General features: G+C 68.4%; 45 protein-coding genes. 18 read left to right on the forward strand and 27 right to left on the reverse strand.

Features of this window, described 5'->3' with window-relative positions:
* The coding region (locus RSA25_RS08110) for an acetyl-CoA hydrolase/transferase C-terminal domain-containing protein (protein WP_332808383.1) at positions 1-1,026 on the forward strand (1,026 nt) is incomplete at its 5' end.
* A gap of 928 nt (positions 1,027-1,954) precedes the next feature.
* On the opposite strand, the gene RSA25_RS08115 is transcribed toward RSA25_RS08110, so the two are convergent.
* The 10 genes from RSA25_RS08115 to RSA25_RS08160 form a co-directional block, all read right to left on the reverse strand.
* Positions 1,955-3,316, reverse strand: a complete 1,362-nt coding sequence (locus tag RSA25_RS08115; protein ID WP_332808384.1) for a VOC family protein — start codon at positions 3,314-3,316, stop codon at positions 1,955-1,957.
* 421 nt (positions 3,317-3,737) lie between these two features.
* Positions 3,738-4,301 (reverse strand): hypothetical protein, encoded by a 564-nt coding sequence (locus RSA25_RS08120; protein ID WP_332808385.1) that lies wholly within the window; start codon positions 4,299-4,301, stop codon positions 3,738-3,740.
* Between the two features lie 5 nt (positions 4,302-4,306).
* Positions 4,307-5,056 carry an HAD family hydrolase gene (locus RSA25_RS08125; protein WP_332808386.1) on the reverse strand — a complete coding sequence of 250 codons (750 nt, stop codon included), beginning with the start codon at positions 5,054-5,056 and terminating at the stop codon, positions 4,307-4,309.
* A gap of 48 nt (positions 5,057-5,104) precedes the next feature.
* Positions 5,105-5,518 (reverse strand): hypothetical protein, encoded by a 414-nt coding sequence (locus tag RSA25_RS08130; RefSeq protein WP_332808387.1) that lies wholly within the window; start codon positions 5,516-5,518, stop codon positions 5,105-5,107.
* 131 nt (positions 5,519-5,649) lie between these two features.
* Positions 5,650-6,072: an EF-hand domain-containing protein gene (locus RSA25_RS08135; RefSeq protein WP_332808388.1), complete on the reverse strand. Its 423-nt coding sequence runs from the start codon at positions 6,070-6,072 to the stop codon at positions 5,650-5,652.
* Positions 6,073-6,292: 220 nt separating this feature from the next.
* Positions 6,293-6,670, reverse strand: coding sequence for a hypothetical protein (locus RSA25_RS08140; protein ID WP_332808389.1), 378 nt, complete (start codon positions 6,668-6,670; stop codon positions 6,293-6,295).
* 58 nt (positions 6,671-6,728) lie between these two features.
* Entirely contained in the window at positions 6,729-7,466 is a 738-nt protein-coding gene (locus RSA25_RS08145; protein WP_332808390.1) for a M15 family metallopeptidase, read from the reverse strand.
* The gene (locus tag RSA25_RS08150; RefSeq protein ID WP_332808391.1) at positions 7,420-9,012 is read right to left on the reverse strand and encodes a serine hydrolase domain-containing protein; all 1,593 of its coding nucleotides are present in this window, start codon (positions 9,010-9,012) and stop codon (positions 7,420-7,422) included. The genes RSA25_RS08145 and RSA25_RS08150 overlap by 47 nt, the downstream gene beginning before the upstream one ends.
* A 98-nt stretch (positions 9,013-9,110) precedes the next feature.
* Complete coding sequence (locus RSA25_RS08155) at positions 9,111-12,137, reverse strand: TonB-dependent receptor (RefSeq protein WP_332808392.1); 3,027 nt, start codon at positions 12,135-12,137, stop codon at positions 9,111-9,113.
* 43 nt (positions 12,138-12,180) lie between these two features.
* A complete protein-coding gene (locus RSA25_RS08160; protein WP_332808393.1) occupies positions 12,181-13,671 on the reverse strand; it encodes a transglutaminase domain-containing protein in 1,491 nt (496 codons plus the stop codon).
* Between the two features lie 135 nt (positions 13,672-13,806).
* On the opposite strand from RSA25_RS08160, the gene RSA25_RS08165 reads away from it, so the two are divergent.
* The 7 genes from RSA25_RS08165 to RSA25_RS08195 all read left to right on the forward strand — a co-directional run bounded on the left by RSA25_RS08165 (position 13,807) and on the right by RSA25_RS08195 (position 20,189).
* A complete protein-coding gene (locus tag RSA25_RS08165; protein ID WP_332808394.1) occupies positions 13,807-14,145 on the forward strand; it encodes a hypothetical protein in 339 nt (112 codons plus the stop codon).
* A 44-nt stretch (positions 14,146-14,189) separates the two neighbouring features.
* Positions 14,190-15,641 (forward strand): SH3 domain-containing protein, encoded by a 1,452-nt coding sequence (locus RSA25_RS08170; RefSeq protein ID WP_332808395.1) that lies wholly within the window; start codon positions 14,190-14,192, stop codon positions 15,639-15,641.
* On the forward strand, positions 15,638-16,744 hold the full coding sequence (locus RSA25_RS08175; protein WP_332808396.1) for a dipeptide epimerase: 1,107 nt from the start codon (positions 15,638-15,640) through the stop codon (positions 16,742-16,744). Before RSA25_RS08170 ends, RSA25_RS08175 begins: the two co-directional genes overlap by 4 nt.
* 57 nt (positions 16,745-16,801) lie before the next feature.
* On the forward strand, positions 16,802-17,650 hold the full coding sequence (locus RSA25_RS08180) for a MurR/RpiR family transcriptional regulator (protein WP_332808397.1): 849 nt from the start codon (positions 16,802-16,804) through the stop codon (positions 17,648-17,650).
* 15 nt (positions 17,651-17,665) lie between these two features.
* Complete coding sequence (locus RSA25_RS08185; protein WP_332808398.1) at positions 17,666-18,439, forward strand: L,D-transpeptidase family protein; 774 nt, start codon at positions 17,666-17,668, stop codon at positions 18,437-18,439.
* Positions 18,436-19,734 carry an amino acid permease gene (locus tag RSA25_RS08190; protein ID WP_332808399.1) on the forward strand — a complete coding sequence of 433 codons (1,299 nt, stop codon included), beginning with the start codon at positions 18,436-18,438 and terminating at the stop codon, positions 19,732-19,734. The genes RSA25_RS08185 and RSA25_RS08190 overlap by 4 nt, the downstream gene beginning before the upstream one ends.
* Positions 19,735-19,841: 107 nt before the next feature.
* Positions 19,842-20,189 (forward strand): hypothetical protein, encoded by a 348-nt coding sequence (locus tag RSA25_RS08195; protein ID WP_332808400.1) that lies wholly within the window; start codon positions 19,842-19,844, stop codon positions 20,187-20,189.
* Positions 20,190-20,216: 27 nt separating this feature from the next.
* On the opposite strand, the gene yiaA is transcribed toward RSA25_RS08195, so the two are convergent.
* On the reverse strand, positions 20,217-20,654 hold the full coding sequence (gene yiaA / locus RSA25_RS08200) for an inner membrane protein YiaA (RefSeq protein WP_332808401.1): 438 nt from the start codon (positions 20,652-20,654) through the stop codon (positions 20,217-20,219).
* Positions 20,655-20,830: 176 nt separating this feature from the next.
* Here yiaA and RSA25_RS08205 point away from each other — a divergent pair, with 176 nt between their 5' ends.
* Positions 20,831-21,979 carry a PQQ-dependent sugar dehydrogenase gene (locus RSA25_RS08205; protein ID WP_332808402.1) on the forward strand — a complete coding sequence of 383 codons (1,149 nt, stop codon included), beginning with the start codon at positions 20,831-20,833 and terminating at the stop codon, positions 21,977-21,979.
* A 46-nt stretch (positions 21,980-22,025) separates the two neighbouring features.
* Here the strand turns inward: RSA25_RS08205 and RSA25_RS08210 are convergent, their stop codons facing one another.
* The 4 genes from RSA25_RS08210 to folB all read right to left on the reverse strand — a co-directional run bounded on the left by RSA25_RS08210 (position 22,026) and on the right by folB (position 26,921).
* Positions 22,026-22,676 carry a hypothetical protein gene (locus tag RSA25_RS08210; protein ID WP_332808403.1) on the reverse strand — a complete coding sequence of 217 codons (651 nt, stop codon included), beginning with the start codon at positions 22,674-22,676 and terminating at the stop codon, positions 22,026-22,028.
* Between the two features lie 259 nt (positions 22,677-22,935).
* Positions 22,936-25,110: a glycoside hydrolase family 3 N-terminal domain-containing protein gene (locus RSA25_RS08215; RefSeq protein WP_332808404.1), complete on the reverse strand. Its 2,175-nt coding sequence runs from the start codon at positions 25,108-25,110 to the stop codon at positions 22,936-22,938.
* 137 nt (positions 25,111-25,247) lie between these two features.
* Complete coding sequence (locus tag RSA25_RS08220) at positions 25,248-26,525, reverse strand: mechanosensitive ion channel domain-containing protein (RefSeq protein ID WP_332808405.1); 1,278 nt, start codon at positions 26,523-26,525, stop codon at positions 25,248-25,250.
* Between the two features lie 27 nt (positions 26,526-26,552).
* Entirely contained in the window at positions 26,553-26,921 is a 369-nt protein-coding gene (folB, locus tag RSA25_RS08225; protein ID WP_332808406.1) for a dihydroneopterin aldolase, read from the reverse strand.
* A gap of 393 nt (positions 26,922-27,314) precedes the next feature.
* On the opposite strand from folB, the gene RSA25_RS08230 reads away from it, so the two are divergent.
* Complete coding sequence (locus tag RSA25_RS08230; RefSeq protein ID WP_332808407.1) at positions 27,315-27,971, forward strand: hypothetical protein; 657 nt, start codon at positions 27,315-27,317, stop codon at positions 27,969-27,971.
* A gap of 13 nt (positions 27,972-27,984) precedes the next feature.
* Here the strand turns inward: RSA25_RS08230 and tsaD are convergent, their stop codons facing one another.
* Positions 27,985-29,010: a tRNA (adenosine(37)-N6)-threonylcarbamoyltransferase complex transferase subunit TsaD gene (gene tsaD / locus RSA25_RS08235; RefSeq protein WP_332808408.1), complete on the reverse strand. Its 1,026-nt coding sequence runs from the start codon at positions 29,008-29,010 to the stop codon at positions 27,985-27,987.
* Between the two features lie 166 nt (positions 29,011-29,176).
* Between tsaD and rpsU the strand changes: the two genes are divergently transcribed.
* The 6 genes from rpsU (at position 29,177) to RSA25_RS08265 (ending at position 34,455) form a co-directional block, all read left to right on the forward strand.
* Positions 29,177-29,392, forward strand: a complete 216-nt coding sequence (rpsU, locus tag RSA25_RS08240; protein WP_002808376.1) for a 30S ribosomal protein S21 — start codon at positions 29,177-29,179, stop codon at positions 29,390-29,392.
* A 136-nt stretch (positions 29,393-29,528) separates the two neighbouring features.
* Positions 29,529-29,975 carry a GatB/YqeY domain-containing protein gene (locus RSA25_RS08245; RefSeq protein ID WP_332808409.1) on the forward strand — a complete coding sequence of 149 codons (447 nt, stop codon included), beginning with the start codon at positions 29,529-29,531 and terminating at the stop codon, positions 29,973-29,975.
* 235 nt (positions 29,976-30,210) lie between these two features.
* The gene (locus RSA25_RS08250; protein ID WP_332808424.1) at positions 30,211-31,059 is read left to right on the forward strand and encodes a YihY/virulence factor BrkB family protein; all 849 of its coding nucleotides are present in this window, start codon (positions 30,211-30,213) and stop codon (positions 31,057-31,059) included.
* Positions 31,060-31,119: 60 nt separating this feature from the next.
* Positions 31,120-32,865: a DNA primase gene (dnaG, locus tag RSA25_RS08255; protein WP_332808410.1), complete on the forward strand. Its 1,746-nt coding sequence runs from the start codon at positions 31,120-31,122 to the stop codon at positions 32,863-32,865.
* 83 nt (positions 32,866-32,948) lie between these two features.
* Positions 32,949-33,404, forward strand: a complete 456-nt coding sequence (locus tag RSA25_RS08260) for a sulfur transferase domain-containing protein (protein WP_332808425.1) — start codon at positions 32,949-32,951, stop codon at positions 33,402-33,404.
* A 52-nt stretch (positions 33,405-33,456) separates the two neighbouring features.
* A complete protein-coding gene (locus RSA25_RS08265; RefSeq protein WP_332808411.1) occupies positions 33,457-34,455 on the forward strand; it encodes a bile acid:sodium symporter family protein in 999 nt (332 codons plus the stop codon).
* A 40-nt stretch (positions 34,456-34,495) separates the two neighbouring features.
* Here the strand turns inward: RSA25_RS08265 and RSA25_RS08270 are convergent, their stop codons facing one another.
* The 5 genes from RSA25_RS08270 to RSA25_RS08290 all read right to left on the reverse strand — a co-directional run bounded on the left by RSA25_RS08270 (position 34,496) and on the right by RSA25_RS08290 (position 38,858).
* On the reverse strand, positions 34,496-35,311 hold the full coding sequence (locus tag RSA25_RS08270; protein WP_332808412.1) for a calcium-binding protein: 816 nt from the start codon (positions 35,309-35,311) through the stop codon (positions 34,496-34,498).
* Between the two features lie 97 nt (positions 35,312-35,408).
* Positions 35,409-36,293, reverse strand: coding sequence for a heme o synthase (gene cyoE, locus RSA25_RS08275; RefSeq protein ID WP_332808413.1), 885 nt, complete (start codon positions 36,291-36,293; stop codon positions 35,409-35,411).
* A 4-nt stretch (positions 36,294-36,297) separates the two neighbouring features.
* On the reverse strand, positions 36,298-37,509 hold the full coding sequence (locus RSA25_RS08280; protein WP_332808414.1) for a COX15/CtaA family protein: 1,212 nt from the start codon (positions 37,507-37,509) through the stop codon (positions 36,298-36,300).
* Positions 37,510-37,520: 11 nt separating this feature from the next.
* Positions 37,521-38,096 carry a hypothetical protein gene (locus RSA25_RS08285; RefSeq protein WP_332808415.1) on the reverse strand — a complete coding sequence of 192 codons (576 nt, stop codon included), beginning with the start codon at positions 38,094-38,096 and terminating at the stop codon, positions 37,521-37,523.
* Positions 38,097-38,123: 27 nt separating this feature from the next.
* Positions 38,124-38,858 carry an SURF1 family protein gene (locus RSA25_RS08290; protein WP_332808416.1) on the reverse strand — a complete coding sequence of 245 codons (735 nt, stop codon included), beginning with the start codon at positions 38,856-38,858 and terminating at the stop codon, positions 38,124-38,126.
* A gap of 57 nt (positions 38,859-38,915) precedes the next feature.
* Here RSA25_RS08290 and RSA25_RS08295 point away from each other — a divergent pair, with 57 nt between their 5' ends.
* Positions 38,916-39,134 (forward strand): twin transmembrane helix small protein, encoded by a 219-nt coding sequence (locus tag RSA25_RS08295; protein WP_070208839.1) that lies wholly within the window; start codon positions 38,916-38,918, stop codon positions 39,132-39,134.
* Between the two features lie 45 nt (positions 39,135-39,179).
* Here the strand turns inward: RSA25_RS08295 and RSA25_RS08300 are convergent, their stop codons facing one another.
* The 6 genes from RSA25_RS08300 to RSA25_RS08325 form a co-directional block, all read right to left on the reverse strand.
* Positions 39,180-40,055, reverse strand: coding sequence for a cytochrome c oxidase subunit 3 (locus tag RSA25_RS08300; protein ID WP_332808417.1), 876 nt, complete (start codon positions 40,053-40,055; stop codon positions 39,180-39,182).
* Positions 40,056-40,077: 22 nt separating this feature from the next.
* Entirely contained in the window at positions 40,078-40,674 is a 597-nt protein-coding gene (locus RSA25_RS08305) for a cytochrome c oxidase assembly protein (RefSeq protein ID WP_332808418.1), read from the reverse strand.
* Complete coding sequence (locus RSA25_RS08310) at positions 40,671-40,874, reverse strand: hypothetical protein (RefSeq protein WP_332808419.1); 204 nt, start codon at positions 40,872-40,874, stop codon at positions 40,671-40,673. Before RSA25_RS08310 ends, RSA25_RS08305 begins: the two co-directional genes overlap by 4 nt.
* Positions 40,875-40,882: 8 nt before the next feature.
* A complete protein-coding gene (ctaD, locus tag RSA25_RS08315; RefSeq protein WP_332808420.1) occupies positions 40,883-42,493 on the reverse strand; it encodes a cytochrome c oxidase subunit I in 1,611 nt (536 codons plus the stop codon).
* Between the two features lie 64 nt (positions 42,494-42,557).
* Complete coding sequence (gene coxB / locus RSA25_RS08320; RefSeq protein ID WP_332808421.1) at positions 42,558-43,475, reverse strand: cytochrome c oxidase subunit II; 918 nt, start codon at positions 43,473-43,475, stop codon at positions 42,558-42,560.
* Between the two features lie 353 nt (positions 43,476-43,828).
* Positions 43,829-44,008 (reverse strand): hypothetical protein, encoded by a 180-nt coding sequence (locus RSA25_RS08325; RefSeq protein ID WP_332808422.1) that lies wholly within the window; start codon positions 44,006-44,008, stop codon positions 43,829-43,831.
* Between the two features lie 12 nt (positions 44,009-44,020).
* Between RSA25_RS08325 and RSA25_RS08330 the strand changes: the two genes are divergently transcribed.
* The coding region (locus tag RSA25_RS08330) for a hypothetical protein (RefSeq protein ID WP_332808423.1) at positions 44,021-44,308 on the forward strand (288 nt) is incomplete at its 3' end.

A 44,308-nucleotide genomic window follows, 5' to 3' on the forward strand; every position in this document is an offset into this window, starting at 1 on the left:
AAGGTGATCATCGAGGTCAACGAGTGGCAGCCGGCCGGCGTGGATGGCATGCACGACATCTACTACGGCACCGCGCTGCCGCCGCACCGCCAGCCGATTCCGCTGGTGCACGGCGATGACCGCATCGGCGAGACCTCGCTGCGCTGCGACCCGGACAAGATCGTGGCCGTGGTGCGCACCAACGGCCCGGACCGCAACAGCCCGTTCAGCCCGATCGATGCCACCAGCGAGCAGATCGCCAACCACCTGATCGAGTTCCTCAAGCACGAAGTGGTGCGCGGCCGCCTGCCGGCCAACCTGCTGCCGCTGCAGAGTGGCGTGGGCAACATCCCCAATGCGGTGCTGGCCGGGCTGGCGCGCAGTGGCTTCCGCGACCTGGCCGCCTTCACCGAGGTGATCCAGGACGGCATGCTGGACCTGCTGCGCGACGGGGTGCTGCGCTATGCCTCGTGCACCGGCTTCGCACTGAGCCCGCAGGCCAACGAGACGTTCAAGCAGAACATCGATTTCTACCGCGAGCGCATCATCATGCGCACCCAGGAAATCTCCAACCACCCCGAGCTGGTGCGTCGCCTGGGCTGCATCGGCATGAACGGGATGATCGAGGTGGACCTGTACGGCAACGTCAACTCCACCCACGTGATGGGCACGCGGATCATGAACGGCATCGGCGGCTCGGGCGACTTTGCGCGCAACGGGTTCCTGTCGGCGTTCCTGAGCCCGTCCACGGCCAAGAACGGCAGCATTTCGGCGATCGTGCCGATGGTGAGCCACGTGGACCACACCGAGCACGATGTGTCGGTGATCGTGACCGAGCAGGGCCTGGCCGACCTGCGCGGGCTGCCCCCGCGCAAGCGCGCGCGCGTGGTGATCGACAACTGCGCACACCCGGATTTCCGCGATGCGCTCAACGATTATTTCGAGCGTGCCAGCCGCGAGAGCTACGGCAAGCACACCCCGCACCTGCTGCCCGAAGCGCTGTCGTGGCACCAGCGGTGGTTGGACACGGGCACGATGAAGGCGTGATGCAGAAAGGCCGGGCAACGGCCCGGCCTTGTTGTATGTCATGCCATCACGTAGCAAACGCCCGCCCCGGCCAAGGTCATGCCATCACCGGACGCGGTTGATGCCACGGCGGTCGATCGGGATGCGACCCTACCTCGGCGTGGCGCATACCGCGCGGGTTGCCCTCCCGCAGACGACGCAGGTAACAGCGCATACCGCGCGTACTGCCCCTCCCGCAAACGGCACAGGTGACGGCGGTAGGGTCGGTTCCCAAACGACTGCCGTGGACCGATCAACATCCGGTTACGCATGACCCCGGAGCGCAGCAAACGCCCGCCCCGATCAAGGTCATGCCATCACCGGACGCGGCAGATGCCACGGCGGTCGATCGGGATGCGACCCTACCTCGGCGTGGCGCATACCGCGCGGGTTGCCCTCCCGCAGACGACGCAGGTAACAGCGCATACCGCGCGTACTGCCCCTCCCGCAAACGGCACAGGTGACGGCGGTAGGGTCGGTTCCCAAACGACTGCCGTGGACCGATCAACATCCGGTTACGCATGACCCCGGAGCGCAGCAAACGCCCTCCCCGACCAAGGTCATGCCATCACCGGACGCGGTTGCTGCCACGGCGGTCGATCGGGATGCGACCCTACCTCAGCGTCGTGCATACCGCGCGTATTGCCTCTCCCGCAGACGGCGTGGATAACGACGCATACCGCGCGTATTGCCCTCCCGCAGATGGAGCGAGTAACAGCGCATACCGCGCGTATTGCCTCTCCCGCGGACGGCACAGGTGACGGCGGTAGGGTCGGTTCCCAAACGACTGCCGTGGACCGATCAACATCCGGTTACGCATGACCCCGGAGCGCAGCAAACGCCCGCCCCGATCAAGGTCATGCCATCACCGGACGCGGCAGATGCCACGGCGGTCGATCGGGATGCGACCCTACCTCAGCGTGGCCAGCGATTCGGCCTGCAGGCGGTCGTAGATCGCAAATTCGTCTTCGACCTGCATGTTCAGCGCCTGCTCGAAGGCCTCGCGGTTGGCGTGCGCGGCGTAGGCGCGTTGCTCTTCGCCGCCCAGGTTGGACTGGAAGATGCCGGCGGCGCTGACGGGGAGGAAGTCCTCGTAGACGATCGGGTCGGCGCTGGCCAGGCCGGCGGCGATGAGGGCTTCGGCCGGCAGGTCGCCGATGGCGGCCGGCGTGGCGCGGCCGGCGTCGGTAAGCGCGTAACGGTAGTAGCCGAGGCCTTCGCGGCGCAGGGTGGCGTGGTCGTCCGGGAAGGCCTGGAACGCGGCGGCCAGGCGGGTGGGATAGTCCTGGCCGGTGCTGCCGGCGCCGTCGTTGTCGCGCGCCTGCGCCAACAGCTGGTCATACAGCGCGCGGCCCTTCGGCGTGAGGGCCAGGCCACGCTGTTCGATCTCGCCGAAGCGCGCGGTGTGGGTGCCGGCATCGCCCGCATCGCCGGACGGGAAGTGCACGGTTTCCTGCAGCGCCTTGAAGCTGGTCTGGCGCAGCAGGATCGGGCAACGGCGCGGCGGCGGGCCTTCGACCACGGCCTTGGCGTCGATGCCACGGGTGAGCATGGCGGCCTGGGCCGCGTCGATGTCCAGCGTGCGCGGGGTGAGGTGGTTGATGTGCGGGCCGCGGAAGCTGACCACGTCGGCGATCAGGCGGTGGGCATCGTGCAGGGCATGGTAGGTGGCCAGCGAGACGGTGGCATCGCCGTGCCAGCGGAAGGTCTCCAGCGCCTGGATGACGAAGCGGCGGGCGTCGTCCTCGCTGAGGCCGCCATCGCGCTCGGCCTGGTCGATGAGGGCCAGGGCGTCGTCGGTGAAGATGCGGCGCTGGGCCAGGATGCGCGCCGATTCTTCGCGCAGGGCGGCGTCTTCGATGAGTTCCAGGCGCAGCAGCGAGGTGAACACGCGAAAGGGGTTGTGCGCCAGCGCCTTGGCCGTGCGCGGGCGGAAGGCGGTGGAATGCACCGGCACGCCGGCCACGGACAGGTCGTAGTAGCCCACCGGGTGCATGCCCATCACCGCGAACAGGCGGCCGAGGGTGGCCAGTTCGTCCGCGGTGCCGACGCGGATGGCGCCGTGGCGCTCCTGGTCCAGGCGGGTGCGCTCATCGGTGCGATCCAACTGCTCGGCCAGCGCCGGGTTGGCAGTGAGCACGGCATCGTTGATCTCGGCCACCAGGTCCACCAGCGTGCCGTAAAGCGGCACTTCGGTGCGGTACATGGTGGACATGGCCTGGGCGAACAGGCTGCGGATATCGTCGGGTGAAACGAAACGGTCGGCGCTCATTACGTACTCGGCAACGGATCACGGGGGAAGGTGCAGCAATCGCACATTGTCGCCGAGCGCGCGGGGTATCGCGATCTGCACAGCAGCAAACGCGATGATGGGGGGGGGTAGAGCCACCCCATGGGTGGCTGCACGGGATGTGGGCGCCGAGAGCAGCCACCCATGGGGTGGCTCTACCGGTGGAGGCGGTCCGTGGTTGACGGGGGCGCGCAAAGGGCGGCACGGCAAACGCGATGACGGGCCGGTCCGTGGTGGGTGGGTGCGCGCAAAGGGCGGCACAGCCGAAAACGCGATGCCGGGGGGTAGAGCCACCCCATGGGTGGCTGCGCGGGATGTGTGTGCGCCGAGAGCAGCCACCCATGGGGTGGCTCTACCGGTGGAGGTGGTCCGTGGCAAACGCGATGCCGCGATGGACCGCAACCTACCGCGCGGTCGGGGTGGCCGTGCGCTGGCGCTGGGCGCGGTCGCCCAGCTGGCGCTGCAGGGTGGCGTCGAGCTTGATCGGGCGGTCCCAGTGGTCGTGGCTGGCCACGATGGCGTGGCGCAGCGCGCGCCAATGCAGGTTGGTGGGCTTGACCGGGAGCTCGGCGACCACCGCTTGCCAGCGCCGCGGCTCGCCCGGGGCCGGCACGTTGCGGCTCCAGGCCTGCACGCTGTCGCGGCAGCCGCGCTCGATGACGTGGCCCCAGAAACAGGCGAAGTAGATGTCGCCGGCCTGCCAGCCGTGGGTGTACATGAGCGCGGCGATGTAGCCGCGCGGGACGCCGGCATAGCGCGCCACCTCGTCCAGGAAACTATCGGGGTAACGCTCGGCGTAGTGGTTGATGTCCTGCAGCTGGCCATCCACCCAGGCATCGCCGGTATCCACCACGTAAGCCTCGGACTTTTCGGCGGTCTGCTGCGCGGCCGCCGCCCACGGCAGCACCAGCCACGCCAGCAGCAACAGCGCGCGCAGGCAGGGGACGACGTGGCCGCTGCGCTGCATGCCGCTCAGGCCTGCGCCGCCTTGGCTTCGATCGCGGCCAGCGCCTGCGGCCAGTCGAAGGCGGTGGGCGCATCGACCATGCGCGGCTCGTCGTCGGCCACGCCATGCTGGGTTTCATGCGCCCAGGTCACCGCGTAGGGGGTATGGATGCCCCAGCCGCCGAGGGTGATCACCGGTTCGATGTCCGAGCGCAGCGAGTTGCCCACCATGCAGAAACGCTGGATCGGCAGGTCGAATTCTTCGAGCACCCGCGCGTAGGTTTCCGGATCCTTCTCCGAGACGATCTCGATGCGCGGGAACAGGTCGCGCAGGTTGGCCAGCTTGATCTTGGCTTCCTGGTGGAACAGGTCGCCCTTGGTGATCAGCACCACCGGATACGCCTGGGCGATCGCGGTGACCGACTCGCGCACGCCGTCGATCAGCTCCACCGGGTGGCGCAGGGTGTCATGGCCGATATCCAGGATCTGCTGCAGGTCGCGGGCCGTGATCATCTGCGCGCTGATCTCGATGGCCGCCTCGAGCATGGACAGGGTCATGCCCTTCACCCCATAGCCGAACACGCCGAGGTTGCGCTGCTGCACTTCCAGCAGGTGGCGCGCGGTCTCGGTGTCGTGCACGTCGATGTAGCGCGACAGGATGTCGAGATAGTCCTGCTCGGCCTTGCGGTAATAGTCCTCGCTCTTCCACAGCGTGTCGTCACCGTCAAAACCGACCAGGCCGATGGCGCCGGTGGGCGCGGGCAGGGAGGTCATCATCGGGCAAGGATAGCAACAGCCGCCGGGCAGCCCAATGACCTGATCGGCTCACTGGCCAAACGGCCGTGGCCCGGCCCAGCCGAGCACGCCACGCTGTGGCAGGTCGATGCGCGTGAGCCCCCAGGTGCCGGCGCCGCGCCAGCTGAATTGGTGGAAGCTGGCGTCCAGCTGCCCGCTTTCCTGCCACCACGCCATCAGGGCGGCGGGCGCCTCGGGATCGTGCGGCTGGAACTGGAAGGGCAGGCCTTGGGCATTGAGCGCGGACAGCACGGCGCGCAAGCCGGGATTGGCCCAGCGCGGGCCGTGGTCATCGAAGGCCACCTCCCTCGAGGTGCCGGCGTCCACCGCCCCCGATACCACCACCACCTGCCCGGCACGGAGGTGGGAAACGCGCGCGGGCGCCGGTTCGCCCGCCGCCGGCAGGTGGACCACGAAGGGAGGACGGCGACCAGGAAGATCCATCGCGCCATCATAAAAGAAGGGCGGCCTCGCGGCCGCCCCTCCCCCTCATCCCCTCTGCCGGTGTCCAGCGGCGCGGGGGCCTTGCATTGCCTTGTTGTGTGCTACGTCCTGCGTGCTACGGGTTGCCGGCCTCAGTTGCCCGGCTGCGCGCCACTGCCGCTGGCGGCCTTGCCCTGCTGGGCGACCACATAGGCCTTGTACTCATCGGCCGAGAGCTCGCCGTCCTTGTTGGTGTCGGCCTGGTCGAACACCTGCGCCAGCCCGGCGTTGACCTGGGCCTCGGTCTTGCTGATGGTGCCGTTGCCGTCGGTATCCACGCTGGCCCAGGTCTGCCCGCCACCCCCATTGGCCTGCTGAGACGCCTGGGCAGCGGCACCGGCGGCCGAATCGGCGGCCTGGCCTGCCTGTGCCGCGGCTTCCTGCGCCTGGGCGGCCTGGTTCTGGGCCTGGGCGGCGCTCTGCTGGGCGGAGGACTGGGCCATCGCCGGAAGGGCGAACACGCTGCCGGCGGCGACGATCAGGGCGATCAGGGGCTTGCGGTTGCGAATAGTCATGTGGGTGGTCTCCTTTTGGGGATGTCGCACGGTCGTTGTGTTCCGCACGGCCTCTACCCTGCCAGCCCGTTTGTGAATCGACATGGGGGCGCAATCAGCGCGCCTACGCGGTCTTAACCACCTGCGCGCAGCGCTCGATTACCGCACTGGTTATGCCCGGGTGAGCCTTCGGTAAGACGCGCATTCAACGGCATCGGATTTAACGCGATGCAAACGGATCTCAGCGGTCGCTGGCGTTTTTTTCGCCTGAGCGGGAACTGAATATCACCCACGCCAATGCCACCCCGGCCAGCGCGCCGGCCACCTCCAGCACCACCCGCGAGCCCAGTTCGTTGGGATCGTGGATGCTGGACAGGAACAACCGCGCGTACAGCGGCGACTCCAGCCGCACCATGCCCATGTAGAACAGCTTCCATGCATCGATGCCGGCGGCGACCACCACCGCGATCACGCAGGCCCAGCCGATCGCATGCCCGGCCGACCAGCCCAGCGCGCGCGCCAGTCGGTGCCACAGGGCATACACGAACAGGCCGACCAGCAGCGCGATCAGGCCCGCTTCGAGGGTTCCCAGCAATCCGAAGTGCAGCGGCAGGTTCATCGTGGTCCGAAGGGGCGGTGGGCGCACAGTGTAGCGGTGCGCCCTGCCCGGCCGCGGCTCAGCGCACCGGCACGTCGAAGGCGGTGTGCGGGTCCGGCTCGGGCTGCAGGGTGTAGTGCCACCACTCCAGCGGGTAGTTGGCAAAGCCGTGGCGACCCATCGCCTCGCGCAGCTGCTGGCGATGGGCGCGCTGGGCGGGGCTGATGTCGCCGGCATCGGTATGCGCGCGCGGGCCGAAGAAATCAAAGTCGGTGCCCATGTCCAGCGCGGTGCACGGGCCACGGCGGCAATCGAGCAGGGTCAGGTCGACGGTGGCCGCGCGGCTGTGGCCGGAGGTCTCGGCGATGTAGCCGTCCAGCAGGGCCGGCTTGTCCACCTGCGGGTACTGCAGCGCCTTGCGCGACTGTTCGCCGGGGTCGTGCGCCCAAGCCACGAAGGCCTGCACCGAGCGCACCGGCCGATAGCAGTCGAACACGCGCAGGGCCAGGCCCTGCGCACGCAGCGACGTTTCGACCTCGGCCAGGGCCCGCGCGGCCGGTGCCTGCAGGTAGCACCGGGGCGCCTCGTAGCCCGGCACACGGCGGCCGGTGAAGTTGTCCGGCCCGGCATAACGGATGTCCAGCGCAATGCCGGGCGCCAGCGACTGGATGTCCACCAGCCCGGCGGTGGCCATGTCGCGCGCCGGCGACACCGTCACCGGCTGGGCGTGGCTGGCGCCGGCCAGCACCAGAAGCAGCAGGGCGGTGGCGCTACGGGCAATCGCCGATGCGGGTGAACAGCAGGTCCTGGTAGTCATAACTGAAGTCGATCTCCGGATCGATCGCGCGCAGGGTGAGGGTGGTGGGTGGGCCCGGCTGCACCGCCAGCCACGGCTCGGCGTCGGCACCGCGTGTCTCCCAGTCCACCAGCCAGCGCTCGCCTACCTGCATCACCTGGCCATGCAGCAGCGGCGACTTGGCAATGCTCAGTTCGAGTTGGCCGCCACGGGGGCAGACGCTGGCCTCGCCCAGCCAGGGATCGGCATAGCGCCCGTGCCAGGACCGGGTGGCGGCCAGGTCGACCGGGCGCCGCGCACGGGTGTCCGGGCGCACCTGGCCATTGGCCTTGCGCTGCTGGCGTTCGGCATCCAGCGCGGCGAGGTAGTCGAGCACGCCGCGCGGATCGGCCGGGGCGGTGTAGTGCTTGAGCGCGGCCTGCGTCAGCGCGGTGCGCGCATCCTCGGCATCGCCGTTGATCAGCACCACCACGCCCACGCGGCGGTCCGGCAGCAGGGCCAGCGAGGAATACATGCCCGACAGCGTGCCGGTATGGGCCACCTTCCATTGCCCGTCCATGTCCGACAGCCGCCAGCCGTAGCCGTAGGCGGAGAAATGGGCGTTGTCCCACTCGCGTTGGCGCGCCCCGATCGGCATCGGCATGTGCGCGGTCCACAGCGCGCGGCGCTGGGCCTGGCTGAGCCAGCCGGGCGCCAGTGAAGGGTCCAGCAGCACCTGCATCCAGCGGGTCATGTCGGCCAGGCTGCAGCGGATGCCGCCGGCGGCCATCGAAGGATGATCGGTGGTCATGTCCGCGTCGGCGCCCAGCACCGCGTTGTGGTCGACATAGCGCGCGTGCGGCTGCGCCACGTTGCCCACCGCGGTCACCGACCAGGCCCCCACCTGGCAGCGCTGCATGCCCAGCGGCGCGAACACCTCCTGGCGCAGCAACTGGTCGTAGGGCTTGCCGCCGGCGGCCGCGGCCACTTCGCCGGCCACCACGTACATCAGGTTGTCGTAGGCATAGCCGCTGCGGAAGCTGGTGACCGGCTTGAGGTGGGCCAGCCCGGCGATGACATCCTGCCGGGTGTAGGCGTTGGGCTCGGGCCACAGCATCAGGTCGCCCGCGCCCAGGCCCAGGCCGCTGTTGTGGATGAGCAGGTCGCGCACCTGCAGGTGCTCGGTCACCCACGGGTCGTACATGCGGAACTGCGGCAGGTAATCGATGACACGATCCTCCCAGCGCAGCCGGCCCTGGTCGACCAGCCGCGCCAGCAGCGCGGCGGTCATCGCCTTGCTGTTGGAGGCGATCTTGAACAGCGTGTCCGCATCGATGGCCTGGCGCGTACCGGCACGGCGTTCGCCGCGGGTGGCGGTGAAGACCACCTCGCCATCGGCGACCACGGCCATGGCGATGCCCGGCAGTTTCTCGTAGGCAACGGCCTGGTCGAGCATCGGCGCGAAGATGGCCGCGTCCTTGCCGGCACCGGAGGCGGCCGCGCCCTGGCCGGGCACCAGGGCAAGGACGGCGGCCCATGCAAGGGCCAGGCAACGATGACCGGCATGCGGTCGTGGTGGTGTCGGCATGGCGGTTCCAGGATGCCTCGATGACACCGGCGCCCCGCGTGCGCGGCGCGCCGGAAAGATGCACAGCCTAGCAACCCGCCCGGGCGGCGGGTACCGGCTCAGAAGTTCCAGGTCACCATCAGCTGGGTGTAGCGCGGCGCCTGCCAGCGCGTGCCGGTGTTGAAGGTGTTCTCGCGGAACTGTCCCGGCTGGCTCTCATAGCGCTGGTGCACGTTGATGACGGTCTGGTTGTTGAACAGGTTGTAGACCGACAACCGCGCGCTGAGGTCGATGCCTTCCACCGGCAGCCGCCAGGTGACGTTGGCGCCCATGGTCCAGGTCCACGGCAGGCGACCGAAGGCACCGCGCGGGGAGTACTCGAACTGGCGCTGGTTGTACGGGCCGGCACAGTTGGCCACGCACAGCCAGCCGGTGCCACCGCCACTGCCTTCGCTGGAGGTGCTGCCGCCGGCGACGGTGTCGTTGGGCCACATCACGCCGAAGGCGGTGATCGGGCCGCCGGACATCACCTGCAGGGTGGTGCCGAAGGACCACTGCTCGTTCAACGCATACGCGGCGCGGAACTTGAACTGATGGCGGAAGTCGTTGAACAGCGGGCCATAGCGTTCATTGTTCGACGGATGGTCCCAGTGCTGCACCATGCCGGTGTCACCGTAGTTGGTGTCCGAGTTGACCGGGCCCTCGAAGTTGCCATCGCTGCGCGACCACAGGTAGGAGGCGTTGAACAGCCACTTCTCGTCCCACGCACGGTCGATCTGCAGCTCCAGCGCCTTGTAGGTGCGTCGCGGCTTGGCGTAACCCACCACCTCGCCACTGCCGCCCTTGCGGTAGCCGCTGTTGGCGGTGTCGATGGTGATCCAGCCCTCTTCGGCACAGCCGATGCTGGAATCGCCCCACAGGGTGAGGCTCTCGCCGGGGTTGGCGATCGGCCACAAGGTGCTGGGCGTGGGCCCGCACGGGGTGGTGTTGATGCGCATGTCGTCCAGCGCGCGGGTCATGCGCCGGTAGGTGGCGTTGATGCCCCACGACCAGGCCTGGTTGATCATGGTCTGGAAGCCCAGGATGTACTCGTCCTGGTAGACCGCCTTGAGGTCCTTGTCCACGCTCTGGCGCAGGTCGGCCGCGCCGGTGTTCATGCGCGCATCCACCGGCCCGATCTGCTGGCCGATGATCGGGGCCATGTACGGTGCACCGGTGACCGGGTTGGCCTGCTGCTGCCAGCCGTCCAGCACGTAGTAGGTGTATTCGTCGGTGAGCCCGCCGGCGAAGTTGACGTTGATGTTGTTGGTGACCGGCAGGTAATAGCGGCCGGCATTGCCGAACAGCTTGGTGCTGCCGTCTCCCTTCATGTCCCAGGAGAACCCCACGCGCGGGGCGATGAGGTCGTCCATCCTGATGAAGGCGTCGCCGTCGGCGGTGCGGTTTTCGAAGCGGTCCCAGCGCACGCCCAGGTTGAGCATCAGGTTGGGCGTGATGTTCCAGATGTCTTCCAGGTAGAACGCATTGGCCTCGGTTTCGAAGGTGCCGCCGGAGACGCGATTGCGCGCGCGCAGCATCTCGGTGACACCGGCCGGCACGTAGGCGTTGGCGCCATCCCATACTTCATCGCCGGGGCGGGCCACGTAGGCGGTGTAGCTGAGCTGGGTGGGCCCGGGGTAACGGGTGGACTGCTCGGTGGTCATCAGCTCGCGGTCCACGCCAAAGCGCAGCAGGTGCTGGCCGAGCTGCCACTCGACGTCCAGGCGCGCCACGTCGCGGGTGTCGTCGCGCTCGGCCACCGCGGTGCCGGTGGGATGGCAGCCGGGGCGCAGGCCATTGAGTCTGGACAGGCGCGAGGCATAGGTGCTGTCGGTGAACACCGGGCTGCAGGCCTGGTCCAGCGAGGAGTGGGTGAAGGCGCGCTGGTTGTTCTGGCCGACCATGGCGCGGGCGGTGAAGGTCTCGCCGAAGTGGCCGGTGTAGGTGGCCGACCAGTTGCGGCCGCCGGTCTCGGTGACCGAGTCGCCGCCGTAGGCCCCCAGCTGGGCGTCATCCCAGTCGTAGTTGTAGGACGCGTTGGTGACATCGCCCTCGTCGGAGAACGCCAGTAGCGCCAGGCCGTGGTTGTCGGTGATGTTCCAGTCCAGCTTGGCGCCCCAGAACCCGTTGTCGGCCTTGTTCTTGAACCAGGTCAGCGCGTCGGAGGAAGTGTTGTGGCCCTTGTCGCTGCGATCCTCGTACATCGCAAACAGGAACAGCTTGTCCTGCACCAGCGCCCCGGAGCCCCACACGTTGGTCTTGAAGAACGAGTTGTCATCGCGGCTGGCATAGGAATGGGCGGTGCCATCGCGGTGGAAGTGGTCGCGCCCGCTGGCGCGCCAGGCGGCCGGCTCGGCGGTGACTTCGATGCCGCCCTGCAGTTCGTTGCTGCCCGAGCGGGTCACCGCATTGATCACGCCACCGGTGGAGCGGCCGAACTCGACCGAGTAGCCGCCGGTCTTGACCTGGAATTCGTTGAAGAAGGCGAACGGAGCGCTGGAAAAACCGCGCCGGGTGTACATGTCGGTGACGTTCAGGCCGTTGATGAATACCGCGTTCTCAGCCACCGACGAACCGGCGAACGACAACCCGCCAAAGGACGAATTGCCGCCCACCACGCCCGGCGCCAGCAGCGCGACGGCGGACAGGTCCTGCGCCACCGGCAGGCGCGAGATCTCCTGGCGGTTGACATTGAAGGAGGTCTCGGTGGAATACACATCCACGCGATTGACCACGCGGGTGCCCACCACCTGCAGCGCATCGAGGTTGACCACGCCACCGCCGCCGGCCAGGTTGACCGTGGTGGTGCCGCCGACGGCCACGCTCACCGCCACCGGCTCGCCCAGCGCGCTGCCCTCGCGGCTGAGCTGCAGGCGGTAGTCGCCGATCGGCAACTGGCCCAGGCGATAGCTGCCATCGCGGCCCACGGTGACGCTGCGGGTCAGGCCGGTATCGGTGCTGACCACCGTCACCTGGTCACCGGCCGTCGCGCGCCCGGCGACCGCACCGCTGACGTTCTGGGCCGAGGCCAGCGACGGCAGCAGGCCGCCCAGACAAACCCCCAGGGCGGCATACAGCGCCGCCCGCTTCATACGATGTGCATTCATTCCCTGCTCTCTCCTGCAGATATGGAATCGTGGGTACCGCCGTTTACCGCGTGGCCGCCAGCGGCACGATGTGCGACTGGACGTCGTAATGCCATTGATCGAAATACAGGTTGCCGCCGTCCCACTCGACCTCGCCGCGCTGCGAATCCACCGTGTCCGAGCGCGGGTGGCGCTTGGCCGGGACGAAGGGTTGGCCGACATCGTCGTTGAAGGCGATACGGTAGGCATCGAGCCCGCCGAAGTAGAAGTCGCGCAGCGCCGGCTGCGGGCTGTCCAGGCGACCGGTGGTGACATCCATCGGCACCCAGCCATAGGGCGCCAGGTACAGCGCGCCCCAGTCGTGCAGGTTGTGGTAGTCCCGCGCGTCGTCGGCATACACCATGCCCGACTGCCAGCGCGCGGGGATGCCGTTCATGCGCAGCAGGGTGATCAGCAGCAGCGTCTGTTGGCCGCAATCGGCGTGCCCGGCACGCAGCGCGTAGTCGCTGATGTTGGACAGCGTGGCGTACTCGCGCGCGCCTGCCCACGGTATCTGGTCGACCGCATCGAACAGCCGTCGCGCCACCTCATACGGCCGGGTTTCGCCCTGCAGCACCTGCGCCGAAAACAGCCGCAGCGCGGGGGTGAAGCGCACGTGGGGCGGCTGCTCGGCCAGGTACGGCGCAAGGGCAGGGTCATCCGGGGACGACCGTACCCTGGCCGGGTCGATCGGGGTATGCCGCGCGGCGACGGTCACCGCGTAGCGGATCTCGAAGCGGGTCGGTTGCCCGGCCACGGCGGTGCCTTCCAGGTAGGCGGTTCGCTGCAGCGTGCCGGCAGGGGCCAGGCGTGCGGCGCCCGGCGCGCTGCCAAGCCAATGCACCTGTGTCTGCTGGCCGGGGATGTCGCGGGGATAGGGAATCCAGGCGCGCAATGGCGTGCCTGGGGGGACGGCATCGGCCTTGACGGTGAGCGACTGGGTGATGGCCACGCGCTGCGGCAGCACCCAGGTGCGGCCGCTGGCGCGCGCGGCCGCCACCACCTGCGCATGGTAGGGCGTGAGCGTTTCGTACGGCCCATCGCTGGGCAGCGGCACGTTCGGGGCACGGCGCGCACGCGCCTGCGGGCTCAGGCGCAACAGGTTGGACGGGGCACGCTTGAAGTAGCGCCGCTGGCCATCGATGTCCAGGTGCTCCAACAGCCCCTGGCGGTCCCAGTGCTCGAACTCCGCATCGCGCAGGTCCGGGATCGAGCGCCGCACCGCCGCCTTGGCCGCCGCTTCATCCAAGCTGAAGTCCAGCCGGATGCGGCGCATGCGCTCGAGTTGGAACGCCCAGTCGGCGTCTGCCCGGTCGGGGTCGTGGGCCTCGATGCGTGCGGCCGCCTGCGCGAAATGCCCCGCATCGATCAGATCGACCACCCGTGCCAGCGACGCTGCATCGGCCGGCGCGTCGTCCTTCGCCGAGGCGGCCATGACCGCCACGGCCGACAGCAGCAGCCCTGCCAGCAAGGCAGCGGCAACCGGTGAGAGCGGTTTGCGAACGGCACGATCCACAGCGACACTTCCCCAGCGCGGGTGGTAATGGCTGTGTAACACGGGCCGTGACACCGGTCAATAATTTATTCTTGCAATCCAGATCGAAAGGAATAAGTATTCCATGACACCCGCAGCGGCCGGAGCAACAGCGCGATGAATCCCCTTGAGCTGCGTTGCGAGCACTGCGCTGGATCGTTCCTGCCCGCCGGTGCCCAGGCCCGGTTGTGGGCGCACGCACAGGCCACGGGCATGCGGTTTGTGATGCTCGATTGCCCGTTGTGCCACCACGGCACCGGTGCCGACCCGATGGCGCCGGGCCTGCCGCGCGCTGCCACGCAGGCGCCTGGCGTGCCGTGTCCCGACCCGGACTGCGACGGCGAAGCCTGCTTCGTCGATACCCTGCAGCCACCCGTGTGGGGCTGTGGCCATTGCGGCAGCACGTGGCCCGACCGCGCCGCGCTGGATGCCGGCGCTGCCGGGCGCGGGGCATGATCGCCGTGCCACGCGCCTGTTTTTCTGCCCAGAAGGATGCTGCCATGCCCGCCTGTCGCGTTCGCGCAGGGCGCCCGCCCCTACCCCGCGCCCTGGCGCTGTTGCTGGCCGTGGCCAGCCTGCCGGTGTTCGCCGCGCCGGCGCCGGGTGTGGCCGCACCCGATCCCGGCGCGCCGTTGCCCTACGTGGTCGGCCTGCACGAGGCCTACCTCACCCCAGCGTACTGGGCGGCGCGGCTGCCGGACGCCGATGCGGTGATCCTCGACCGGGCGCGGATTGCCGCGCAGAACGCGCGCATGCGCGCCGAGGATGACGCGATCCACGACCTGCGCGCGCTGCCGGCGCAGTTGCCGCGTGCGCAGGTCGCGGCGGCCATCCAGGCGCTGTCCGCATGGCCAGGCAAGCCGGTGTTCGGCCAGGACGGCCAGCCGATTGCGGCGGCCCAACGTGCGCAGGCCGTCGCCAACCTCGCCCTGGCGGCGATCCCGGCGCAGCGCCCGCTGCGCTACGGCCTGGTCACCCATCGTGCCGCGCTGCGCGCCTTCCCCACCCGGCTGCGGGTGTTCACCACCCAGGGCGATACCGATATCGACCGCTTCCAGGAATCGGCGCTGTTCCCGGGCGACGCGGTGGCGGTGCTGCATGAAAGCGCCGATGGGGAGTGGCTGTTCGTCACCAGCGAGCGCTACTCGGCCTGGATGGAGAAGCGCTTTGTGGGCATCGGCGATGCGGCCACCGTGCTCGGCTATGGCCAGCGCGGGCCGTACCGGGTGATCACCGGCGCCACCGCGTTCACTGCCTACACGCCGGAAGAACCGCGCGTATCGCGCCTGCAGCTGGACATGGGCGTGCGCCTGCCGGTGCTGGCCGACTGGCCGCAAGACAAGACCGTTAACGGCCAGCAGGCGCACGCCGGCTACGTGCTGCAACTGCCGGTGCGCGAGGCGGACGGGCAACTGGCGCTGGTGCCGGCGCTGCTGCCGCGCTCGCAGGACAGCGCCGCCGATTACCTGCCGCTGACCCCGCGCACCCTGCTCACCCAGGCCTTCAAGTTCCTCGGCGAGCGCTACGGCTGGGGCCACGACTACGACACCCGCGACTGCAGCGGCTTCGTCTCGGAGATCTACCGCAGCGTGGGCGTGCTGATGCCGCGCAACACCAGCGCGCAGGCCGTGAGCCCGGCGCTGGACCGGATCGCCTTCGATCCGGCCGACCCGAAGACCCGGCGCAGCACGGCGGTAACGCAGCTGCAGGTGGGCGACCTGGTCTACATCCCCGGCCACGTGATGATGGCCATCGGCCACGTCGAGGGCCGTACCTGGGTGATCCACGATACCGCCGGCGGCAGCTGGGCCGGCCCGGACGGCACGCGCGTGCAGGCCCATCTCAACGGTGTGTCGGTGACCCCGCTGGAGCCGATGATGGCCAGCGACACCGTGAGCTACATCGACCGCATCACCAACATCCAGCGCCTCCGAGCCAAGACTCCTGAATGAAGATCACCGACATCGAACTCGGCATGCTGCGCGTGCCGCTCAAGACCCCGTTCAAGACCGCGCTGCGCACGGTGGATACCGTGGAGGACGTGGTGGTGCTGGTGCGCACCGACACCGGCCACACCGGCTACGGCGAGGCGCCGGCCACGGCTGTGATCACCGGCGATACCCACGGCTCGATCATCGAGGCCATCGACCGCTTCATCAAACCGCGCCTGATCGGCCAGGACGTGGCCAACCTCAACCGCGCCTGCACGCTGATCCAGACCTCGCTGGAGCGCAACACCAGCGCCAAGGCCGCGGTGGAGATCGCCGTGTACGACCTGTGGGCGCAGCTGCACGACGCACCGCTGTACCGCATGCTGGGCGGCGGCGACCCGGTGATCACCACCGACATCACCATCAGCGTGGATTACATCGACAAGATGGTGGCCGACTCGCTGTCGGCCATCGCGCGCGGCTTCGAATCGCTGAAGATCAAGGTGGGCAAGGACATCGGCCTGGACATTGAGCGGGTCAAGGCGATCCACGCCGCCGTGCAGGGCCGCGCGCTGCTGCGCCTGGATGCCAACCAGGGCTGGACCGCCAAGCAGGCAGTGCATGCCATGCGCACGCTGGAAGACGCCGGGGTGGTGCTGGAGCTGCTGGAGCAGCCGGTCAAGGCGGCCGACATCACCGGCCTGAAGTACGTCACCGACCGGGTCAACACGCCGGTGATGGCCGATGAAAGCGTGTTCAACCCCGGCCAGGTGTTCGACCTGATCCAGCAGCGCGCCGCGGACATCATCAACATCAAGCTGATGAAGACCGGCGGGCTGTCCAACGCGATCCGCATCGCCGACATCGCCGCCATCTACGGCGTGCCGTGCATGATCGGCTGCATGATCGAATCGAGCATCAGCGTGGCCGCCGCGGTGCACCTGGCGGTGGCCAAGAGCGAGATCATCACCAAGGTGGACCTGGACGGGCCGTCGCTGGGCCAGTTCAACCCGGTCACCGGCGGGGTCCACTTCAACGAATCGGAGATCACCATCACCGACGCGCCGGGGCTGGGCATCACCGAAGTGCGCGGGCTGGAGATGATCACCCCGCAACGCTGGTAGACCCGGATACCCCGGCGCATTGCGTATCCTCTCGATAACGGACCTGATGCCTTTCCCATGCCGCCCCTGGTGAAAATCCGCGCCGAGCGCGACCACATGTCGGCGATCGAACGTCGCATCGCCGACTTCATCCTGGACAACGCCCACCTGCTGCGCGACTACTCCTCCCAGCAGCTGGCCAGTGCGCTGGGGATCAGCCAGTCCAGCGTGGTCAAGTTCAGCCAGAAGCTGGGCTTCAAGGGCTATCCAGACCTCAAGTACTCCATCGGCGAGGCGGTGGCGCGCGCCGGCAACGGCGCCCAGGCACAGGCGCCGGCGGCCAGCGAAGGCGACGATTACAGCCGCATCGCCGCACGCCTGCGCCTGAGCCGGGACGCGGCCGAGGAAGAGACCCGGCTGGCCAACCCACAGGGCAACGTCGAGGCCATCGTGCAGCTGCTGGACGCGGCGCCCAAGGTCTTCGTCTACGGGCTGGGCGATGACGGCCTGTATGCGCGCGAGTTCGCCATGCGGCTGTCGCTGCTGGGCATGCTCACCGTGCACCACGCCGACCCGATCCTGATGATGGCCAACCTGTCGGCCGCCCGGCCGGGCGATGCGATGCTGGTGTTTTCCGAGTTCGGCAAGCTGCCGCAGTTGTTCCAGTTGTCGCGCCAGTTCCAGGACGTGGGCGGCAAGGTGGTGTCCATCACCCGGCACAGCGCCAACCCGCTGCGCGCCCATGCCGATGCCGCGCTGGTGGTGTGCGCGCAGGACCCGGCGCCGCACATCGCCCAGGTGCTGTACCGTGCATCGTTGCAGTCCCTGCTGGATTTCGTCTTCGTGCTGTTGTGCCACGCCAACCCGGACCGCCACCGCCAGCTCGGGGTGAACCTGGAACGGATCGAACACCTGATCGACACCTGATTGCCGGAGTCCCCCATGCTGCCGTTGCTGCGTACCGTCCTTGCCGTGGCCATGGTGGCCACCACCCTGCCCGCCGCGGCCCTGTCCCCACCCGCGCCGCCCCTGCTGGGCAGCAGCCAGGTGGTGGTGGTGACCACCGCCGGCTGGGATGCCACCGAAGGCCAGCTGCAGGCATATGAGCGCACCGGGCAGGGTTGGCAGCGGCATGGCAGCGCCTTCACCGTGGCGGTGGGCCGCCAGGGCAGCGCGTGGGGCATCGGCCTGGTGGTCACCCCGCCGGACGGCCCGCAGAAGCAGGAAGGCGATGGCCGCAGCCCGGCCGGCGTGTTCGCCATCGGCCCGGCCTTCGGCTACGCCGCCACGGCCGCCAGTGCCCTTCCCTACCAGCCGATGCAGGCCGGCAGCTACTGCATGGACGTGCCCGATTCGCCGTACTACAACCGCATCGTCGATGCCGAGGTGGTGGGGGCCGAGGCGGTGGAAGGCTCCACCGAGCCGATGCGGCTGGACCTGCACAACAAGGGCGATGTGCGCTATCGCCAGGGCTTTGTGATCGAACACAACCCGGCCGCCGTGCCGGGCCGGGGCAGCTGCATCTTCGCCCACCTCTGGCGCACGCCCGGCGAACCCACCGCCGGCTGCACGGCCATGCCGCCGGCGCACATGCAGGCGCTGCTGGGCTGGCTGGACCCGGCCCGCAACCCGCGCTTCGTGCTGATGCCGCGCAGCGAGTACCAGCGCCTGCAGGCGCCGCTGCAACTGCCCGTGCTGGCCGAGGCCGCGCCTTGAGCGCCCCGGCCGATCCCCAGCTGGAACGCGCGGTCAGCCGCTGGCAGATCGTGGGGTTGTCGATCAACGATGTGATCGGCAGCGGCATCTACCTGCTGCCCGCCGCCACCGTCGCCCTGCTCGGGCCGTTCAGCCTGTGGGGCGTGCTTGCCGCCGGCGTCGTGGTGGCACTGCTGGTGCTCTGCTACGCGCAGGCGGCCAGCTATTTCGACGAACCCGGCGGCAGCTACCTGTATGCACGCGAGGCGTTCGGTCGCTTCGCCGGCTTCGAGATCGGCTGGATGATCTGGCTCACCCGGATCAGTTCGGCGGCCGCGCTGAGCAACGCGCTGGCCGACGCGGTGGCCCGGTTCTGGCCGTGGGCCGGGCACGACCTGGGCCGCGTGGCGATCATCGTGGTCTCGCTTGGCTTCCTCACCGCCGTCAACGTGGCCGGCGTGCGCTCGGCCGCGCGCACCGGGGTGATCCTGGTGATCGGCAAGCTGCTGCCGCTGGTGCTGTTCGTGGCCATCGGCGCGTTCTACGTGGACATGGACCTGGCCTTCTCCGGCGTGCGCCCGGACCCGCATGACCTGCAGCGCATGGGCGAGGCGGCGCTGCTGCTGCTCTATGCCTACGCGGGCTTCGAGAACATCCCGGCGGCCGCAGGCGAGTACCGCAACCCACGCCGCGACATTCCCTTCGCGCTGATCACCATGATCGTCAGCGTCACCGTCATCTACGGCGCGGTGCAGTTGGTGGCGCAGGGCACGCTGGCCAATCTGGCCGCCTCGCCCACGCCGCTGGCCGATGCCGCCTCGAACTTTGGCGGCGAAGCGCTGGCGCTGATCCTCACCGTGGGCGCCACCATCTCCATCCTGGGCACCAACAGCAACACGATGATGATGGGCCCGCGCTTCCTGTTTGCCCTGGCCCGCGACGGCTATGGCCCCAAGGTGCTGGCCAGCGTGCACCCGCGCCTGCGCACGCCGGCGGCGGCCATCGTCACCCAGGGCGTGATCGCACTGGGCCTGGCCTTGTCCGGTTCGTTCGTGCAGTTGGCGCTGCTGTCGATGACCACGCGCCTGTTCGCCTACATCGGCACGGCCGCGGCGGTGCTGGTGCTGGCGCGTCGTTTCCGCGACCGCCCCGGTGCATTGAAACTGCCCGGTGGCCCGCTGATCCCGATCCTGGCCCTGTTGCTGTGCCTGGCCCTGTTCGTCAGCGCCAGCTGGCAGAACATCGCCGCGGCAGGCATCGCTTTCGCGGTGGGCGCGTTGATCTACCTCGTGCCGCGCAAGGATCGCCCGGCCTGAACGGTGCCGGCGCGGCGGGCGGTGCTTGATGCGCCATTCACCTCGTCGGCCCATGGCGTTAACCGCTGCCCGGCTAGGGTAACCACTCACCCCACCGGAGCCACGACATGCCTACCGACTACCAGATCCCCGGCCGGGTGCCGGAAGACGGCGTCCCGCGCCAGGCCGTATCGGACTATTGGCGCGAGCGCTTTCCCAGCGAGCCGTACTACGACAACACCCAGTTTTTCGACGACTACGAGCCGGCCTACCAGCTCGGCCACCACTCGCGTGCCGATGACGTCATCCGTGCCTACGAGCAGGTGGAGGCGGAGCTGCAGACGCGCTGGGCGCAGGAACGCGGCAAGAGCAAGCTGACCTGGGAACAGGCCCGCAACGCCGTGCGGCGCGGCTGGGATGAATCCACCGCCCTGCGCCAGGCCCACCTGGACAAGGGCGTGCCGCGCGGGGCCTGAGCCGGCGCGCGACAACGCCCCGCTTGCTCACTCGATGGTGGGCAGCGGCGGTACGACGCGATCACGGGCACCTGCGGCCATCAGGTCGCGGGTGTTCTTCTGCACGGCCACCGCGCCGAACAGGCTCAGGGCGAAGGCCATGCCATAGAAGCCCTTTTCGCTGAGCAGCAAGGTGGCATTCCACAGCCCGACCAGCAGCAACAGCAGCGACACCAGCAGCGCGAACCAGCACAGGGCGTAATACAGCCCGCTCACCGGGATGCCTTCCCCCTTGTCGCGCACGCTCTTCTGCAGCGACACCGCCGCGAACAGCCCAAACAGCAGCAGGGTGAGGTAGTAGCCCTTTTCATTGAGCGCCATCTCGGCGTTGAACAGCCCCACCAGATAGGCCACCGCGCCCAGCAGCAGCGCGCTCCACGAGGCGGCGATGAAGGCCGGGGACGGTTTGTGCACCTGTTGCGTCATTGATCCAACTCCCTTTGTGCGCGGCAAGCCGCATATCCCGCCCCACGGGCGGACGGCGCCAACGTTAGCCGATCCGGACGCGCCCGCCTACCGCCAGTGACGTATGGTCCACGCGACGTTGATGGGCTTGCTGTACAACCATGGCTGGCCATCGCATCCCCACCCGGAGATTCCCCATGACCCGCAAGCTGCTGCTTTCGCTCGCCGTCGCCCTCGCCCTGCCCCTGTTCACCACCGCCTGCGTGGCTGCCGACAAGGCCGCTGCCCCGGTGCTCGAAAAGGCCCAATGGCCGTTCGCCGCCACCGAGGTGGCCCGCTTCGACGAGCCCTGGGCGATGAGCTTCCTGCCCGATGGCAGCCTGCTGGTCAGCGAAAAGGGCGGCACGCTGCAGCACGTGAACCTGGCCACCGGCCAGGCCGCGCCCATCACCGGCGTGCCCAAGGTGGCCTACGGCGGCCAGGGTGGGCTGGGCGACATCCTGCCCCATCCCGGTTTCGCCAAAAACCAGTGGGTGTACCTGAGCTATGCCGAAGCAGGCGAAGGCGACACCAGCGGCGCGGCCGTGGCGCGTGCGCGGCTGGCGCTGGCCGCCGATGGCAGCGGCACGCTGCAGGACCTGAAGGTGATCTGGCGGCAGACGCCCAAGGTGGAGGGCAAGGGCCACTACGGCCACCGCCTGGCCTTCGGTCCGGACGGCAAGTTGTGGATCACCTCCAGCGAGCGGCAGAAGTTCGATCCCGCGCAGGACATGGGCGGCAACCTCGGCAAGATCGTGCGCCTCAACGACGATGGCAGCGTGCCGGCCGACAACCCCTTCGCCTCGCAGGGCGGGGTGGCCGCGCAGGTGTGGTCGCTGGGCCATCGCAATGCGCTCGGCATCGCCTTCGATGCGCGCGGCAAGCTGTGGGTGCATGAGATGGGCCCGGCCGGTGGCGACGAGCTCAACCTGATCGAGCGCGGCGCCAACTACGGCTATCCGATCGTCTCCAACGGCAACCACTACGATGGCCGCGACATTCCCGACCACAGCACCCGCCCGGAGTTCGCCGCGCCCAAGGTGACCTGGACGCCGGTCATCTCCCCGGCCGGCTTCATCATCTACAGCGGATCGCGATTCCCGCAGTGGACCGGCAGCGGCTTCATCGGCGGCCTGTCGTCCAAGGCGCTGGTGCGGGTGGCCTTCGATGGCGACAGCGCGCGCGAGGCCGAGCGCTTCGACATGGGCGAGCGCATCCGCGAAGTGGAACAGGGCCCGGACGGCGCCATCTGGCTGCTGGAAGACGGCAAGAACGGGCGCCTGCTGAAACTCACGCCGAAGGCCTGAGCAGGCCAACGCTGCCGGTCACCGCCGGCAGCGTCCGGTGACCGTGTTACTGGATGGTCACCACCTTGACCTCGGTGCGGCTGCACGCCGCATCCAGGCAGGCGCCGTTGAGCCACACCTGGCCGTCGCCGATCATCACGCCCTGCTGGTTGACCATGACCTCCTCGAACTTCTGGGCGGCGATGGCCTTGCGCACGGCCGGGGTGAGGATGCGTTCGTAGTTGCGCTGGAACTCGCCCGGGCCGGTGATCTTGGCGCCGTTGGCGATGTTCAGCGGGAAGCGCACCTCTTCCACCACGGCGGCACGGTCGCCCCCATTGACCGCTTTCTGGAAGGCGTTGAAGACCGCTTCGTACTGCGCGGCGTCGCCGAGCACCCGGTCGATGCGCTGGCGCACATCGCTGGCCGCAGCGGTGGGCGGTGCGGCGGCGGCATCTGCAGCAGCCGGGGGGCTAGCGGCAGGGGCCGGCGCGCGGGCATCCGGTGCCGGGCTGCCCGCGCTGACCGCGTCGGGCGACAGGCCCGAGGCCGGCACGGTGTCACCCGGCGTCGGGCGACCTTCGGGAATGGCCGTGGCCGGGCCCTGGGCGGGATCGGCGGCGGCGCTGTCGGCCGGCGGCGGTGCCGACGGACTGCAGGCGGCCAGCCACAACGGGCTGGCCAGGGCCAACAGCAACGGGGTACGGGTCAGACGCATCGGTGTCTCCAGCGGTTTCACGAGGCGTCCAGCGTAGCGCCCCACCCGTCAGCCACCGATGACGGCCGGCGCCACGCGGATGTCCGCTTCAGGTAGTGCCGGCCGCTGGCCGGCTCCCCATGAACCCAGCACCATCCCGTAAAGCCGGCCAACGGCCGGCACCAAGCGGATGTGCGCTTCGGTAGTGCCGGCCGCTGGCCGGCTCCCCATGAACCCAACACCATTCCGTAAAGCCGGCCAACGGCCGGCACTACGTGGATCAGCCTGCCAGCAGCTCGAAGCTCACCGGCTCACCGCTGGCCGAGGACGCACAGACCCACAGCTCGAACTGGCCCGGCTCCGCGCCGAACACGCCATCGCGACCGGTGAAGCCCAGCGCATGGCGATCCAGGGTGAACACCACCTGGGTGCTCTGGCCCGGCTGCAAGGCCACCTTGCGGAAGTCCTTCAATTCACGCACCGGCCGCACGCGGCTGGCCACGCGGTCGTGGATGTACAACTGCACCACTTCCTCGCCGACGACCGCGCCGGTATTGGTCAGCGTGGTGCTGATGGTCAGCGCGTCGTCCCAGCCCAGGCGCTCGCTGCTCAGCTGCGGCACCCCATAGGCGAAGCTGGAGTAGCCCAGGCCGTGCCCGAACGGATACAGCGCCTCGTTGGGGATCTCGCGCCAGCGCGCCTTGAACTCGGACATCGTCGGCAGTTCCGGCCGGCCGGTGCGCGGGTGGTTGTAGAAGAACGGCTGCTGGCCCGACACCTGCGGGAAGCTCACCGGCAGGCGCCCGGAAGGGTTGTAATCGCCAAACAGCACATCGGCCACCGCATGCCCGGTCTGGGTGCCCAGGTACCAGGTGATGGCCACCGCATGCGCGTTGCGCACCGCACCCTGCAGCGCCAGCGCGCGACCATTGCGCAGCAGCACCACCAGCGGCTTGCCGGTCATGGCTACGGCTTCGGCCAGCGCCTGCTGCGCGGCGGGCAGGGTGATCTCCACCCGCGACTGCGCTTCACCGCTGTAGCGCTGCGGCTCGCCCAGCGCCAGCACCACCACGTCCGCGCGCAGCGCGGCGGCCACGGCCTGCTCGATGCCATCCTGCACGGCCGCTTCCAGGTCGCAACCGGGCACGATCTCCAGCAGCGACGCATCGCCAATGGCCTCGCGCACGCCGGTTTCCAGGTCCACGTAACGCGCCTTGTCGCCGAACAGCGTCCAGCAGCCTTCGATGTTGTCGCGGTCCTGCACGAACGGACCGATCAGCGCGATCTTCTGCCCGGTCTTCTTCAGCGGCAGCACCGCATCGGTGTTCTTGAGCAGCACGATGGAACGGCGTGCGGCATCGCGCGAGAGCGCATCATGCGCGGCGATATGCGCGGTGGACGCTTCGCGGTCCAGGTCCAGCGACCGGTACGGGTCGTCGAACAGGCCGATGGCGTCCTTCAGGCGCAGGATGCGGCGCACCGACGCATCCAGCGTGGCCATCGGCACCTCTCCGCTCTCCACCAGGCCTGGCAGGTGCTCGGCATAGAAGCCGCTCTGCATGCTCAGGTCCAGCCCGGCGGTGAAGGCCTTGGCCGTGGCATCGCGGTCGTCGGCCGCATAACCGTGGGCCACCAGTTCCATGTCGGCGGTGTAATCGGAGATCACCACGCCCGGGAATTTCCACTCACCGCGCAGGATGTCGGTGAGCAGTTCGGCATTGGCGCTGGCGGGCACGCCGTTGATGTCGTTGAAGGAGGACATCACGGTGAGCGCGCCGGCCTCGAACGCGGCCTGGAACGGCGGCAGGTGCACATCGCGCAGGGTCTGCGGGGAGATGTCCACCATGTTGTATTCCATGCCGGCCATCACCGCGCCGTAGGCGGCGAAATGCTTGGGCGTGGCCAGCAGCGCGTCGGCCGCGCGCAGGTCCGGGCCCTGGAAGCCACGCACGCGCGCGGCGGCAAAGCGGCAGCCCAGCACCACGTCTTCACCGGCGCCCTCGGCGCCGCGGCCCCAGCGCTGGTCGCGGGCGATGTCCACCGCCGGCGCGTAGGTCCAGTGCAGGCCGGCCGCCGTGGCTTCCACCGCCGTGGCACGGGCGGTGCGCTCGGCCAGCTCGGGTTCGAAGCTGGCCGCTTCGCCCAGCGGGATCGGGAACACGGTGCGCATGCCATGGATGACGTCGGCGGCCAGGATCACCGGGATGCCCAGGCGGCTCTCTTCCAGCGCCACCTGCTGGATGCGGCGGCCGGCTTCCACGCCCACGCCGTTGAACAGCGACCCCACCTTGCCCTCGCGCACCTGCTGCAGCACCTGGTCGGCGTTGAGCACGTTGGCTTCCGGATTCACGTCCGGGGCGAACGGCCGGACCATGTCGGCGAACACACCCAGCTGGCCGACTTTTTCTTCGACGGTCATCTTGGCAATGAGGGTTTCGATACGATCGGCGGCCACCGGCTGTCCTTATGAAAACGTTTACAAGGCCAGGATTCTAGCGTTCCCGGGCCCGTTGTGAATGATTTTGACGTTCATTTTTCTTCCCCGGGGGAAGAACCCCGCCGCCGCGGGCGCGGCGACGGGGGCTCAGGAGCTTACTCCGCAGCGGCCAACCGCTGCTGGCCGGCCATCAACATCGCGTCGCTGGAGGCCTGGAAAACCCGCAGCCCGAAGGCCGGCAGCGTGGCCAGCAGGTGGTCGAACACATCCGACTGGATGCCCTCGTACTCGCCCCACGCGGTGGTGCGGGTGAAGCAGTAGATCTCCAGCGGCAGGCCCTCGGTGGTGGGCTGCAGCTGCCGTACCAGCAGGGTCATGTCCGTATGGATGCCCGGGTGCTGGGCCAGGTAGCGCTCCACATACGCGCGGAAGGTGCCCAGGTTGGTCACCCGGCGCGCGTTGACCGCGGCCATGCCCTTGGCCTGCAGCCCGGCATTCCACTGCTGCAGCTCGGCCTGCTTGTCGCGCAGGTAGTCGCCCAGCACCGCGAACTGCTCCAGCCGGGCCAGCATCGGCGCGTCCACGAAGCCCACGCTGTGCTGGTCCAGGTACAGCGCGCGCTTGATCCGGCGCCCGCCGGCCTCCTGCATGCCACGCCAGTTCTTGAACGACTCGGTCACCAGCTTCTTGGTCGGGATGGTGGTGATGGTCTTGTCGAAGTTCTGCACGGTGATGGTGTGCAGGGCAATGTCGATCACATCGCCATCGGCGTTCTGGCTGGGCATCTCGATCCAGTCGCCCAGCCGCACCCGGCCATCGCCACTGATCTGCACGCTGGCCACCAGCGACAGGATGGTGTCCTGGAAGATCAGCATCAGCACCGCGGTGGCCGCGCCCAGGCCGGTCACCAGGTAGCGCAGGTCCACGCCGGCCAGGGTGGCCACGATCGACAGCCCGGCGATGACGAAGATGACGATCTTGCCCACCTGCAGGTAGCCCTTGATCGGCTTGTTGCGCGCGTCGGGGCGGCGCTCGTAGATGTCGTTGGCCGCATCCAGCGCGTGCGAGATCGCCAGCGTCACCGTCAGGATCGCCCACGCCTGGCAGGCCCCGATGACGAACGCCACCAGCGGCGGCGGCAGGTCGGGCACCACGGTGATGCCGGCGGCGATGACCTGGCTGGGCACCACGTTGGCCAACCGCGACACCACCCGCATCACGTTGCTGCCGCGCCCGCCGTGGGCGGCACCGCCGGGCAGCCGATTGATCAACCCGCGCAGGCCACGCAACAGAACTCTCTTGGTTACAAAATTGGCCAGCCACGCCGCCAGCGCCAGCAGGCACAGCACCGCGCCGGTGTAGGCCCACGGCCACGGTTCCAGCGCGCGCTGCAGGTCATCCAGCCAACGTACCGCCACTACTGCATTCAACATCGTGTATCGATCTCCGTGTGAGGACTGTCAGGGGCTTGCCGGGGGCGGCGCGCTGCGCTCGATGATCACACCCACCGCGCGCGCGCCACGCACCGCACCGGGCTTGCTCAGCTTGAGCCGCAGCCACTCCACCTTGAATTCCTGCAGCACGATCTCGGCAATGCGCTCGGCCAGGGTTTCCACCAGGCCGAAGTCGGACTCGCGCACGAACTGTTCGATGCGCTTGCTTACCGCCTTGTAGTTGAGGGTGTCGGCAATGTCATCGCTGGCCGCCGGGCGACGGTTGTCAAAGCCCATTTCCAGGTCGAAGCGCAGGGTCTGGCGGATCCGCCGTTCCCAGTCATAGATGCCGATCAGGGCGTCGATTTCGAGCCCTTCGATGAATACTTTGTCCATAGCCATGCCACGTGGAAGATGCCGGACATGGTAACGGCGCGGGCCGGAACGTGCCGGGAACCGGGGCCTGCATCGGGGTGGCCGGGCCGGAAAAGACAGAGGGCCCCTTGCGGGGCCCTCTGCTTACCTCTTGTCCCCGGGCGGAGATGGGATTCCCATCCGCGAGTCCCGGTGGCGCGTGTGTTGAAAACTACGACCCAGACACGCCAGCGTCAAGCCTTGTCGGCTCGAAACGGGACCGGGCGCATGCTATGCGACTGACCAATTGAGTGGATCAATCGAATGGCCCAAAGGGTTAGCCAAAGCAACCGCACAATGGCCTGATTCCCGATGTTCAGCATCTTGCCAGGCTCGTAGCCTCCCTCATCATCGATGAGGGGGAATGCCGTCCGCATGCAGATCGAGGATGCCGTGAAATGTGCGCTGTCGGCCGACCGGTTGCGTACGTACGAGAATGCCGTGGCCGACCTCGATACCCGCAGTGCGCCACTCGAGCTGTACCTGTGGAACGCCCGTATCTCCGCCGCATTCCTGATCCCGCTGCACATCGGCGAAGTGGTCATCCGCAACGCCGTGGCAGACGCGCTCACCCGGATTCACGGTCCACGCTGGCCATGGGTGCAGGGCTTCGCCGACAGCCTGCCCAGTCCAACCAGCGGCTACAACCCGCGCCGCGAACTGCACCGCGCGGCCGCACGGTGCGCCACCAGCACGGCACAGGTCATTCCCGCGCTCAGCTTCGTCTTCTGGCAGAAGATGTTCACGCAGCGCTTCGACGTTCGGGTATGGTCGCGCTGCATGGACGCCGTACTCCCCGGCGCAGACCCCACCGCGCCCCGGCATGTCACCCGCGCCCACCTGCACAACGATCTGGAGCAGATCCGGCGCCTGCGCAACCGCATTGCGCACCATGAACCCATCTTCGCGCGTGCCCTGGACGAGGACTACGCCGCCATCCAGCGGGTTGTCGCGCTGCGTTGCACGCGCACCGCCGATTGGATGGCCGGGCACGAGGGAGTCACCCCGCTGCTGCACCGGCGCCCGCGCTGAGCACTCCCCGCCTTCACACCGCCGGCAGTGTCGCCATGTCCCAGCGCGGGGTGACCTGCACCTGCGGCGGGTTGTGCTGGCCGGCCTCCAGCCGCAATGCGCCGGCGAAGGCAATCATCGCGCCGTTGTCGGTGCACAGCGCCGGGCGCGGGAAGCAGGCGCGGCCGCCACGACGGGCGGCCATCTGCTGCAGTTTGGCGCGCAGGCGCTTGTTGGCACCCACGCCACCGGCCACCACGATCACATCGGTGCCGGCCGCCTCCAGCGCGCGTTCGCACTTGATGGCCAGCGTATCCACCACCGCATCTTCGAAGCCCCGGGCGATGTCGGCGCGGGTCTGCTCACTCTGGTCGCTGTCGCGCCAGGCCAGCAGCACCTGGGTCTTCAGGCCGGAGAAGCTGAAATCCAGCCCCGGCCGGTCGGTCATCGGGCGGGTGAACCGGTAGCGCCCCGGCGTGCCGCGCTCGGCCAGCGCCGCCAGTTGCGGGCCGCCCGGATAGGGCAGGCCCATCAGCTTGGCGGTTTTGTCGAAGGCCTCGCCGGCCGCATCGTCCAGGGTCTCCCCGAGCAGGCGGTACTGGCCGATCCGGTCCACCGCCACCAACTGGGTATGCCCACCGGACACCAGCAGCGCCACGAACGGGGCCTGCGGCGGGTCGTCTTCCATCAACGGGGCCAGCAGGTGGCCTTCCATATGGTGGACGCCCACCGCCGGCACCTCCAGCGCCCAGGCCAGCGACCGGGCCACCCCGGCCCCCACCAGCAACGCGCCGACCAGGCCGGGACCTGCCGTATAGGCCACCCCGTCGATGTCGGCCACGTCCATCCCGGCCTCGGCCAGGGTCTGGCGGATCAGCGGGAGCAGCTTGCGCACGTGGTCGCGGCTGGCCAGTTCAGGCACCACCCCGCCGTACTCGGCGTGAAGGGCGATCTGGCTGTAGACCGCATGGGCGCGCAGGGCGTCCGGGCCGGCCAGGGCGGTGTCGTACACCGCCACGCCGGTCTCATCGCAGGAAGATTCGATACCAAGGACTCGCATACCGGGTATTATGGACCGCTGAGGCCCCGGCAGCGTTACCGCCAGCCCACCCGATACCCCCCATGGCCAAGAAGTTCGCCGGGGAGGGTTGCAACTTCTTTTGTCGCCGCTATAATGTGCGGCTCTCACCGGGCGTGACCCGGTTCTACTGTGTCCCGGAGATTCCATGCCCAGCGTTAAAGTCCGCGAGAACGAGCCCTTCGAGTTTGCGCTCCGTCGCTTCAAGCGCACCTGCGAAAAGGCCGGCGTGCTGGCCGAAACCCGCAAGCGCGAGTTCTACGAAAAGCCGACCCAGGAGCGCAAGCGTAAAGCTGCTGCTGCTGTGAAGCGTCAGCTGCGTCGCTCCTCGCGCGACGTCACCAAGCGTCAGCGCCTGTACTGATCTACGCAACTTCGATGCGACAGACCCCGTGTCTGTCGTGGCGGAGCCGAAGCCGGAACGCGCGAGCGTTGCCGGCTTTTTGCGTTCCAGCCGTTTGCCGCCCTTCCCGCCCTTTTTGACCGATACGAGGTGTTCCATGAGCCTGAAACAGCAGCTCACCGATGACATGAAGGCCGCCATGAAGGCCGGCGAGAAGGACCGCCTGGGCGTGATCCGCCTGATGCTGGCCGACATCAAGCGCAAGGAAGTGGACGAGCGCATCGAACTGGACGACGCCGCCGTACTGGCCGTGCTGGAAAAGATGGTCAAGCAGCGCAAGGACTCGGTCAGCCAGTTCGAAGCGGCCAACCGTGAAGACCTGGCCGCCATCGAGCGGGCGGAAATCCTGGTCATCGACCACTACCTGCCCACCAAGCTGGGCGAGGCCGAGATCGTGGCCGCCATCCAGGCCGCCATCGCCGAAACCGGCGCCGCCAGCCCGGCCGACATCGGCAAGCTGATGGGCGCGCTCAAGCCCAAGCTCGCCGGCCAGGCCGACATGGGCCTGGTGTCCAAGCTGGTCAAGCAGCAGCTGGCCGGCTGATCAGTCCGGGTAGGCACCGACCGTTGGTCGGTGCTTTCCCCAACTGCACACCTGCACGCGCACCGCCGCGTGCACCGCTTCACCCCGCCTTTTACCCGGGCCTGCAAAAATCGCCGGCATGTCTTCGCTGCCGCCTCCCCCAGATTCCGCACCCGCACCCGCACCCGATCCGGCCCATCGCGGCGTGCCGCCCCGCCTGCACAAGTACATCGACCGGCTGCAGCGCAGCTTCCCGATGGCGGTGGGCAAGCGCTTCGTCGATATCGATGTGCTCACCCAGGCCGCCTCGGTCTCCTTCTACGCCCTGCTCTCGATGGCACCGCTGCTGGTGCTGCTGTTGTGGCTCACCGCCTCGCTTTACCCGCCCGCGCAGCAGGCGCTGATCACCCAGATCAACGACGTGGCCGGCGCCAGTGCCGCCACCGTGGCCGACACCGTGCTCAAGAACGCCGACAACCAGCCCGACGTGGGCTCGCTGGCCGGGGTGTGGAGCACCCTGCTGCTGTTCATCGGCGCCACGGCGGTGTTTGCCCAGCTGCAGAACGCGCTCAACCTGATCTTCAACACCAGCGGCGAACGCCTGGACGGCATCGTGGCGTGGCTGCGCAAGCGCGTGTTCTCCTTCGGCGTGGTGCTGGCGCTGGGCTTCCTGCTGATCCTGTCGATGACCGCCACCACCATGCTGCAGGTGGCTTTCGCGCAGTTGCCGTCGGTGCTGCCGGCGGTGGGCTACCTGACCAGCCTGGCGCTGTACACGGTGGGTTTCGCCTTCCTCTACCACTACCTGCCCGATCGCCGCGTGGCCTGGCGCCAGGCCTTCATCGGCGGGGCCATCACCTCGGCGCTGTTCGCGCTGGGCCGTTATGCCATCGGCCTGTACATCGCCACCGTCGCCCCCGGCAGCGCTTATGGCTCGATGGGCGCGCTGGTGATCTCGCTGGTGTGGATCTACTACGCCACGGTGGTGTTCTTCGTGGGCGCGCTGATGACGGCGGTGATCGACGAGCGCCTGCGCGCGCGCTTCCATCTGGCGGCGGCCGGCATCCCCGAGCCGAAACCGGGCGAAGCGACCGGCACCGGGTAGACTAGTCCGACCCCCGCTTCCGCGCGTGGCCGTCGCCGGCCATGCCCCTGCCTGCTGCCCATGGCCCGTATCCCCGACGCATTCATTGACGACCTGCTGGCCCGCTCGGACATCGTCGAGGTGGTGGGCAGTCGCGTGCCGTTGAAGCGCCAGGGCAAGGAGTACGCGGCGCGCTGCCCGTTCCACGACGAGCGCTCGGCCTCGTTCACGGTCTCGCCCACCAAGCAGTTCTATCACTGCTTCGGCTGTGGCGCGCATGGCACCGCGATCAGCTTCCTGATGAATTACGACCGCCTCGAGTTCCTCGACGCGGTCGACGAGCTGGCCAAGCGCGTGGGCATGGAAGTGCCACGCGACACCCAGCCGCGCACCGCCCAGCAGCAGGACGACAGCCGCGAGCTGTATTCGGCGCTGGATGCGACCACGCGCTTCTTCCAGAAGTCGCTGGAAGGCAGCGACAAGGCCCGCGCCTATCTCGACCAGCGCGGCGTGGACGAGGAAAACCGCGCCCGCTTCGCCATCGGCTACGCGCCGGACGGCTACAGCGCGCTCAAGGATGCGCTGGGCAAGGACGAGCGGCGCATGAAGCTGCTCGACCGCGCCGGCATGTTCTCCAAGAACGACCGCGGCCACGTCTACGACAAGTTCCGCGACCGGGTGATGTTCCCCATCTTCGACCGCCGTGGCCGCGTGATCGCCTACGGCGGGCGGATCATGGGCGCGCCGGCCGACGGCCGCGACCCCGGGCCCAAGTACCTCAACTCGCCCGAGACCGCGCTGTTCCACAAGGGCCGCGAGCTGTACGGCCTGTGGCAGGTGCGCCAGGCCAACCAGAAGATCGAGCGGCTGATCGTGGTCGAGGGCTACATGGACGTGGTCTCGCTGTTCCAGTTCGGGGTCACACAGGCGGTGGCCACGCTGGGCACGGCCACCACGCCGGACCACGCCGAGCTGCTGTTCCGCAATGCGCCGGACGTGTACTTCTGCTTCGACGGCGATGCCGCCGGCCGCCGCGCCGGCTGGCGTGCGCTGGAGTCGGTGCTGCCGCGCATGAAGGATGGCCGCCAGGCCTTCTTCCTGTTCCTGCCCGATGGCGAAGACCCGGACACCATCGTGCGCAAGGAAGGCCGCGAGGGCGTCGACGAGCGCCTGCGCCAGGCCACGCCGCTGTCGCAGTTCTTCTTCGATGAGCTCACCCGCGAGGTCAACATGGCCACGCTGGACGGCAAGGCGCGCCTGGCCGAGCGGGCCAAGCCGATGCTGGCGCAGATCCCCGATGGCGCCTTCGGCGACCTGATGAAGCAGCAGCTGACCACGTTGACCGGGCTGGGGGCCCGGCCCAACGCCTCCGCAGCGCCGTCGCGGCCACCGCCGCGCGCGGTGGCGCCCACCCAGCGACGCAGCCTGGTACGCGCGTCCATCGCGATCCTGCTGCAGCAGCCGTCACTGGCGATGACGCTGGAGGGGCACCACTTCAACGGCCTGCGCCTGCCCGGCATCGAACTGCTGCTGGAGCTGCTGGGCCTGGTGGAACAACGCCCGGATATCAGCACCGGCGCACTGCTGGAGCACTTCGAGGGCCGCGAGGAACAGGAGGCGTTGCACAAGCTGGCCGCGCAGACCCTGCCCGGCGACGAGGCGATGTGGACCCAGGAACTGCACGATGCGGTGGCCCAGCTGGAAAAACAGCTGTTGATGCAACGTCTGGACGAGCTTCAGGCAAAGCAGGGCCAGCAGGGTCTGGACGATACTGACAAGTACGAACTGCGCGAACTGCTCAAGGCGCGCAGCACCCTCCGCTTCTGACCAACGGAGTTGCCGTGGCCGCTTCCCGCGTGAATCCTGCCGCCTCGATCGCCCGCCACACCCGCGCCGGCCTCATCCTCGCCCTGCTGGCGCTGCCCGCCGCCGCGGCGGACCTGCCCTTCGCCCAACCGCGCCCGCAGCTCTACAGCGCCGGCCAGCCCAGCGCCGCGCAGTTGCAGCAGGCGGCCGCGGCCGGGGTCACCACCGTGATCGACCTGCGCCAACCCGACGAGGATCGCGGCTTCGACGAAACCCGCGTCGCCGAAGGCCTGGGCCTGCGCTACGTGCGCATCCCGGTGGCCGGTGCCGCCGGCCTGACCGAGGCCAACGCGCGCGCACTGCACACCGCGCTGGCGCAGAGCAGCGGCCCGGTGCTGGTGCATTGCGCCTCGGGCAACCGCGCCGGTGCGCTGCTGGCCGTGTTGCAGGCGCGCGACGGTGCACCGGTCGAGGCCGCCCTGCAGTTTGGCCGCGACGCCGGCATGACCTCGCTGGAAGCGCCCACCCGCGCACGGCTCGAACGGGCAGCGACGCGTTGATCCAGCGCGCGTTGCCGTTTCTCCCTTTCCCCCTCACAGGAGCATGCCGCGCATGACGCCCTGGTGGTCGCGCCTGCGACCGGACAATTTCACCCTCGCCCTGCTCTGCACCGTCCTGCTGGCCTCGTTGCTGCCGCTACACGGGGCCGCCGCGATGGTGCTGGACGATGTCACCGACGTGGCCATCGCCGCGCTGTTCTTCCTGCATGGCGCGCGCCTGCCGCGCCAGGCCATCGTGGCCGGCGTGTTGCACTGGCGCCTGCACCTGACCATCCTGGCCTGCACGTTCGTGCTGTTCCCGCTGCTGGGGCTGCTGTTCAAGCCACTCGATGGCTGGCTGCTCACGCCCGAGCTGTACATCGGCGTGCTGTTCCTGTGCGCGCTGCCATCCACCGTGCAGTCCTCGATCGCCTTCACCTCCATCGCGCGCGGCAACGTGCCCGCGGCGGTGTGCAGTGCCTCGCTGTCGAGCATCCTCGGCGTGTTCCTGACCCCTCTGCTGCTGGCCCTGCTGGCCGGCACCGCGGGCGGCATGCACAACCCCGGGCAGGCCATCATCAGCATCATGCTGCAGCTGCTGGTGCCGTTCGTGGCCGGTCACCTGCTGCGCCCGTGGATCGCCGGCTGGGTGGAGCGCCAGCGCGCACTGCTGCGTTACACCGACCAGGCCACCATCCTGCTGGTGGTGTATTCGGCATTCGGCGAAGCGGTCAGCGAAGGGTTGTGGAGCAAGACGCCGCTGGTGTCGCTGTTCACCGTGGCCGTTGTCGCCGCCGTGCTGCTGGGCATCGCGATGCCGTTGATCCGCTTCATCGCCCGCCGGCTGGGCTTCAACCGCGAGGACGAGATCACCATTCTGTTCTGCGGCTCCAAGAAGAGCCTGGCCACCGGCGTGCCCATCGCCAAGGTGCTGTTCGCCGGCGGCAGCCTGGGCGCAATCGTGCTGCCGATCATGATCTACCACCAGATCCAGCTGATCGTCTGCGCGATGATCGCCCAGCGGTATGCGCGGGATCCGGTCGAGCCGGCGCCAACCGTCCATCCTGACTGAACTACGCCCTGGGCGGGGACAGGGCGCCCAGGGTCTGATCCTAGCGGTCGGTCAGGGTCCCCACGCTCATCGCGGGCATCCAGATCCACAGATCGTACTGCCGCCCAAGGTCGGCATCTTCCACGGGTGCGCGTGGCGGGCGCGCCACCAGCGGCATCGCCCGGCAGGGTTGGACGCACGCCCAGAAGTGACCGCGCAATGCTTCCAGGCGCACGCTGTAGAGCGGCAGGTCCAACAGGTACGAGGCCATCGTCGTCTGCATCTGCGGGGACGCGTCGGACGACCGGGTACGCATGGCGTGCACGTTGCCGGTCAGCACCAGCATCCGCGCATCGGCGGGCAGCGCGTTGAACTGCTGGCGCAGGTGCGTGGCCATGGCCGCATCGCGCGCTTCACTGCCGGCGGATACGCCGGTTTCTTCGTCATAGCCGGCCACGCCCACGTCACGCCCCTGCGCGCGCAGCACGCGTACTGCCTCGATCAGCGCCAACATGTCGCGGCTGCGACGCCCGTCATGCTGATCATCCTTGACGCTCCAGAACGGCGAGGTGCGCAGCCTGTCGCGCGCGTGCGCATCGCCGTCCGAGCGCAGGTAGCGGGCCAGTGCCACGTTCTCGCTCATCGGCAGCTCCAGCGCCAGGCGCACCGTGGCCGTGTCGCGGCTGTAGCGCTCCATCAGGTCGGCCACCAGCCGCGGCGTTTCGGCAGTGCCGTGGTATTCGCCGAGCACGAGCAGGCGGTGGTCGCCGGCATGCCCCATGATCTGCGTGGCCGTGTCATCCGGCGCGGGAGAGGCCATCGCCACGCTGCACAGCAGTGCCATCGCCAGTACCGCGCTTGGCATCCATCGTTTCATGCCGTCACATCCTGTTCGGTCATGACAGCAATGGCGACGTTTGCGGGAGATTCAAGGCGATCGGCGGCCTGTGCCGCCACGCGCCTGCCCCTTACAATCAGGGCAGCATCCAATGGTCCACCATCAGGAAGGCGAACAACGCCATCAGGTAGACGATGGAGTAACCGAACATCTTCATCGAGAAGATCTCGTCCGGCGGATTGAGCATGCGCCAGGCGTACCAGACGAAGACCGCATTGAGCACGAGTGCACCGCCCAGGTAGAACATGCCGCTCATGCCGAACACGACCGGCAGCACGCTCACGATGGCCAGCACGACCGAGTACACCAGGATCGACTTGCGGGTGTACACCACGCCGTGGGTGACCGGCAGCATCGGGATCTCGGCCTTGGCGTAATCCTCGCGGCGGAAGATCGCCAACGCCCAGAAATGCGGCGGGGTCCAGATGAAGATGATCAGCACCAGCAGCGAGGCATAGGCCCAGTCCCAGGGGCCCTGCATGCCGGTGATCGCCGCCCAGCCGAGCATCGGCGGGGTGGCACCGGCCAGGCCGCCGATGACGATGTTCTGCGAGGTCGCGCGCTTGAGGTACACGGTGTAGATCACCGCATAGCCGATCAGCGAGGCGAAGGTGAGCACGGCGGTGATGAGGTTGACCCACACCACCAGGATCGTCATCGACAGCACGATCAGGGCGCCGGCGAACACCAGCACCTGCCACGGCTTGACCTTGCCCACCACCAGCGGCCGCCACGAGGTGCGCGCCATCTGCGCGTCGATGCGCGCGTCCAGCAACTGGTTGATCGCCGCGGCCGCCGAGGCGGCCAGCCAGATGCCGAGGAAGCCCAGCGCGCCGTCCAGCGCCTGCTGCGCGGTCGGCAGCCCGGGAATGGCCAGGAACATGCCGACCAGTGCGGTGAACACGATCAGGGCGACGACCTTGGGCTTGGTCAGGTCCCAGTACTGACGGTAACTGGCCATGCGATCAGCCCGCCTGCACGGCAGGGGATCCGGCAGCGCCGGCCTTGCCGTCCGCATCGGGGGCGCGCAGGCGCGCCAGCAGGGTGACCAGCACGAACAGCAGCGCCACCGCACCGCCGCTGTGGGCCACGGCCACTTCCAGCGGCACGGCCAGCTTCACGTTGAGCACGCCAAGCGTGATCTGCAGCACCACCAGCAGGCCCAGCGCACTGGCCCAGCCGCGCATGCTCGGCAGCTTGAACAGCCGCACCGACAGCCACAGCAGGTACACGGCCACCACGATCGCCATCATGCGGTGGGCCATCTGGATCGCGATCCGCGAGGCACCGTCGAGCACGCCACCTTCGTAGTCCACCCCGATGCCGCGCCACAGGGTGAAGCCTTCCTTGAAGTCATGCGGCGGCCACCATTGGCTGACGCAACGCGGGAAGTTGTCCAGCGACGCACTGCCACCGCCACAAGCCAGGGCGGCGTAGTTGGCGCTGACCCAGCCGCCGAGGGCGATCTGCAGCACCAGCACGGCCACGCCGGCGCGCAGCAGCCATTTCAGCTTCGGCGCCTCCACCAGGGTGATCGGCAGGTGCGTGGCGCGCCACGCCATCCACACCAGCAGCCCGAACATCAGCATGCCGCCCAGCAGGTGGCCCATCACCACGATCGGCTTGAGCAGCCAGGTCACCGTCCACATGCCCAGCAACGCCTGGAAGATCACCACCGCCAGGGTGAGCAGCGCGGCGCGGGCCAGGTCGATGTTGGTCCAGCGCAGCGCGGCCACCAGCAGGATCGCCTCGCCGATGATCGCCAGCACGCTGGCCGACACATGGTGACCCAGCATGTACAGCGGGATGCCGGTGGCCACCAGCACGCAGGCGGTCACCACCGCGGTCGTGCCCCAGCGCCGGCGGCGGGTGGCCAGCAGCGCCAGGGTGAGGATCTCGATGCCCAGCGCGCCGGCCAGGAAGCGGTGTACCTGCTCGCGCCATGCCTTGTGGGTTTCCAGCGGGCGGATCTTGGCCGCTTCGTGGCCCACCACCTCGGCGGCGTGCTGTGGCCAGGTCACGCGCCCGTAGCAGGTGGGCCAGTCCGGGCAGCTCAGCCCGGCATCGGACAGGCGCACGAACGAACCAAACATGATGGTGCTGGCCGTCATGATCAGCGCAAACCACGCCAAACGGTGGAAATTGCGGTGCAGCACCGGGCGTACGGACAGGCTCATCTAAACAGAACTCACTTCAGTTTCAGCAGCGTGGCCAGGTCTTTGCGCAGACCTGCCTTATCGAATCCAGGCGCATAGCGCATGATCACGAAACCATTGGGGTCGATCACATACACCGGCGTGCCGGCGGCGTCATCCACGGCGGGCAGTGCGGCGCGCAGGTCCGGTGCGGCGCGCAACGCGCGCAGGGCGGGCATGCCCTGGACCTCGGCCGGCGGCGTGCCCAGCCACAGGATCTGCACATTATCCGCGTTATGCCCGAACAGCTGCCACACCTTGCCCAATTCCTGCGACAAAGTGACGCACTCGGCAGCGCAGCCCGGGGCCGGCGCCACCAGGATGCGCCAGAGGCGGGCGTCCGGGTTCCAGGCATACGGCTGGCCGTCGAGCTGGGTCGGCGGCCGGGTGCGCAGATCCACCGGCGGCTGCAGCAACTGCCCGGTGTTGCGGTGGTCGGTGGGCTGCCAGCCGGAGAAACGCAGCACCCCGGCCAGGGCCATCGCACCGAAGAACAGGCCGAACAGCGCGATCAGGGTCCAGCGGCCGCGGGTGCGCGCGGGCAGCCGATCCGGGGAAGTGGCATTCATGGGCGGCATTTTCTCATGTTGGGCCGGTCAGCGCCGGGAATCGGCAGGCGGTTGGCGCCGTGGGCGGAATTGCAGGACCAGCGCGACCACCAGCACGGTCAACGCCAGCGCGAACCACTGCACCGCATAGCCAAGATGGCGGCTGGGCGGCAAGGTATTGGGCAGCAGGTCCAGGTCGCGGGCATAGCCACCGGGCAGTGCCGGGTCCAGCCGCAGCACGCGGTCGGGCAGGCTGCCGGCCGGCAGTGCCAGGGCACGGGCCACCTCGGCCGGTGGCAGGCGGTTGGCCAGCCAGATGCGCGGCTGGCCGGTCGCGGCCAGGGCCGGGCCCAGCGCGATGCCGCTGGCCGGCGGCGGCGCCAGCAACCCGGCCACATCCGCCGGCCCCTGCGGCGGGTGCAGCGGCGGCAAGCGCCGGTCCGGCGGCATCGGCTGCCAGCCGAGGTCGACCAGCACGCGTGCGCCGTCCCGGGTCTGGAACGGCTGGTACAGCTTGAAGCCGGCGCGACCGGCGCGGGTCTGGTTGTCCAGCAGCACGGTGCCGGGCAGGTAGCGCCCGTGGTCGTCCACCCAGCGCAGCCGGGGCGGTGCCGACAGCGCCTGGGCCAGGGTCAGCGCCTGCGCGCGCGCGGGCACCTGCTGGTCCAGCAGCGCCTGTTTTTCATGCATGCGCTGCAACTGCCAGCGCCCCAGCTGGCAGAACCCGACGATCACCAGCAGCGCAGCCACCCACCCGATCAGCCGTGTGTGCTTGCGCATCATGACAACGCCGACCAAACGCGGTGATATAGGCGTACCCGCCCCGCCATCGAGCCGCGCATGAATGATTCGTTGAAGACCCTGCTGGTAATCGCGTTTCTGATCGTCATCGTCTGGAATCTGGGCGCCGGCTTGTACTACCTGCTGGTGGATCGCGGCCAGACCAAGCGGACCGTCAATGCGCTCACCCGCCGCATCGCGGTGTCGGTGGCGCTGATCGCGCTGGTGGCCATCGGCATCTACACCGGCTGGATCAAGCCCCACGGGATCGGCGGTTGACGCCACGCGCGGTTGCGCGCGGCGCGGCAGGGTGTCGCGCCTGCGCTAGAGCACGTAGACGAACAGGAACAGCATCAGCCACACCACGTCCACGAAGTGCCAGTACCACGCCGCCGCTTCGAAGCCGAAGTGGTTGTCGCGGGTGAAGTGGCCCTTGGCCGAGCGCGCCCACATCACCCCGAGCATGATCGTGCCCAGCAGCACGTGCGCGCCATGGAACCCGGTCAGCATGAAGAACGTCGAGCCGTAGATGCCCGAGCCCAAGGTGAGGTTGAGTTCCTTGTAGGCGTGGATGTATTCCTCGGCCTGCAAAGTCAGGAAGAACACGCCGAGCGCCACGGTCAGGCCCAGCCACACCAGCAGCTGGCGGCGGTGGCCGGCCTTGAGCGCGTGGTGGGCGATGGTGAGGGTGACGCCGGAGGTGAGCAGGATCAGCGTGTTGATCAGCGGCAGGCCCCAGGCCGGGATGGTCTGGAAGTGACCGCCGATGCTGCCCGGGCCGTTGGTCGGCCAGGCGGCCGAGTACCCGTCCCAGAGCAGCTCGTTGGTCATGACCCCGTCACCCTCGCCGCCCAGCCATGGCAGGCCCAGGTTGCGGGTGTAGAACAACGCGCCGAAGAAGGCGCCGAAGAACATCACCTCGGAGAAGATGAACCAGACCATCCCCATCCGGAACGAGCCGTCCACCTGGCGGTTGTAGTGGCCGGCCTGCGATTCGCGCACCACGTCGCTGAACCACCAGAACAGGGTCAGCACCAGCATCGCGATGCCGGCATAGAACGTCCACTTGCCCCATCCGGCATCGTTGAGCCAACTGGCCACGCCGACCATGGTGACCATCATCGCGATGGAGCCGATGAACGGCCAGCGGCTGTGCGTGGGCACGAAGTACACGTTGGCATCGGGGCTTTGCTGGGCCATGGTCTTGGGATCCGGTGCGTATCTAGGGAGCGGCGCGCACGCCGGTCGGGGCCGCCGCGGCGGTGGCCGGCAACTGCGCCGACAGCGCGTCGTTCTTGTAGAAGGTGTAGGACAGGGTGATGGTCTTGATGTTGGCCGGCAGGTCCGGATCGACGATGAAGCGCACCGGCATGTCGCGCTTCTCCCCGGCCTGCAGCGTCTGGGCGGTGAAGCAGAAGCACTCGGTCTTGCTGAAGTAGCCCGATGCCTTGGCCGGCGCCACCGATGGCACCGCGCTGCCGACCAGCGCGTGGTCGCTGTCGTTGCGCGCGTAGTACAGCGCTTCGTTGAGCTCGCCGGGCACCACGTCCATGGTCAGCTGCTCGGGATGGAATGCCCAGGGCAACTTGGAGTTCACCCCGCCGTCGAACTCGACGCGCACGGTGCGCCTGGCGGTCGGCGCGGCCGCAGCATCGGCCGCCCCCGGCCCGCGCTCCAGGCGCACGCCGAACACCTTCTCGCAGGCGATCCGGTACAGCGGCACCAGCGAGAAGGTCAGCACGAACACCGCCAGCGCCACCCCGATCAGGCGGGGCAGGCCCGCCGTGCGTGCGGGCGTGGCCGGGCGGTCGGCGCTCATCGCCCGATCACCCCGGTCAGGATGAAGCCGACGTACACCGCCAGCGCCAGCAGCCCCAGTTTCCAGGCCGTGCGCTGGGCGCGGCGGCGCTGCTCGGCCGCCTGGCTGTCTGCGTCGTTGTAGTGCCCGGCGTTGAGCGATCGCGCCAACCCATCATCGGCGCTGCGGCGGTCATGCACGGTGGGGCGATCAGTGTGCATGCCGGGCCTCAATGGGTGACATCGTCGTGGGCCAGGTCACCCGGGCGGATCACCGGCGGGGTGGTGAAGGTATGCGCCGGCGCCGGCGACGGCACCGTCCACTCCAGCCCGCGTGCACCTTCCCACGCGCGGTCGGCGGCCTTCTCGCCGTTGCGCAGCGAGGCCAGCAGGATCGCCGCCATCATGAACGGGGTGACGAACATGCCGAACGCACCGATCGAGCTGATCAGGTTCCAGTCGGCGAAGGCCACGCTGTAATCGGGAATGCGCCGCGGCATACCGGCCAGGCCCAGGAAGTGCTGCGGGAAGAACAGCAGGTTGACGAACACGATGGACCACCAGAAGTGGACCTTGGCCCATCGCTCGCTGTACATGCGCCCGGTCCACTTGGGCCACCAGTAGTAGACCGCGGCGATCAGCGCGAACACCGCGCCGGTCACCAGCACGTAGTGGAAGTGCGCCACCACGAAGTAGGTGTCGTGGTATTGGAAGTCGGCGACCACGATGGCCAGCATCAGGCCGGAGAAACCACCGATGGTGAACAGGATCACGAAGGCGACCGCCCACAGCATCGGCGCCTCGAAGGTGAGCGACCCGCGCCACATGGTGCTGACCCAGTTGAACACCTTCACCCCGGTGGGGATGGAGATCAGCATGGTGGCGAACATGAAGTAGATTTCGCCCCCCAGCGGCATGCCCACGGTGAACATGTGGTGGGCCCAGACGATGAAGGACAGGAAGGCGATCGCGGCCACCGCGTAGACCATGGCCTGGTAGCCGAACAGCGGCTTGCGGCTGAAGGTGGGGATGATCTCGCTGACCACGCCGAAGGCCGGCAGGATCATGATGTACACCTCCGGGTGCCCGAAGAACCAGAAGATGTGCTGGAACATCACCGGGTCGCCGCCGCCGGCCGCATTGAAGAAGCTGGTGCCGAAGAACTTGTCGGTGAGCAGCATCGTCACCGCACCGGCCAGCACCGGCATCACCGCGATCAGCAGGAAGGCGGTGATCAGCCAGGACCAGCAGAAGATCGGCATCTTCAGCAGGTCGATGCCCGGCGCGCGCATGTTGAGCACGGTGGCGATGATGTTGATCGCGCCCATGATGGAACTGATGCCGGCCACGTGGATGGCGAACACGCTGAAGGCCACGTTGTAGCCGCCCTGCAGCGACAGCGGCGGGTACAGCGTCCAGCCGCCGGCCGGTGCGCCGCCCGGCAGGACCAGGGTGACCAGCAGCAGGCTGAAGGCCACCGGCAGCAGCCAGAACGACCAGTTGTTCATGCGCGGCAGGGCCATGTCCGGCGCGCCGATCTGCAGCGGGATCATCCAGTTGGCCAGGCCGACGAAGGCCGGCATCACCCCGCCGAAGATCATCACCAGCGCGTGCACGGTGGTCATCTGGTTGAAGAACTCGGGCTTGACGAACTGCAGGCCCGGTTGCATCAGCTCGGCGCGGATGACCACGCTCATCGCCGCCCCGATGAGGAACATGATGAAGCTGAAAAGCAGGTAGAGCGTGCCGATGTCCTTGTGGTTGGTCGAGAACAACCAACGCTCCACGAAGCTCTGCTGATGCCCGTGGTGCCCATCGTGGTCAACTGCGGAATGCGCCATCGCAACTACACCTCACTGGATCCGGTGGTACCCCCGCCTGCCGGATGGCAGGCGTGGCTCGATTTCAGGCGTTGCCCTGTGCCGGTGCCGGCGCCGCCGCTGCGGGGGCGGCCGGCGCGGTGGCCGGTGCTCCCTCGGCCGGTGCCGGTGCCGGTGTCGGGGCGGGTGCTGCCGGCGCGGTCGGTGCAGGTGCAGGGGCCGGCTTGCGCGAGGCCAGCCACTTCTGGAAGTCCTCCTTGGACACCGCTTCGACCACGATCGGCATGAAGCCATGGTCCTTGCCGCACAGCTCGGCACACTGCCCGCGGTAGACGCCCGGCGTTTCGATGTTGGTCCAGGCTTCGTTGATGAAGCCGGGAATCGCATCCTGCTTCCAGCCCAGCGCGGGCACCCACCAGGCGTGGATCACATCGTCGGAGGTGATCACGAAGCGGACCTTGGTATCCACCGGCAGCACCAGCCGGTTGTCCACTTCCAGCAGGTAATGCGGGTGCGAGGCCAGCGTGGGCACCTTGCCGCTCTGCCGCACCCGGTCCGACTCGCGGTCCAGGCGGCTGGTGAAGCTGACCTCTTCGCCCAGGTATTCGTACTTCCACATCCACTGGTACCCGGTGACCTTGACGGTCATTTCCGAGTCGCGGGTGTCGTAGAACTTGATCAGGTTGGCCGTGGCCGGCCAGGCCATCACCACCAGGATGATCACCGGGATGACCGTCCAGATGACCTCGGCCTTGGTGTTGTGGCTGAAGGTGGCGGCGACCGCGCCCTTGGATTTGCGGAACTTGAACATGGCGTAGAACATCGCGCCGAACACCAGCACGCCGATGATCGTGCACACCCACAGCGAGAACATGTTCGATTCCCACGCCAACCGCGCGCTCTGGGTCACGCCCTTGCCCATGTTCAGCTGCCATGGCTTGGGGTCGGCCGCCTGGGCCCACGCCAGTGCGGGCGCCAGCAGCGCGGCCCCGCTCATTGCCATCTGTCCCAACGTCCTGCCCCACGTGATGCGTTGCTTCATTGCCTAGACCCTTAGCGTCGTCGGTTGCAGCCATCGCTGGCCACGAGCAAGCCTTCTGGTTTTCCGGGCCGATGGATGGCCCCGAGCGGTCCTTCTCATCGCCGGTGCGGCGCAGTGCCCATTCAGGGCGCGGCGCGGGCCGGCAATGACCCGGTGGCGGGGCGGACCTCGCGCGCCGGGACCTTCAACACAGCAAACAACAGGACGAACAGCGGGGCATGGAACGCGCCAGTGGGGGACGCATTTTCCTGCTGCGGGAAACGTCTCGATGGTAGCCCTGCACTCGCGCGAGTAGCAAGGGTCCATTCACAATTTCAGGAATGGTGCAACACAGCATGGGCTTCGGCGGCACTTTTGACGAAACCAGCATAGTTTTCAACACCCCACTCCATCCCGCTGAATCCCTTTGTATGAAAGGCTATGGCCGCGATGGGCCGGCCTGTCGAAAGTGCTTCACCGCCCGAAAAAACGATTAAAATGGTCAAGTTCTCCACGAGCCGACCGGCATGACCGCACCCTCTGCACCGATTCCCGCCCCGGCCCCGTCCGGCGCGCCCCGTCCGCCGCTGCTGTCGCCCGAGCTGCCGACGTCTCCCCCCGCCTTCCGCCAGGCCATCACCGATGCCTGGATGAAGGACGAGGCCAGCCACGTGCGCGAACTGCTCACGCAGGCGCGGCTGCCGGCCGACCAGCAGGCGCAGGTGCAGGCCACCGCCGCCGACCTGGTGGCCCGGGTGCGCGTGCGTGCCAAGGACCAGGGCGCGATCGAAGCCTTCATGCGCCAGTACGACCTG

Source organism: Stenotrophomonas sp., assembly GCF_036662295.1.
Lineage (GTDB): Bacteria > Pseudomonadota > Gammaproteobacteria > Xanthomonadales > Xanthomonadaceae > Stenotrophomonas.

What these genes read in the sequence shown, in the direction of transcription:
- RSA25_RS08165 (WP_332808394.1), top strand. Translation starts at nt 13,807, where the DNA reads ATGAATCCCCTTGAGCTGCGTTGCGAGCACTGCGCTGGATCGTTCCTG.
- RSA25_RS08250 (WP_332808424.1), top strand. Translation starts at nt 30,211, where the DNA reads ATGGCGGTGGGCAAGCGCTTCGTCGATATCGATGTGCTCACCCAGGCC.
- RSA25_RS08270 (WP_332808412.1), bottom strand. Translation starts at nt 35,311, where the DNA reads ATGAAACGATGGATGCCAAGCGCGGTACTGGCGATGGCACTGCTGTGC.
- RSA25_RS08280 (WP_332808414.1), bottom strand. Translation starts at nt 37,509, where the DNA reads ATGAGCCTGTCCGTACGCCCGGTGCTGCACCGCAATTTCCACCGTTTG.
- RSA25_RS08140 (WP_332808389.1), bottom strand. Translation starts at nt 6,670, where the DNA reads ATGAACCTGCCGCTGCACTTCGGATTGCTGGGAACCCTCGAAGCGGGC.
- RSA25_RS08265 (WP_332808411.1), top strand. Translation starts at nt 33,457, where the DNA reads ATGACGCCCTGGTGGTCGCGCCTGCGACCGGACAATTTCACCCTCGCC.
- tsaD (WP_332808408.1), bottom strand. Translation starts at nt 29,010, where the DNA reads ATGCGAGTCCTTGGTATCGAATCTTCCTGCGATGAGACCGGCGTGGCG.
- RSA25_RS08210 (WP_332808403.1), bottom strand. Translation starts at nt 22,676, where the DNA reads ATGCGTCTGACCCGTACCCCGTTGCTGTTGGCCCTGGCCAGCCCGTTG.
- dnaG (WP_332808410.1), top strand. Translation starts at nt 31,120, where the DNA reads ATGGCCCGTATCCCCGACGCATTCATTGACGACCTGCTGGCCCGCTCG.
- ctaD (WP_332808420.1), bottom strand. Translation starts at nt 42,493, where the DNA reads ATGGCGCATTCCGCAGTTGACCACGATGGGCACCACGGGCATCAGCAG.
- RSA25_RS08155 (WP_332808392.1), bottom strand. Translation starts at nt 12,137, where the DNA reads ATGAATGCACATCGTATGAAGCGGGCGGCGCTGTATGCCGCCCTGGGG.
- RSA25_RS08305 (WP_332808418.1), bottom strand. Translation starts at nt 40,674, where the DNA reads ATGAGCGCCGACCGCCCGGCCACGCCCGCACGCACGGCGGGCCTGCCC.
- RSA25_RS08290 (WP_332808416.1), bottom strand. Translation starts at nt 38,858, where the DNA reads ATGATGCGCAAGCACACACGGCTGATCGGGTGGGTGGCTGCGCTGCTG.
- RSA25_RS08130 (WP_332808387.1), bottom strand. Translation starts at nt 5,518, where the DNA reads ATGGATCTTCCTGGTCGCCGTCCTCCCTTCGTGGTCCACCTGCCGGCG.
- folB (WP_332808406.1), bottom strand. Translation starts at nt 26,921, where the DNA reads ATGGACAAAGTATTCATCGAAGGGCTCGAAATCGACGCCCTGATCGGC.
- RSA25_RS08195 (WP_332808400.1), top strand. Translation starts at nt 19,842, where the DNA reads ATGCCTACCGACTACCAGATCCCCGGCCGGGTGCCGGAAGACGGCGTC.
- coxB (WP_332808421.1), bottom strand. Translation starts at nt 43,475, where the DNA reads ATGGCAATGAGCGGGGCCGCGCTGCTGGCGCCCGCACTGGCGTGGGCC.
- RSA25_RS08175 (WP_332808396.1), top strand. Translation starts at nt 15,638, where the DNA reads ATGAAGATCACCGACATCGAACTCGGCATGCTGCGCGTGCCGCTCAAG.
- yiaA (WP_332808401.1), bottom strand. Translation starts at nt 20,654, where the DNA reads ATGACGCAACAGGTGCACAAACCGTCCCCGGCCTTCATCGCCGCCTCG.
- RSA25_RS08230 (WP_332808407.1), top strand. Translation starts at nt 27,315, where the DNA reads ATGCAGATCGAGGATGCCGTGAAATGTGCGCTGTCGGCCGACCGGTTG.
- rpsU (WP_002808376.1), top strand. Translation starts at nt 29,177, where the DNA reads ATGCCCAGCGTTAAAGTCCGCGAGAACGAGCCCTTCGAGTTTGCGCTC.
- RSA25_RS08300 (WP_332808417.1), bottom strand. Translation starts at nt 40,055, where the DNA reads ATGGCCCAGCAAAGCCCCGATGCCAACGTGTACTTCGTGCCCACGCAC.
- RSA25_RS08310 (WP_332808419.1), bottom strand. Translation starts at nt 40,874, where the DNA reads ATGCACACTGATCGCCCCACCGTGCATGACCGCCGCAGCGCCGATGAT.
- cyoE (WP_332808413.1), bottom strand. Translation starts at nt 36,293, where the DNA reads ATGGCCAGTTACCGTCAGTACTGGGACCTGACCAAGCCCAAGGTCGTC.
- RSA25_RS08245 (WP_332808409.1), top strand. Translation starts at nt 29,529, where the DNA reads ATGAGCCTGAAACAGCAGCTCACCGATGACATGAAGGCCGCCATGAAG.
- RSA25_RS08285 (WP_332808415.1), bottom strand. Translation starts at nt 38,096, where the DNA reads ATGAATGCCACTTCCCCGGATCGGCTGCCCGCGCGCACCCGCGGCCGC.
- RSA25_RS08150 (WP_332808391.1), bottom strand. Translation starts at nt 9,012, where the DNA reads ATGCCGACACCACCACGACCGCATGCCGGTCATCGTTGCCTGGCCCTT.
- RSA25_RS08120 (WP_332808385.1), bottom strand. Translation starts at nt 4,301, where the DNA reads ATGCAGCGCAGCGGCCACGTCGTCCCCTGCCTGCGCGCGCTGTTGCTG.
- RSA25_RS08295 (WP_070208839.1), top strand. Translation starts at nt 38,916, where the DNA reads ATGAATGATTCGTTGAAGACCCTGCTGGTAATCGCGTTTCTGATCGTC.
- RSA25_RS08205 (WP_332808402.1), top strand. Translation starts at nt 20,831, where the DNA reads ATGACCCGCAAGCTGCTGCTTTCGCTCGCCGTCGCCCTCGCCCTGCCC.
- RSA25_RS08115 (WP_332808384.1), bottom strand. Translation starts at nt 3,316, where the DNA reads ATGAGCGCCGACCGTTTCGTTTCACCCGACGATATCCGCAGCCTGTTC.
- RSA25_RS08185 (WP_332808398.1), top strand. Translation starts at nt 17,666, where the DNA reads ATGCTGCCGTTGCTGCGTACCGTCCTTGCCGTGGCCATGGTGGCCACC.
- RSA25_RS08170 (WP_332808395.1), top strand. Translation starts at nt 14,190, where the DNA reads ATGCCCGCCTGTCGCGTTCGCGCAGGGCGCCCGCCCCTACCCCGCGCC.
- RSA25_RS08125 (WP_332808386.1), bottom strand. Translation starts at nt 5,056, where the DNA reads ATGATGACCTCCCTGCCCGCGCCCACCGGCGCCATCGGCCTGGTCGGT.
- RSA25_RS08180 (WP_332808397.1), top strand. Translation starts at nt 16,802, where the DNA reads ATGCCGCCCCTGGTGAAAATCCGCGCCGAGCGCGACCACATGTCGGCG.
- RSA25_RS08135 (WP_332808388.1), bottom strand. Translation starts at nt 6,072, where the DNA reads ATGACTATTCGCAACCGCAAGCCCCTGATCGCCCTGATCGTCGCCGCC.
- RSA25_RS08220 (WP_332808405.1), bottom strand. Translation starts at nt 26,525, where the DNA reads ATGTTGAATGCAGTAGTGGCGGTACGTTGGCTGGATGACCTGCAGCGC.
- RSA25_RS08145 (WP_332808390.1), bottom strand. Translation starts at nt 7,466, where the DNA reads ATGACTACCAGGACCTGCTGTTCACCCGCATCGGCGATTGCCCGTAGC.